Genomic DNA, 43802 nt, shown 5'->3' with positions numbered 1-43802 from the left:
GGCCAAACCAGGAGCAAGCACCCTTGGTTACTTGGGGTGCTTTTCCAAGTAACTCGCCGAAGGCGAAACAGTCTGCCCCCAGGCAGACGCTCTTGACCTTGACTTTGATCTTGAGCTTGATCTCGGAAAAGCCAAGCACGATCTGATTGAACTTATGCCCCCAGAACCTGCCGACTACACAGCTGCCGGACACACCGTCCGCTGAGAAATGGAGGCTTATACATGCCAGACGCAAACGGCAAAATCCGCTACGCAGTGGTCGCTGGAGGCTGGATCTCCCAAGGCGCTTTCATGCCCGGACTCGAACAGACCGACAACTCCGTCATGACCGCCCTGGTCACCGGCGACCCGGTCAAGGCCGACAAACTGGCGGAACTGTACGACCTCAAGAGCTACCACTACAACGAATTCGACACCCTGCTGAAATCCGGCGAAATCGACGCCATCTACCTGGCAACCCCCAACTTCCGCCACCGCGAATTCGCCGTCCCCGCGTTGGAAGCCGGCATCCACGTGCTGCTCGAAAAGCCCATGGCCGCCAACGAAGAAGACTGCCTGGCCATCGCCGAAGCCGCCAAACGCTCGGGCGCCAAACTGATGGTCGCCTACCGCCTGCACTTTGAGCCCGGCACCGTCGAAATGGTCCACCGCGTACGCGCCGGCGACCTCGGCGACCTGCGCCTGTTCACCGCGACCTTCGCCCAGACCACCGACCCGGCCAACCACCGCATGCAGAGTGGCTTCGACGCCGGTCCCGTGGCAGACATGGGGCCCTACCCGATCAATGCCGTGCGCAACCTGTTTGCCGCCGAGCCGATTGAAGTCCACGCCGTCGGCATCAAAACGCCGGGCCGTGAAATCAACACATTCGACACGGTCAACGTCACGCTGCGCTTTGCCGAAGAACGCCTGGCGACTTTCACCGTCAGCTACAGCCTGCCGTCCACCGAGCGCTTCCAGCTGATCGGCACCAAGGGCGAGTTCGAAGCGTCACCGTGCTTCGGTTTCGGCGAAGGCGTGGCGATTGGTTACCGGGCCATCATCGACGGCCAGACCACTGAGCACACCCACCCGGTGGTCGACCAGTTCGGCGGCGAAACCCAGTACTTCTCCGACTGCATCCTGCAAGACCGCGAGCCAGAGCCGGACGGCGACGAAGGCTGGCGCGATGTGCGCGTGGTCGAGGCCATTGAGCGCGCGCTGACCACTGGCCAGCCGCAGAAGCTCGAGCCCCTGCCGGAGCGCCCGGGCATCGGCATCGAGCAAGCTCGTCGCCTGCCACTGGCCAAGGTGCCGGAATACATCAATACCGACGAGCCGAATGCATGATCGTGCGGATTGATCACGCGTGGCCCCACGTCAATCAAGCATGGCTTCACGCCGCACGTTGATCACAACCCAAAGCCCGGCTATTTTGATGGCCGGGCTTGCTCGGCAGCTCATTGCCGCGCGCCTTGCGGCTGAAAAAATGCAGTTGTATGATGACTGTCGACTTTTGCGACGAGCCCTTCAGCTCGTTGCCGCTACGCTTCAAACGATCTCGAATTCCCCATCAGGCGCCACGCCTGATCGATTCGCCCCAAAAATAACAGGAGAAGCAGATGCCTACCGTTCTCGGTCAGAACTTCATCGGCGGCGCCCGCAGCGGCCTCGGCGAAGCACGCCATAAAAGCCTCGACGCCACCACTGGCGAAGCACTGCCTTACACCTTTCATCAGGCCACCGACGCGGAAATCGACGCCGCTGCCTCGGCCGCCAAAGACGCCTTCCTCGAATTTCGTCAACTGAGCCCGGCCCGCCGCGCTGAGTTCCTCGATGCCATCGCTGAGGAACTCGACGCCCTGGGCGATGACTTCGTTGCCCTCGTTTGCCAGGAGACCGCGCTGCCAGCCGGTCGTATCCAGGGCGAGCGTGGCCGTACGTCCGGCCAGATGCGCCTGTTCGCCAAAGTCCTGCGCCGCGGTGACTTCCTGGGCGCGCGTATCGATCAAGCGCTCCCGGATCGCAAACCCCTGCCACGTGTCGACCTGCGTCAGCAGCGCATCGGCGTTGGCCCGGTGGCCGTGTTCGGCGCCAGCAACTTCCCGCTGGCCTTCTCAACCGCCGGCGGCGATACCGCGTCGGCGTTGGCCGCCGGTTGCCCGGTGGTGGTGAAAGCCCACAGCGGCCACATGGCGACCGCCGACCTGGTGGGTAACGCCATCGTTCGCGCCGCCGAGAAGACCGGCATGCCAAAAGGCGTGTTCAACATGATCTTCGGCAGCGGCGTCGGCGAAGGCCTGGTCAAGCACCCGGCCATTCAGGCCGTCGGTTTCACCGGCTCTCTGCACGGCGGCAACGCCCTGTGCAAACTGGCGTCCGAGCGTCCACAGCCGATCCCGGTGTTCGCCGAGATGTCGAGCATCAACCCGGTGGTCCTGCTGCCCGGCGCCCTGACGGCACGTGGCACCGCCATCGCCGGCGAACTCGCGGCTTCCGTGGTCATGGGTGCAGGCCAGTTCTGCACCAATCCGGGCGTGGTGATCGGCATTCGCTCCCCTGCCTTGACCGCCTTCACCGAGCAACTGATCGAGCACATGGGCGGTCAGGCCCCGCAGACGATGCTCAACGAAGGCGGCCTGCGCAGCTACAGCAGAGGCGTGGAAAAACTGCTGGCGCATAAAAGCGTCACGCACCTGGCCGGCAAGCCGCAGGAAGGCAAGCAGGCCCAAGCTCAACTGTTCAAGGCCGACGTCAGCATGTTGCTCAACGGCGACGAGTTGCTGCAGGAAGAAGTGTTCGGCCCGACCACGCTGCTGATCGAAGTGGCGGACGACGCTGAACTGAAAGCCGCACTGCTCGCCCTTCGCGGCCAATTGACGGCCACGCTGATTGGCGAAACCGCTGACCTGCAGAAGTACCAGTGGCTGGTGCCGGTGCTGGAAGAGAAAGTCGGCCGCATCTTGGTCAACGGCTACCCGACCGGTGTTGAAGTGTCTGACGCCATGGTTCACGGCGGTCCTTACCCGGCGACCTCCGACGCGCGCGGTACCTCGGTGGGCACCCTGGCCATCGATCGTTTCCTGCGCCCGGTCTGCTACCAGAACTACCCGGACAGCCTGCTGCCGGCTGCTCTGCAAAACGCCAACCCGCTGGGCCTCAAGCGCCTGGTGAACGGCGAGTGGAGCACTGACGTCATCGCGTGATGATGGGGCCTGATTCGTCAGGTCCGACGCGTTGGGTCTGATGCCTTGGACCCACGAAAACGGCGCGGCCCTGTGAGGGCCGCGCCGTTTTTTTGCCCTGTGACACGCCTGGAGCGTTGGCACGGCTGGATTTAGCTATGAATGGAGGGGTTAGTCTGGTGGATAAAAAGCAGATTGAAATGGCCAGTCAGAGCGGTGAAGCGTCAATGTGGCAGGCTGCTAAATGGCTGAACCGGCCGAGCCGCTGCCAAATCTCTACTGACCACAGGTTAGAGGTTTTCACTGACCTCCAGACCGATTTCTGGCGTGAAACCCATTATGGGTTCATTCGAGACAGCGGACATTTCCTAGGGTTTGAGATCACTGGAGGTTTCACCGCTCAAGTCAGAGTGAATGCCGATTTTCGTGAGCTCTATGACCAGGCGGGAATCATGGTCAGGCTCGATGAGGAGACCTGGCTCAAGGCAGGAATCGAATATAACGATGGAATGCCCATGATCAGCAGCGTGTTGACACGAGGCACCTCGGACTGGGCGCCCAGCCGCTTTCCTGGCGACCCCACCGATTTCTGGCTTCGGGTGACCGTTTCCGGCGGAGTGCTGCGCTTGCAATACTCCACAGACGGACTGACTTGGCCGCTGCTCAGACTTGCTCCCTTTCCAGAGGGGGAACGCTATACGGTAGGCCCTATGTGCTGCACACCGGAGCGGCAAGGCTTGAGGGTACAGTTTTCCGAATGGTCGCTGAGCCCACCTCTCGGGCGAGACCTGCACGATTTGACCTAGCCAATCCGCCGGCCAGGCCAGTCAGGCGCCTGGCCGACCCGCATCCCGCCCCTCTCTCTCTGTGGACACCTGAACATGAATGAAGAACTGAGCATCCTCGATCTGCTGGAAGGCACCGGCAAGGCCGTCGTCAAAGGCGCGCTGATCACCACCCAATACACCGGCACCCTCGAAGACGGCACCGTGTTTGATTCCTCCTGGGCGCGCGGCAAGCCGTTTCAGTGCGTGATCGGCACCGGGCGGGTGATCAAGGGCTGGGACATCGGGCTGATGGGCATGAAGGTCGGTGGCAAACGCAAGCTGTCAGTGCCGGCAGCGCTGGCGTACGGCGAGCGCTCGATGGGGGCGCACATCAAACCCCATTCGAATCTGATCTTTGAGATTGAATTGCTGGAAGTGCTGACGCGGGATTATTGAGGTGGTTTGCGAGCGATATTCATCCGACGCTTTGCGGTATGGCAACCGACGCATTCCCGGCTAAAGCCGGTCCCACAAATTGGAGTCCACCCCAGCCCTGCGGGTGTGCACCACTTCCCGTAGGACCGGCTTCAGCCGGGAAGAGGCCAACGTGTACGCCATCAATCTCACGGTGTGGCAACCGACGCATTCCCGGCTAAAGCCGGTCCCACAAATCGGAGTCCACCCCAGCCCTGCGGGTGTGCACCACTTCCCGTAGGACCGGCTTCAGCCGGGAAAGCGTCAGGCGTCACACTGCAAAATGAGGGTGATCACACTGGCCTCTTCCCGGCTAAAGCCGGTCCCACCATTCGGGGTCGCCAACAGTTAGATTGGGTGCACGCAATGCTTTCAGTGGGGGCCTGCCTTCGGCCCCACCATTTCGGACCTACGCTTTCATCAAGACCCGGGCCAGTTTCTTGGCCAGCTCTTCTTCCTTGTAGGGCTTTTGCACGATCAGTTTCGGGTCAACGTCGAGGATGTCGATATCGGCGAAGCCGGTGATGAACATGATCGGCAGTGCCGGGTGGTCACGGCGGACAATTTCTGCCAGCTCGCCACCCGTCATGTTGGGCATGGCGAAGTCGGTCAGCAACAGTTCGATGCCGGGGTCGAGCTTCTTCAGCGCTTCGTCGCCGCTGTCGGCTTCGACCACCGAATACCCCAGCGACACCAGCATCATCGAGGTCACCGACCGTACGGCCGGGTCGTCGTCGACCAGGAGAATGGTGCGGTGCTTGTCATCGGCGTCGGCGCGGCCGGGCATGTCGGACGCGCTGACCACCGGGACCGCCATGCGGGCAACGCTCGGGAGATACACCCGCAGCGTGGTCCCGGCGTTTTCAGCGGTGTCGATGCTCACGCCGCCACCGGACTGCTTGGCAAAACCGAACACCTGCGCCAGGCCCAACCCCGACCCCTTGCCCACCGCCTTGGTGGTGAAGAAGGGTTCGAAGGCCTTGGCCAGGACCTCCGGGCTCATGCCGCAGCCGGAGTCGCTTACCGACAACACCACATACGCGCCGGGCTCCGGATCTTCGGGACGCTGCGGCAGGCGATAGACCATCTCGTTCCAGGTGCTCAGGCGCAATTGCCCGCCCTGGGGCATGGCGTCCCGGGCGTTGATCGCCAGGTTGAGGATGATCATCTCGGTCTGCGTCGGGTCTACCAACGCACTCCACAGGTCCTCGGCCAGTTCGGTTTCCACCCAGACGCTGCCGCCCAGGGCACGACCGAGCAGCTCGCGCATGCCATCGATGGTGTCGTTGAGGTTCAGAGCAACGGGCTCCAGACGCTGGCGACGGGAGAACGACAGCAGCTGACTGGTGAGCTTGGCGCCCCGCTCGCCCGCTTCGCGGATGTTCTGCAAGCGCTGCGGAGACTTGGTAAACACGCCTTTTTCCAGGTCCCGGCTGAGGAAATTCGCGCTGGTCAGGATCACCGTCAGCAGGTTGTTGAAGTCGTGGGCGACGCCGGCCGTCAACTGGCCGACCACCTCCAGCCGCTGCATCTGCTGCAACGCGGCCTCGACGCGTTCGCGCTCTTTGATCTGATCGCGCAGACGCTTGTTGGTCGCCGCCAGTTCGTCCACCACGGCGCGCTCGCCGGTGATGTCGCGGACCGCGGCGTACATCAGGCCGTCGTCCGGCACGATGGTCCACGACAACCAGCGGAATCCCCCGTCGGCGTGGCGCATGCGGTTGACGAAACGGGTCGAGACATGGCCTTCGGCAATGCTGGCGGTTTCGCGCAGCGTGGCTGCCAGATCATCCGGATGAATCAGCTCGCTCAACGGCTGGCGACCGACCTCGTCGCGGCTCCAGCCGAGGGTCGACTCCCAGGCCGGGTTGAGCGCGATCGGCGTCATGTCGAAATGCAGCACGCCGAGCAGCTCCCGGGACAGCTCCCAGGTGCGGTCACGCTCGCGGGTTCGCTGGACGACGCGTTCGCCGAGAATGTCGTTGAGTTGATGCAGCGCCTCGGTGGCGTGCTTGCGTTCGGTGATGTCCTGGATGACGCCGGTAAAGCGCACGCACTGGCCGTCTTCGAAGAGCGAGCGGCCGTTGGAGAACACCCAGCGCTCCTCGCCGTCGTCGGTGATCAGCCGGTGCTCGATCTGAAATGAGGTGTCCACCGTCAGCGCGGCCATGACCTTGCTGTGCAAGTGATCGCGGTCGTCCGGGTGACAGAGCAGAAACATGAGGGCCAGGCTGACGGTGGTGTCGGCGCCAACGCCATAAAGCGCTTTGCAGCGCTCGTCCCACAGCAGCGTGTCGGTGCGCGGATCGTAGGTCCAGACGCCCATGTCGGCCGCTTCGATCGCCAGGTGCGCGCGCACTTCCGCCACTTGCAGCGTCTTCTCCGCATACAGGCGCTTTTCCCGCTCCTGCACCTCGGACACCGCGCGCATGACCGCCTTGGGCAGCATTTTCATGTTCTGCTTGAGGACGTAATCGATGGCGCCCATGCGCATCATTTCGACCGCATGCTGCTCGCCGAAAATTCCGGAGAGAAAAATGAACGGGGTCTTCGGCGCCAGGCGCAGCGCGCTGTTGAGCACGTCGGCGCCGGACGAGCCGGGCAACAGGTAGTCGCTGAGAATGAGGTCAAAACGCGCGGCGGCCAGCTCGCGCTCAACGTCCTGATGGTTGTAGACCAACGTGGCGTCGATCTTCAACCCGCTGTTTTCGAGGGTGAGCAGAATCAGCTCGGCGTCGAGCGAACTGTCTTCGACCAAAAGCAATTTAAGCTGCGATAACGACATGGATAAAAGTCATTGTTCCAGTAAGGGCTTGCGCGAAGCGGGTTTACGCAGGCCAGCAGAAGCCGTATTCAGGAGCCCGGGCGGCGTGCGAGTCGCAGGGAACCCGGTGGTGGCTCGTTCAATACTGCCCAGAACACGCCAAGGTCCGAGATCGCCGAGACGAATTCCTTGAATTCGACCGGTTTGACCACGTAAGCGTTCACACCCAGCGAATAGGCGCGATCCAGGTCGGGTTCTTCGCGCGAAGACGTCAGCATCACCACGGGAATGCTGCGCAGTTCCTCGGTTTCGCGAATGAGCTTGAGCACTTCAAGGCCATCGACTTTCGGCAGTTTCAGGTCCAGCAGCATCACCGCCGGATTGCCGACCACACGATCATGATGGTGGTTGCGGCGCAGCAGGTAATCAAGGGCTTCGGCACCGTCGCGCAGCACGATCACTTCATTGGCCAACTGGCTGCGTTCAAGGGCGACGAGCGTGAGCTCGAGGTCGTTGGGATTGTCTTCCACCAGAAGAATGGGCTTTAGCACTGGGCGTCTCCTTCGACACTCAAAGAGTTACGGTCAACCGCGCTTGGGCAGCGCAAAGTAAAAAGTGGCGCCATGGCCCAGCTGGCTATGGGCCCACACGGTGCCGTCATGGCGTTCGATAATCCGGCGGACACTGGCCAGGCCAATGCCGGTGCCTTCGAATTCCTCCATGCGATGCAAGCGCTGGAACACGCCAAACAGCTTGCTGGCGTAGGCCATGTCGAAGCCCACGCCGTTGTCACGGATGTAGACCACGATCCTGTCGTCTTCCTCGTAACTGCCCACCTCGATCACGGCCGGGTCCTGTTTACGGGTGTACTTGATCGCGTTGGACAGCAGGTTGCGCATCGCCAGGTGGAGAAAGGCGGCGTCGGCGATCACCACGGGCAACGACTCTAGGACTTTCCACTCCAGCGCGCGGCCTTCGTAATCGGGCAGCATTTCCCGGCGAATTGACTCGACCATGGCATTGAGGTCGACGTCGGAAAAGCGCATCGCCGACCGGCCCATCTGCGAAAAGCTCAGCAGGTTGTCGACCAGCGTACCGGCGAACCGCGCCGAATCACTGATGTTTTCGAGGAAGCGGACGCCTCGGTCGGACAGCTTGCTGCCTTCAATGTCGCTCAACAACTCAGCGTAGCCGGCAATGTGGCGCAACGGCGCGCGCAAATCGTGGGACACGCTGTAGGAAAATGCTTCGAGCTCTTTATTGGATTTCTTCAACTCATCGGCCAGGGCAGCCATTTCTTCAGCCTTGCGCAGGACGATGCCCAGCACCGCCGCACGCAGCTCGACCACGGCCTCGCAATCCAAGTCGTCCCAGGGCCGGGAAAACCCACGCACCGTCTGCTGCCACATGGCGAAGCTGTGGCGGGGGCTCAGCGACCCGCTCGGGGTGACACTTTTTTCCAGTTTGCCGGCCCAGTTCACGACACGGGTCTGCTCGGGGCGGAACCAGATAATGAAGTTGGAATGCAGCTCGGAGATCGCCGTCGCCAGCACACCGCTGACCGATTTGGCCAGCACCGGCAGCTCGGGGATGTCGCGACTAACGTTGTCGGAGCGGAAGACCTCGTGGGGATCGCGACCGCTCAACCAGCCGGCGAGCTTGACGATCTGTTCGCGCTCGGGGGTTTCGCCGTAGACATCGACGCTGGCGCCGGAAATCACCGCCGCGCCGCTCGCACCGACAAAACCCAGCAACACGTCAGGCATGGCGCGCAGGCCGCCGGTCACGCTGTCGAGGTCGGCCATCGCCGCGAGCATCTGCACGATCTGCCGACGCAGGCTGAGCATGCGCTGGTTGTCGGCGTGGGCTTCCTTGCTCTCGAGCTGCAGGGACAAGACGCTGCCCAGCAACTCACACGCCGTGCGGGTCTGGAAGCTGACCCGTCGTGGCGTGGCGTGGTGGCAGGAAATCAAGCCCCATAACTGCCCGCGCACCACGATGGAGATCGACATCGAGGCCATCGTCTGCATGTTGCGCATGTACTGCAGATGCACGGGGGATACGCTGCGCAACGTGGCGAAGGTCATGTCCAGCGGCGCGCCCGTCAGCGGGTTGTAAGCGGGTATCAGCGGCGAGGCCTGGTAGTCGACGTCTTCGATCACACGGATCCGGTTGGCCAGGTACATCCTTCGAGCCTGGGCCGGTATGTCGGACGCCGGGAAGCTCAGGCCAAGCATGCTCTCATAGCCCTGATCAGCCACTTCGGCGTTGACCAGGCCGTTGCCGTCGGCGTCGAAGTGGTAGGCAAGAATCCGGCCGAAACCGGTGATGCGCTTGACCTCGGCCACCGAACGCTGGCACAGCGCTTCAATGCTTTCGTCAACGCTCATCTGGCTGATGAACCCGCGAATCAGCGGGTACACATTGCCATAGGCGGTGCTCATGTCGCCGGCCGGCTCGAACTCGGCCATCAGCACCTGATCATGACGATGCACCATTATGGTCATCGGCTGACCGGCTCTTGAGCCCTGCAGAAAGCGCACTTCACCCAGGTGAAAGGGGTTTTGCTCTTCATCCGGCAGCGCCCGCAAGCGCTCGAGCAGCAATTCGTGTTCGGCGAACACATTGGAAAGCGCCACGCCAATCAACGACTGTGGATCAAGGCCAAGCCAGTCAGTGACATTGGCGCTGACCTGAATGACCGTCGAGGCCGCTTCATTGATGACCAGCAAAAAACCCTGGGGCTGAATGCTTCCGGGGATCTGGATCGGTTCCTGGGCGCACTGCTCTATCGCGCTCTGGAGGAAATCGTCGGTGAGGGTCAAGGTTTGGCTCCTTCAACCTTCAGCGTTTGGGCAAACGGCGTCGGCAATATGTGCCCCGGGGGGTGGCACGGGTGGGAATGGCGCTCACGGTAACAAAAACCGGCCCGGTCAAATACTCCGAATTGGGTGTTTACGCCAAAAAAACCCACCCATTCCCGTCAGGAATCGAGCATCGCGCGCACTTTCGACAAAAAATCCGCCAAGTGGAAAGGTTTCAGGACCATATCCATCCGTTCGCCCAGGAAATCCTGCCGATTTAGAGCGTTCTCCGCATAGCCGGTCATGAACAGCACCGGCAGGTCCGGACGCCAGACACGCCCCCGCTGCGCGACCTCGCGACCGTTCATCTCAGGCATTCCGACATCGGTCAGCAGCAGGTCGATGGTGGCGTCGCTTTCCAGACACGACAGTGCCGTGGTGACATCCGCCACCGGGGTGCAGCGGTACCCGGCATCGGTGAGCACTTCATTGACGAACATGCGCACCGACGCCGTGTCTTCGACGATCAGCACATGCTCCCCTGCCCCCGGCGCCGCCACGGCAGCGGGCTGCTGAGGTTCGACGCTCTGTACGTCTGCCGCCGGCAGCATCAGGGTCACTTCGGTGCCGTGGCCGACGACGCTGCGAATCTGCACGTCGCCCCCCGACTGCCGGGCGAAACCGTAGATCGTCGACAGGCCCAGGCCGGTGCCCTGGCCGATGGGCTTGGTGGTGAAAAACGGGTCGAACACCTTGTCGATCAGGTGGTGCTCGATGCCGACGCCATCATCGCGCACGGTCAGGGCAATGTAGGCACCATCCGCCATGCGCGAATGGCCCTGGGAATAGGTTTCGAAGGTGCTGATCCAGATATTGCCGCCCGCCGGCATGGCGTCACGGGCATTGATCACCAGATTGAGCAAGGCGCTTTCCAGCTGGCCTGCGTCGACCATGGCCACAGCGCTGCGCGAGGTCAGCTCAAGGGTCAGGGAGATGCCCTTGCCGATGGTGCGGCCGAGCAAGTCCTCAAGGGAGCGCACGTACTGATTGACGTCTGACGCGCGGGTGTCGAGGGGCTGCTGGCGAGCGAAGGCCAGCAGACGGTGGGTCAGCGCCGAGGCGCTTTTTGCCGAGGCCAGTGCGGCATCGGCGTAGACCAGAACCTTTTCCGTGCGGCCGTCTTCGGTGCGCTTCTTGACCAGCTCAAGGCCGGTGACGATGCCGGTCAACAGGTTATTGAAGTCGTGGGCGATGCCGCCGGTGAGCTTGCCGATGGCGTCCATTTTCTGCGCCTGCAGCAATTGCTCTTCGGTCCGCGCACGCTCGGCCACTTCGTGGGCGAGCCGACTGTTGACCGAGTCCAGCTGCTGCAAATGCGACTGTTCGCGGCGGCGGTGCTCGGTCACGTCTTCGATGAACACCAGGCTCATGCCGGTGACCCGGTACGGCGAAACCTGCCACTCGGTCTCGCGCAGTTCGCCCTTGACCCGCATGCTCAGGGTGCCCATCCAACGCTCGCCCGTCGCCAGCGCCTCACGCAGCCCGTCCAGCGCAGAGCCCTGATCTTCACTGAAGCTGCGCAGCACCGAATGGTCCCCGGCGTCCTGCCCGAGCAACTGAGCAAAGGCGTGGTTGGCTTCGTGGACTTTCAGGTTGCCGTCCATGACCGCGATCGGCGCCGAGACGTTAGCGAAAATCTCGCGAAAGCGTTCTTCGCTGTCGCGCAGGGCGTGCTCGGTGTCACGCACCCGCAACAGCGTGCGCAGTGTCGCCAGCAGCACGTCGGGGTCCACCGGGTGCACCAGATAGGCGTCGGCGCCCGCTTCCAGTCCGGTGACGATGTCGCCGGTCTGGATCGATGCGGCCGACACATGCACCACCGGTAACAGCGCCGTCCGTGGTGCAGCGCGCAGCTGGCGGACAATGTCGAAGCCGCTCATGTCGGGCAGGTTGACGTCGAGAATCAACGCGTCCGGCAAGCGCTCTTCAAGCAGCGCGAGTCCTTCGGTGCCGGTGCCCGCCTCCGACACCACAAAACCCTGACGCTCCAGGCGGCGACGCAGGGCATAGCGGGTAGCGGTGTTGTCATCGACGATCAGCAGCCGGGTTTCAGGCTTCATCGGCAGGCTCCTGAGTCAGCGCCAGCGGAATCACCACATAGAATGTCGAGCCCACACCGGGCTCGCTGTCCACACCGACGCGGCCACCGAGCAATTCGGCGAAGCGTTTGCACAGGGACAGGCCCAACCCTGTCCCGCGCAGGCGTTTTTGCAGCGGCGAGTCGACCTGAATGAAGTCTTCGAACAGCGCGCCATGGAGTTCCTGGGGGATGCCGATGCCGGTGTCAGTCACGGCAAAGCGAATCGAGTCCTCGGACTCCAGCCGCGCCGACACGCGCACTTCACCGCGCTGGGTAAATTTCAGGGAATTTGAAATGAAGTTGCGCAGGATCTGCGCGAGCTTCTGGTCATCGGTATAGAGCCGTGGCAGGCCCACCGGCTCTTCGAAGATCAGGTCCACGGCGGAGGTGTCGACGATGGGCCGGAACATGCCGCGCAGTGCCGAAAACAGATCGAACATGTCGAACCACGCCGGCGAAATGCTGATCCGCCCCGCTTCGATCTTCGCCAGGTCCAGAAGGTCGTCAACCATGTCGCTCAATTCGCGGGCCGCTGTACTGATGAACGCGACCTGCTTGTGCTGTTCCGCACCCAGCGGACCGTCCAGCTCGTCGGACAGCAGGCTGGCGATGCTGAGGATCGAGCCCAGGGGCGTGCGGAACTCATGGCTCATGTACGACAGAAAACGGCTCTTCAGGTCCGACGCCTCGCGCAGCTGGTCGGCCTGATCTTCAAGCTCGGCGTACAGCGCAAGCACGCCCTGATTGGTCTCATCGAGTTCGGCACGCAGCGAGTCGGTTTCAGCGCGCAAGCGTTCCAGCTCGCGCCGGGTCTCGATTTCGACCCCGGCTGAGCCCTCAGGGGTCTCGCGGGCATTGTTGTCAGTCATCGAGCGTCTCCAGAGCCATTACCAAGACCGTTACATCGTCCCTGCCCCGGTTGTAATCGCGCTGCAATACCGCTGCAATCACCGCCGGGTGTCGGTACATCAGACCTGGATAGTCGCGAAGATTCCAACGCGATTGCAGGCCATCACTGAACATGATCAACAACTGCCCGGTGCACTCGGCGTAATCGATCGGCGCAGTCTTGCGGTACTGCAGGCCGACGATGCCGGGGTGCGAGGGGATGCCGCGGGTTTTGTCCTGGCCGATCAGCGACGCACCGATATTGCCGATACCGATGAAGCGCAGCTGGCCCGTCGCGCCATCGAACTGCGCCAGCGCAGCGGCACCGCCACGGCTGCCGCGCATGTCGAAGTGCAAGTCGTCCAGCAGCACCCCGGGGTCGGCAAAGGGGTTGCGAATGAACGCGCGGGCGCCCGCCATGCCGGCGTTTTCGGCTTCCGGGCCGTGTCCCAGGCCATCGATCATCATGATCGAGACCTGCTGGCCCTTGATCGCGACTTCCCAGACATCGCCGCAGGCCGGGTCATCGTGCAGCGAATGTTGCGCGATGCCCATGCGCAGGTCCTTCACCACGTTTTTGCGCGGGAAGAAGCGCGCCAGCAGCACGCTGCCTCGGGGGTCGCTGTGCACGTCGAAGACTTGCGCCTGACGCAGCACCGAACCCAGGCCAATGCCCTGGGTGCCACGGGTGGAGAAGCCATCGGCCATGCAGTTCTGCACGTCGAACCCCTTGCCCCGGTCGATTGCGATCACCTCAACGCCTGCCGCTGCACCCGAAACGTCGCCCGGCAGCGCGCGCACGTGCAGCTCACCGCTCTGCGCATGCTTGAGGATGTTGCTCGCCAGTTCAGTAACGACCAGCGCCACCCGGCCGCAATCGGCCTCGTCGAAGCCTGCCTGTTCGGCCAGCTTCTGGGTCGTGCGTCGGGCGTGACCGACCTGACTGACGTCCTCCACGGACAAGACCTGGGTCAGGTGGCTGTGCAGGTTCAGGTCCATTTACAGATCGTCACGCGGGTGCCGGCGCCGGGCGCGGTGTCCAGCTCGAAATCGTCCACCAGGCGCTTGGCACCGGTCAGGCCCAGGCCCAGGCCGCCGCCGGAGGTCCAGCCGTCGGTCATCGCCAGCTTGAGGTCAGGGATGCCGGGGCCTTCGTCACGAAAGGTAAGACGCAGGCCAACGCGCAGGCCGTCCTCGACAATCTCCCAGTCCATGTCACCGCCGCCGCCATAGACCATGGTGTTGCGCGCCAGCTCGCTGACCGCTGTGACCAGTTTGGTCAGGTCGATCAGGCGCATGCCGCATTCCTGGGCCAGCTTGCGCGCGGTCTGCCGGGCCAGCACGACATCCTGCTCGATGCGAATGGGTTGAGTGCCGCTGCTGCGCACGGTCATTGCGAATAGGCTCGCTCGCGCAGCAGTTTCATGCCGCGCTCGACGTTCAGCGCTGTGCTGACGCCGGGCAGGGTCATGCCCAGTTCGACCAGGGTGATCGCCACCGCAGGCTGCATGCCGACCAGCACGGTCTCGGCGTCCATGATCCGCGACAGGCCGGAGATCATGCCGATCATGCGGCCAATGAACGAATCCACCATGTCCAGCGCGGAGATGTCGATCAGCACGCCGCAGGCCGAGGTGCGGCTGATGCGTTCGGACAGGTCGTCCTGCAGTGTCAGGGCCAGTTGGTCATGCATGTCCACCTGGATGGTGACGAGCAGAAAGTCGCCCATCTGCAAAATCGGGATGCGCTCCATGGGCTCATACCGCCTTGGTGAGGGTGACGCCCAGACGGCGCAGGGCCAGTGCGAGGGCATCGGCCAGATTGGCTTTGGTCACGACGCCTTGCAGGTCCAGACCCAGGTGCACGATGGTCTGTGCAATCTGCGGACGCACGCCGCTGATGATGCAATCGGCGCCCATCAGGCGGATCGCGGTCACGGTTTTGAGCAAATGCTGGGCGACCAGGGTATCGACCGTCGGCACACCGGTGATGTCGATGATGGCGATTTCAGCGCCGGTGTCGACGATGCGCTGCAACAGCGATTCCATGACCACCTGGGTGCGTTGCGAATCCAGCGTGCCGATCATCGGCAGCGCCAGAACGCCGTCCCACAGTTTGACCACCGGCGTGGACAGCTCGAGCAGTTCTTCCTGCTGACGCTTGATCACCGCTTCACGGGACTTCTGATAGGTGCGGATGGTGTGCAGGCCCAGACCATCGAGCAGCTCCGACATCTGCAGCACTTGCTCGGCAATCAGCAACGGCTGATCAGCGAAGGCATTTTGCAGTTGGGTGAAGAGCGGGCCCTTGAGGGCGAAGATGAAACTGGCGGTCTGCTGGGAATCCTGACCGGCCAACGCGCGCTGACTGGACAGTTTTTCCAGGAAGTGGCGAACGTCATCCCATTCGGTGGTGGTGATGTTGGCGGAGCCACCCTTCTCCAGCGTCGACGTCAGCAGGCGCAGGAAGTCGGCAACTTGCTGGCGGATTTCCTCGGGCTTGAGATTGCGCGTCGCACCGCTGGCTTCCAGATCGGCGTGCCATTGAACGGCCAGCTGGGATTCGGAGCGCTTGAGCGCGTCTACGGTGATTTGTTGCAATGCTGCCATGAGGGTGGCTCCAGTGAGTGCAGGTCGAGAGTTAGAATTAGTCGACGTGAGCAGGCCTGTGAAATACGCGAAAGGGTCAAAAAAACGGCGCAGAACGTTGCGCGGCAGGTTGTTGCAAGGTGTGGACCAAGAAGCTGTCTGACCCTGGGATTGCAGCCGCCGCAGCGGGCGTGCACCGGGCAGACGAGATACGCCTGCCGCGACTAGGTGTCAAGGTAACATCACCCCGCTTTCTTTGTTTCTTTATCGGCGTGGTCCTTGCGGACTTAGAAAACGCTGTCGACGACCTGCACGTAGATCGAAAACGCCCCCAGCAAAAACCAGAACACGGTGAACAGCCACGGCGTGCGCATGGAAAACATCAGCGACTTGCGATAGCCCTTCTCGCTGGACTCGTGTTCGCTGAACAGCGGCGAGTCGTCGTACGCCAGGCCCATGGCCGGCTGGCTGCTAAGCAACTGGGCCTGCTTGAAATGCCAGTGATCGATGATTTCGTACGCCGCGCGAATGCCCGGCCAGGCGTGCATGGAGCTGATCAGCCCGAGCAGCGTCAGAAAAGGCGGCACCACCAGGGTGAACATCTTGCCCCACTCCGGATTGAGGTTGGCCATCGACGAGGCGAAGGCGATCACCAGAAACGATTGCGCGGACAGGTAGGCGTTGGTGCGGTTGGACAGAATGGCCGTCTCGTACTGGATTTCCTTGCGGTAAAAATTCAGCCGGTCTTTGGGTGATCCGAACAGCATGGCGTCGGCGACCTGATCACTCGCTGCCTGCTCCTCGGCAGCCGGGTTGCTGCTGGTAATGATGATCGGTGTTTCGATGTCACGGCTCACGAGGATGCCTCCTGCAAATTGAATATGGGACCGGCTTTAGCCGGGAAGCTTTCAGCAATCGTAGCCTCACTTCAAAGACCCGGACGCCCGCGCCATGCAGCGAACCCGCCGCTCTTCGACCCGCTGCGCAAACCAGGCCGTGGTCAACTTGCGGGTGATCTTGGGACTTTCCAGCACGATGCCCGGCAAAATAGCCCGTGGCAGCGGTTTGCCGGCGGCCTCGTCGGCCATGGCAAAAATTTTCGCGTACAGCTCGGTCTCTTCGAAGGCCAGTGTTTCGCCCTTCTCCAGTTGGCTGCGGATGGTCGTGTTGCGCATGTCCAGCCGCGGGTAAAGGCTGCGCACAGCCAGTTCGGTCTGCCCAAGCGCCGGGCCGAAACCGTAGCTGATCAGGTCGCCATCCAGGGCCAGACGCTTGCCGGACACACGCGCCACCGCACTCTGGAACGCGGCATTGCGGCTGGCGTACCAGCCGGCGTTAAAGTCGGCGAAGCGATACAGCGGTCTGTCGTAGCTGACCGGATAACCGAGCAGATGGGCGATGCCGAAGTACATGCCACCTCGACGGCTGAACACTTCATGGCGAATCGAGCCCTCGACCGGATACGGATAATCCCGGGCCTGCCGCTCGGCGAATTCGATGCTGAGCTGCATGGGCCCGGCGGTATGGACCGGGTTGAAGTTGCCGAACAATGTACGACCCAGCGGGACCATGCCGATGAAGTCATCGAAAATGGCGCTCAGGTCTTTTTCAGTGCGGGTGGCGCTGAGGCGTTCGTTAAAGGTTTTGCCGGTCGAGGAGCGGATGTCCAGGGCGCTGCGCACCAGCAGATTGGGGATGTGCGCCTTGCCGGCGCGACGGTCGATTTCGTCCTGGGCGATCTTGCCCATGCCGGGGACGGAAGGGTCGACCTGGAAGTTGGATTCCTGCTCGGTCACGGCCAGCACGGAACAGAGGTTCTCAACGCTGGGGTTGATCTTCTGCACGTCAAACGCCCGTTGAATGTCCTGGGCCCAGCCTTGGCGGTCGGCGACGCGCGCGGGCAATAACCGCACGATTTCACTGCGTACCACCGAGGGTTCTGGTGCGGGTTCCTGGCTGCGTTGCGAGCTGCAACCGACCAGCAGCGTCAGCAGGATCAGGCTGGCTAGGGCGTGGAGGTGGCGGCTGATTCCATTCACGGTCATGACTTCTCGGTGGTTACTCAAACGGGGTGGCGCGGTATGGACAGCGGGAAGCGCTGCTGATTCAAACAGGCCGTGTGCCAGCAGGACCGCACAACCGGTGGGACTGGCTTTAGCCGGGAAGGCGTCAATCGATACACTGCAAAACCGATGTCGTGCACACCGGCCTGTTCCCGGCTAAAGCCGGTCCTACTGTCACACCCCGTACCCAGTAGGACTGGCTTTAGCCGGGAAGGCGTCAGACATCACGCCGCAAAATCGATGTCGTACACACTGACCTCTTCCCGGCTAAAGCCGGTCCTACTTTCCCACCGCGTACCTGGTAGGACTGGCCTCAGCCGGGAAGGCGTCGGACGTCACGCCGCACAATTGATGTCGTACACACTGACCTCTTCCCGGCTAAAGCCGGTCCCACTGTCACACCGCGTACCTGTAGGACTGGCTTTAGCCGGGAAGGCGTCAGACATCACGCCGCACAATTGATGTCGTACACACTGACCTCTTCCCGGCTAAAGCCAGTCCCACTGTCACACCGCGTACCTGGTAGGACTGGCTTCAGCCGGGAAGGCGCCGATCATTACACTGCAAAATCGATGTCGTGCACACCGGCCTGTTCCCGGCTGAAGCCGGTCCTACTGCCAGTATCGGGTTCAGTCTGTGCAGCGGCAGTGGTTCAGTTCTCGGGTAGGTATTACTCTCAACCACCCACCCCTCCAAGAAGGAAGCCCGAATGTCCAGCACAGCGCTCATCGTAGTTGATATCCAGAACGACTACTTCCCTGGCGGTAAATGGCCGCTGGTTGGCGCCGACGCCGCCGCGGACAACGCCGTCAAGGTGGTTCAGGCGGCCCGCGACGCCGGGGATCTGATCGTCTTCATCCGCCATGAGTCCGGTGCCGACGCGCCCTTCTTCACGCCTGGTTCCGAGGGCGCCAGGCTGCACCCCAAAGTCCTGAACCTTGAGCACGAGCCGGTGGTGCTCAAGCACTTCCCCAATTCGTTCCGCGACACCGGGCTGCAGGCGCTGCTTGAAGAAAAAGGCATCGAGCACCTGGTGATCATCGGCTCCATGAGCCACATGTGCATCGACGCCACCACCCGAGCGGCGGCGGACCTCGGCTACACCGTCAAAGTGATTCATGACGCCTGCGCCAGTCGTGACCTGGAGTTCAATGGCGATGTAGTGCCGGCCGCCCAGGTCCACGCCGCGTTCATGTCCGCACTGGGCTTCGCCTATGCCGAGGTGCTGAATACCGAAGCTTATCTGGCCTGATGAAGGAGAAAACAATGAGCGACAAGAAAGCCGACATTCTGGTCTGGGGTCCGATGCATGCCTCGCTGATGCACCACCTTGAGCGCGATTACAGCGTGCACAAACTCGCCGACATCCACGACATCGACGCCTGGGCCAGCCAACACGGGGCCAAGGTGCGCGGCGTCGTCACCAGCGGTGTGTTCGGCACCGACAATGCCGTTCTCGATCGGCTGCCGAACCTGGAAGTGGTCAGCAGCTTTGGCGTCGGCTACGACGCGGTGGACACCGAGTATCTGGCGCGCCGTGGTATCAAGCTGAGCACCACGCCCGAGGTCCTCAATAACGCTGTCGCCGAAACCGCCATGGCGCTGATGCTCTGCGTGTCCCGCCGCATCAGCGAAGCCGAGCGCTTCGTGCGGGCCGGTCAGTGGCCCAACGGCAAGTTCCCCCTCGGCAATGACCTGTGCGGCAAGACCTGCGGCATCGTCGGCCTGGGCAAGATCGGCAAGACCATCGCCAAGCGCGCCGCCGCGTTCGAAATGAACATCGCCTACTTCCGCCGTGGCCGCGCCTACGACGATGTGCCCTACCGGCACTACGGTGACCTTCGGGACCTGGCCCAGGACTCGGACTACCTGATCGTCATCGTCCCCGGCGGCCCGGACACCCAACACCTGATCGACGCCGACGTGCTTCGAGCCCTCGGTCCCAAGTCATTCCTGATCAACGTCGCCCGCGGCAGCGTCGTCGACGAGAAGGCCCTGGTCGCCTCGCTGATCGCCTCGGAAATCGCCGGGGCCGGCCTCGATGTGTTCGAAGACGAGCCCAACGTGCCCGCCGAACTGTGGAAGCTGGACAATGTGGTGCTCACGCCGCACATCGGCTCGGGGACCTACGAAACCCGCCAGGCCATGGCCGACCTAGTGTTCGCCAACGTCAGTGGTCATTTCGACAAGGGCACGCTGGTCACCCCGGTCGAGCTGTAACCGATGCTTCACGCGCAGGCCCGACGATGGAACCGTCGGCCTGCTCCCATGGCGGTTAGCCCTCCTGCACACCTTCCCAGTGGACTGGGTGCGCCGTACCGTAAGTCAGTGACTGAACATCGACGCCAACTTTTCTGGATAATGCCGGTCGAACTGCCCCTACCCGCATTCCAGACACCTGAACACGCATTCCGGTCGAGAAAGCCCGATCGAGAGAGAAGGAGAGCCCTGTTTGAATATTGCCGGCGTCATTTTTGACTGCGACGGAACCCTGGTTGACAGCGAACGGCTGGCCGCCGGCCTGCTGCGCGACATCCTCAACAAGCATCAAGTGTTGCTGAGCGTCGACGAAGTGCTGCAACGCTTTCGTGGCGTGCAGTTTGCGCTGTGCCTGGAAGGCCTGTGCCGCGATTATCCATGGCTGCCAAGCGACGAAATCGAACCCGAATTCCGCGCGCGCACCCTGCCGCTGCTGCAGGAACGCCTCGAAGAAATGCCCGGCGCAGTCGAATTCGTGCGCAACCTCTCGCTGCCCAAATGCGTGGCGTCCAACGGCCCGCGCAGCAAGATCGAAACCTGCCTGAGCACGGTCGGCCTGCTGGACGTGTTCCACGGCCTGATCGTCAGCGCCTATGAAGTGCAATCGTGGAAACCCTCCCCGATCCTGATCGAACACGCCGCCGAACTGCTGGGCCTGCCGCCCAATCAGTGTCTGCTGGTGGAAGACAGCATTCCGGGCGTTGAAGCAGGACTCGGCGCCGGCGCCCAAGTGGCGGGTTATGGCGACACGGATTTCTCGGCGTTCATGGACAACGCCAACTTTCATCGCGTCAAAGATTTCGGCGAATTGAAGGAATTGGTACAGCGCATCAGTTGATCGACCGGCCATCCATCCGATCGGCCCTTGTTCATCCCCGGCTAACTCGATACTGTACATAAAAACAGTATCGAGAAAATCCATGCAGCTGATCGACAAGCTGAGCATCCTCGCCGACGCCGCCAAGTACGACGCCTCCTGCGCCAGCAGCGCCGCACCCAAGCGCAGTTCCGAAGGCAAATCCGGGCTCGGATCGAGCACCGGCATGGGCATCTGCCACAGCTACACCCCCGACGGGCGCTGTGTCTCGCTGCTGAAAATCCTCCTCACCAACTTCTGCCTGTACGACTGCCAGTACTGCGTGAATCGCCGGTCCAGCGACGTGCCGCGCGCACGTTTCAGCCCGGAAGAAGTGGTCACCCTGACCATGGACTTCTACCGCCGCAATTGCGTCAGCGGCCTGTTTCTCAGCTCCGGGATCATCCGCTCGGCCGACTACACCATGGAACAGCTGATCCGCGTCGCCAAGCTGCTGCGTGAAGAGCATGAATTCCGTGGCTATATCCACCTCAAAACCATCCCTGAAGCCGACCCTGCGCTGATCGAAGAAGCCGGTCGCTATGCCGATCGCCTCAGCGTCAATATCGAGCTGCCCACCCAGCTGGGCCTGCAAACCCTGGCACCGGAAAAGGAAATGGGCTCGATCAAGCAGGCCATGCAGACCATTTACACCGGTCAGCAAACCGTGCTCAACGAGCCGCATGCGCCGAAATTCACGCCCGCCGGGCAAAGCACGCAGATGATTGTGGGCGCTGACGAAACCGATGACAGCACCATCCTGCACACCGCCGAATCCCTGTACGGCGATTTCCGCCTCAAGCGCGTCTACTACTCGGCGTTCAGCCCGATTCCGAACAGCCCGAAGAGCGTGCCCCACGCTGCGCCGCCACTGATGCGCGAGCACCGCTTGTATCAGGCTGATTTCCTGCTGCGCAGCTATGGCTACAGCGCGAACGAACTGCTGCAAGGCCCCGGTCATCTGGCCCTGGACATCGATCCGAAACTCGCCTGGGCGCTGGAGCATCGCGACATCTTCCCGCTGGACCTCAACCGCGCGGAGCCAGCGATGATCGCGCGAATCCCCGGCATCGGCATTCGCACCACCAAACGTCTGGTCGAACTGCGCCGCCAACGTCGCATTCGTTACGAAGACCTGACCCGGCTGCGCTGTGTGCTGGCCAAGGCCAAGCCGTTCATCATTACCAGCGACTACCATCCGCGTCAGGCCGAGAGCTCGAGCATCGATTTACGCGAGCAACTGCGCGACAAACCGCAGCCGCAACAGATGGCGCTGTGGGGATGATCATTCTTGATTGCGCCGACTCATTCGACACCTGGCGGCAGCAGGCGCGCTGGCTGCTGAGCCACCAGATCAACCCGGACCAGGTGAGCTGGAGCGTGCAGCAGGACGCCGACCTCTTCGCCAGCGACGCCGATTACCCGGACGAGCCCGGCCCGTTTCGCGCGCGCATTCCCCTCGAATTGCTGGAACTGCTACAGAACGCCGCGCAGTTCTGCGGCGACCAGCGCTGGACGCTGCTCTACGAAGTGCTCTGGCGGGTCAGTCACGGTGATCGCACGGCCATGCTGGCCGGCGACAAACTGGGCAGCGAACTGCACCGGCGCTTGAAACAGGTCAGCCGCGAAGCCCATCACCTGCACGCGTTTCTGCGCTTCGTGGCGCTGCCGGTGATCGACAATGCCGAAGACGTTGCGGCCAAGGCGGCGTTGCTGGAGATGTCCTGCCTGCCGGAATACGTCGCGTGGCACGAGCCCGCCCATGACATTCTGCGCACCGCCAGCGAGCACTTCATCGGGCGCATGGGCCGTCATCGCTGGATGATCGCAACGCCCAAAGACGGCGTGTTCTATGACGGCAAGCAGCTGATTCATCAGCCTGAATGCCCGGAAGCGTGGCAATCCCTGGCACGCAATGCCGATGATCCCCACGGCAATCTGTGGCTGACCTACTACAGCCACATCTTCAATCCGGCGCGGCTCAATCCGAAAGTCATGCAGGGCCACCTGCCGGCGCGGTTCTGGAAGAATCTGCCGGAAGGACCGCTGATTCCAGCGTTGATCAGTGAGGCGCGTACCGGTGGGCAGCGTGATGGTCAGGCGCGGGAGATTGCCGAGCGGCGCGGCAAAGTGATTCGGGGCAAACCGGCGGGGGCCTCACCCGCTTCAGAAGCCCCTTAAGCTGCGCGAGTCGGTCTGAGGTTTCCGCGCAGCGTTATTGACCGAGGCTGCTGACGGGATCAAATTCACGATGGGCGGCGGTCTGCATCCCGGCGGTGCCGAGGGGCGTACCCAACGCAGTGCCGAAAAAGCGCACGGCTTCGGTGCTCAGGTCGCGGTGAATGCTTTCTCGGTTGACGCCGATGGCATCGGTACACAGGCCCGGTTGGGTGGCCCGTTGCTCGTCATCACAGGGCGCCATGAACACAAAGTGCCCTGCGCCGGCAAACAACTTGAAATCCGAGACATCGGGGAGCTTGCGGGCCAATGCTTCAGCGTTCTTGTCGATGGCGAGCAATTCGTCGCCGTCGCCGCTGTACAGCAACACCGGCACGTGCACCTCAGCCAAGGTCTGCCGACCGAACATCAACCCCAGCGGCGCCATGAGCATCAAGGCCCCCACGCGGGGATCGGCTTGGGCGTGCAGGTCGTCACGGTCTGCCACCAGTTCGCCTTGGGTTTTGCAGGCGTCACGGTCCTGGGGGCGCTCGGTGCAGTAATGGCGCAGACGCTGCAGATCAGGCTGGGCGCCGGCGAGGATTAACGCCGTTTCGCCGCCCGCCGAATAACCGATCACCCCCACCCGACGCGCGCTGATGTACGGCGACAGCATCGGGTCGATCAGCGCGGCACTGATGGCTTCGGAGATTTGCAGCGGGCGACCGTAGAGATTGCTCAGGCTGCCCAGACGGCTGTGGTCCATGTAGTTGTCGCCCGGATGAAACACCGCCACGACGACAAAGCCCTTGCGCGCCAATGATGTCGCGAGGTCGTGCTGCGCCAGCGGCGTGCCGGTGTTGCCGTGGGACAGCATCAGCAGCGGGAAACGACCCATGGCAATGGTGGCGTCTTCCGATGCTTCAATCGGATACCCCTGAACGCGGGTGACGTGCTCATCGTCGGTGGACGGGTAAAAGGCATAGGCGTGCATGGGCCGGGAATCCAGCGGATCGAGAAACGTCAGCTCGTGAAAGCCCACGCTCCAGCTCTGCAGCTCGCTGGCCTGCACCGAAATCAGGCTGCCCAGCAGGCTGATCATCATCACTGCACAAAGACGCATCATTGCAATGCCCCTCACCTTATCAATCCATCCCTGCCGATTCAGACGCTCAAGGCCTGAGGGCCCGTAAAAACGGCGTCTGTCGCTATCTGACCCGCGGGGTTCGATAACATTCCGAAACGTTTGAGGATCAAGGGTGCACAAGGCGGGCCAAGCTCGATGAATGAAAGACAGCGGCCGCCGTTTGACGCAGAACAGACCGATTGGGCCGGCATTCTACGGTGCTGCAACGAGATTACGCGCAAAGATCTCATAAAGCCTGTCGCGGGGCTGAATGACAGGACGCAAAAGCCGAGGGGGACAAAGCCGAGGGTTTACCTGACCGGGAAGGTCGCGTGTATCCCTGCGAGTTCAAAAGCCGAGGGGACTCAAAAGCCGAGGGGACGGCCGAGGGGACTGATTTATTTACAGCGCTTCACCGTAAATCAATCTGTCCCCTCGGCTGCTGAGGGTTTACCGACCGGGAAGGTCGCGTGTATCCCTGCGGGTTGGTCGGATCAGGCGAACAGCGTTTCGCTGATGTTCTTTTGCGCGGCGGCCATGGCAGCGGCACGCGGCTCCTCACCATAAGCCAGGCCTTCGGCCACAACGAATTGCAGGTCGGTGACGCCGATGAAACCGAACACCACCTTGAGCAAGTCATTATGGCCTACGCCGCTCGGCAGGCCCTGATGCAGACCGCCAGTGGTCGAAACGACGATCACTTTCTTGCCCTTGCACAGACCTTCCGGGCCCGCCTCGGTGTAACGGAACGTGCGGCCTGCCACACAGATCCGGTCGATCCACGCCTTCAACTGGCTCGGGATGCTGAAGTTGTACATCGGCGCACCGATGATCACCACGTCCGCCGACAGAAACTCCGCCAGCGTCGCTTCGTTGGTCTCCACGTCCAGCGTCTGCGCCGTATCGCGGCCCTCCACCGGCGTCCCCGCAGCAGCCAGCGTCGCGCCGGAGAAATGACTGAGTGGCTCATTCGCCAGATCGCGGTACACCACCTGAGTGTCCGGGGCAGAAGCGGTGAAAGCCTCCACGACACTGCGGCTCAACTGACGCGAAGCGGAGTGATCGCCGAGGATGCTGGAATCGATGTGCAAGAGTTTCATAAAGTGCTCCCAAGGTGAGAATCGCCGCCGGGCGATCAAGTGGCGTCATCCTACCTTGAGAGGTAATAAGTGATTAGAGGGTGCAAATGCATTTGATCGTCTCACATACAGGACAATCAAAAGATGGAGCATCGATGCTGGTTTAAAGAATGCTAAAAAACCTGACATTCATAGTGTTCACACCGGCCCCTTCCCGGCTAAAGCCGGTCCCACAAACACCGCGCGCATTCAGCAGGACCGCCGCCGACGGTAGGACCGGCTTCAGCCGGGAAGCTCTTGATCTGCTTTTGATGTTCATACACAAATAGCCCAGACACTGCCAATCGCGACTTGGGTGCAGGCTGAACGCAGGTCTCGCGGAGTGGGCCGAGCCGCATGGATGCGGCGAGAGCCGCCCCCCGCCATGGATGGCGGATGGCGGCGGGCCCACGGAGCGAGACCGGAGTGAAGGAACCCTGAGGAACGAAGGGCCAAACCAGGAGCAAGCACCCTTGGTTACTTGGGGTGCTTTTCCAAGTAACTCGCCGAAGGCGAAACAGTCTGCCCCCAGGCAGACGCCCTTGATTTTAAAGAACCTTGATCTTGATCTTGATCTTGATCTTGATCTTGATCTTGATCTTGATCTTGAAAAACCCGGGGACAGATTAATTTACGGTGAAGCGCTGTAAATAAATCAGTCCCCTACAGCTTGCCGGCCAGCTCACACGCCTCCCGATCCGCCTTCGCATTCAACCCAAAATCCTCCGCCAGCAAATCCACCAACCCCCGCACCGACGGCAATAACCCCCGGCGAGACGGAAACACCGCATGAATCAGCCCGCTTGGCGGCCGAAACCCCGGCAACAACTCAACCAGCCGCCCCTCATGCAACGAATGCCGAACCATAATCTCCGGCATCTGCACCACCCCCACCCCCTCCACCGCCGCCCGGTGCAACGCATCCAGATCCGACGACACAAAGCGTGGCTGATGGGCAACCTCGATCCGCTCACCACCCGGCCCGATCAACGCCCAACGGTGCTCACGGTTTGCCGGCGCCAGATCCATACTCGGCAGCCCCACCAACTCCTGCGGCGTTCGAACCACCTTACCCTCCAGCAGCGACGGACGAACCACCAACCGCTGATGGCTCTCGCCCAACACCTTCATCACCAGATTCTCGTCCTCCAGAGGCGGAAAACGCACCCTCAGCGCGATGTCATAGCCCTCCCCCAACACATCCACCCGTCGGTTCGTGCTCTCCACCTGAACCTGCACTTTCGGGTGCAGCACCATAAACTTGACGATCGTGTCGCTCACCCCCATCGCACCCAGCGCCGGTGGGCAACTGATGCGCACGATGCCCTGGGGTTCGGACCTCGACTGCTCAACCACCTTCTCCGCCGCATCGGCCTCCACCAGCATCGCCACGCAATGACGGTAGTAATCCAGCCCCACCTCGGTCACCGTGAACTTGCGCGTGGTGCGCTGGATCAGACGTACCCCGAGCCGATCTTCCAGTTGAGCAATGCGGCGGCTGAGCTTGGTCTTCGGTACGTCGATCTTGCGCGCGGCGGCGGCGAACCCCTTGTTCTCGACCACCTGCACGAAGTAGTACAAATCGTTGAAGTCGTACACGGTATGCCGCTCGCCTGGCCGAAAGGGTCCGCGATTGTCGCAGGTTGCAAATGGGCTGTCCTGCGCCGCGGCGGACAAACGATCCGGCCAGAAAAACATCCGTTACGCACCTTGACCTTGCCAGAAGGGCAAGGTTGATCCTTACTGGCAATCGACTTACCGGAGTGTCCACGATGCCCAGTCCCGCAACATTCGATCTGCCTATCGCCGGCATGACCTGCGCCAGTTGCGCAGGCCGGGTCGAGCGCGCGTTGCGCAAAGTGCCCGGCGTCCAGGTCGCCACGGTCAACCTCGCCAACGAACGCGCCCACGTCGAAGTCAGCGGGCAGATCGACCCCGCCGTGCTGGTGGCGGCCGTCGACAAGGCTGGCTACAGCGCCAGCCTCGAACAGGATTCAGCCGTCCAGCAGGCCGACCAGCGCCAACGCCACAACACCGAGCGCTGGCAACTGATACTTGCCATTGTCCTGGCGCTGCCGCTGGTGGTGCCAATGCTGCTGCAGCCGTTCGGCGTCCACGGGATGCTGCCGGCGTGGTTGCAGTTTGCCCTGGCCACCCCCGTACAATTCCTCCTCGGCGCGCGCTTTTACGTCGCCGCCTGGAAAGCCGTGCGCGCCGGTTCCGGCAACATGGACTTGCTGGTCGCGCTGGGCACCAGTGCCGGATATGGGCTGAGCATCTACCAATGGTTGAGCGCTGCGCCCGGGACGATGCCGCACCTGTATTTCGAGGCGTCGGCGGTGGTGATCGCACTGGTCCTCCTCGGCAAATACCTCGAAAGCAGCGCCAAGCGCCAGACCGCCAGCGCCATTCGGGCGCTGGAGGGATTACGCCCTGAACGCGCGATCAAGCGGGTGGACGGCCAGGACATGGAGGTCGCCATCAGCACACTGAGCATTGGCGATCAGGTGTTAGTAAAACCCGGCGAGCGCTTCCCGGTGGATGGCGAGGTGATCGAAGGCCAGAGCCACGCCGACGAAGCCCTGATCAGCGGCGAGAGCCTGCCGGTCCCCAAGCAACCCGGCGACAGGGTCACCGGTGGCGCGATCAATGGCGAGGGCCGCCTGCTGATCAGCACTCAGGCACTGGGCGCAGAAACCGTGCTGGCGCGCATCATCCGTCTGGTGGAAGACGCGCAGTCAGCCAAGGCGCCGATCCAGAAACTGGTCGACAAGGTCAGCCAGGTGTTCGTGCCGGTGGTCCTGCTGATTGCCCTGGCGACGCTGGTCGGCTGGCTGATGGCCAGCGCGTCGCTGGAGGCCGCGGTGATCAACGCCGCCACCGTGCTGGTCATCGCCTGCCCCTGTGCCCTCGGGCTGGCCACGCCGACTGCGATCATGGCCGGCACCGGCGTGGCCGCCCGCCACGGCATTTTGATCAAGGACGCCGAAGCCCTTGAACGCGCCCATGAAGTCACCACGGTGGTCTTCGACAAGACCGGCACGCTGACCTCCGGCGCGCCGCGCATTGCCCACATGGCCGCCCTCGACGGTGATGAAAACGGCCTGCTGCAACTGGCCGGTGCGCTGCAGCGTGGCAGCGAACACCCGTTGGCCAAAGCGGTGCTGGACGTGACCACAGAACGCGGCCTGAACCTGGGGGACGTCAGCAACAGCCGCGCGCTGGCCGGACGCGGTATCGCCGGCACCCTGGACAGCCGCGAACTGGCGCTGGGCAATCAGCGCCTGCTGCAAGAAAGCGGCTTGCTGCAAGAAAGCAACTTGACCGGGGTCGACCTGTACGGGCGGGCTCAGGCCTGGGAAGCCGAAGGCCGCACGCTGTCCTGGCTGATCGAACTGAGCCCGCAGCGTCAGGTGCTCGGCTTGTTTGCCTTCGGCGACACGCTCAAGACCGGCGCCGTTGAGGCCATCGCGCAACTGACCGCCCGGCACATCAGCAGTCACCTGCTGACGGGAGACAATCTTGGCAGCGCCAGGGTCGTCGCGCAGGCGCTGGGCATCAACGACGTGCACGCCGAAATACTGCCCGCCGACAAAGCCGCCACCGTCGTGGCCCTGAAAAAAACCGGCGTGGTGGCGATGGTCGGTGACGGCATCAACGACGCCCCTGCCCTGGCCGCTGCCGACATCGGCATCGCCATGGGCGGCGGCACGGACGTGGCCATGCACGCCGCCGGCATCACCCTGATGCGCGGCGACCCGCGGTTGATCCCGGCCGCGCTGGACATCAGCCGCAAGACCTACGCAAAGATCCGGCAAAACCTCTTCTGGGCCTTCGTCTATAACCTGATCGGCATTCCGCTGGCCGCGTTCGGTCTACTCAATCCGGTCCTGGCAGGTGCAGCCATGGCCTTGTCCAGCGTCAGCGTGGTGAGCAACGCCCTGCTGTTGAAAACCTGGACACCCAAAGACCAAGCCAACGACGAACCTATAGACGCCCCCAACTACAAGCCCAACGACACGGGAGACGCTTCATGAACATCGGACAAGCCGCCAAACGCAGCGGCCTCAGCGCCAAGATGATTCGCTACTACGAATCCATCGGCCTGCTCCCTGCCGCTGCCCGCACCGACAGCGGCTATCGCTTGTACGGCCCGGACGAGCTGCACACCCTGGCGTTCATCAAACGCTCGCGGGATCTGGGGTTTTCCCTGGAAGCGGTCGGCAAACTGCTGACCCTGTGGCAAGACCGCGGCCGTGCCAGTGCCGACGTCAAGGCGCTGGCCCACCAGCACATCGCCGAACTCAATCAGAAAATCGAGGAATTGGCCGGGCTGCGTGACACCCTGCAGAACCTGGTCAGCCACTGCCAGGGCGATCGCCGCCCGGACTGTCCGATTCTGGCGGACCTGGCGTCGAATGGAGGTCGCGCCCATGGGTAACCCACGCACTCGTATACCCCTAACCGCCCTTCAGGAACATGCCGATGCAGATTGAAGACGTCGCCGCGTTCTGCCTGAATCTTCCCGGCGCGCGGGAGGATTACAAATGGGGCGGCGTCAGGGTGTTCTCCATCGCCGACACCAAGATGTTCGCGGTGATGGGCCTGGCCGGGAACGACCTGTCGTTCAAGGTCGGCGCCGAGCTGTTCCTCGGCTACGTCGACCGTCCGGGCGTGCGCCCTGCGCCTTACCTGGCCCGCGCCCACTGGATCACCCTGACCTACCCGTTCGCCATGGGCGAAGACGAGCTAAAGGAAGCGCTGATCCGCTCCCACCAGTTAGTAGTCGGCAAGCTGTCGAAGCGCCGCCAGGTGGCGTTGAAACTGTAAACGGGTCCATCCAGCGTTTCTGCAAGCCATTCAATACAAGTGGCGCGAAATCAGGCGACCGCCGAACAGCAGCCGGTCGATCCAGAACAATTCGTGCAGCAGCACAATCAACCAGAACACCAGCTGGTACGAAAACTTGCGGGTCTTGTGGCGGAACACTTGCTGGGCCAGCAGCGCACCCGGCCACCCGCCCAGCAGTTCGCTCACGTGCAGCAGCTTTTCCGGCGTCCGCTGGCCGCCGCGCTGGGCCTGCTTCTTGTCCCAGCCGTAAAACCCAAAGGCGACAACGCTCATCAGCCCGTAGATCGCCGCCGGCAGCCAGCTGCCACCGCGGGTCCAGTAGGTGACGACGCCGTAGACCGGCAAGCCGCACAGCAACAGCATCGCCACCAGCTTGAGTTTCAGAAAGCGCACGGCGACAGGCTTCGCTGCGGCCGAGCGCCCCGGGTGTTGCGATTCGGAACGTTGAGTCATCGGAAGATCAGCCCTGCACACTGGACCAGTCGACCCAGCCGAATTGCCAGGTCGCGAGAATCAGCAGACCGAAGGCGATGCGGTACCAGGCGAACACGTCGTAGCTGTGGGTGGCAATGAACTTGAGCAGGCCGCGAACGGCGATCATGGCGAAGATGAACGCGGCGATGAAGCCGATGGCGAACACCGGCAGATCATCGGGCTGGAACAGGTGGCGGTATTTGTACCCCGAGTACACCGAAGCCGCGATCATGGTCGGCATCGCCAGAAAGAACGAAAACTCGGTGGCGGTCTTGCGTGACAGGCCGAACAGCAGCCCGCCGATGATGGTCGAGCCCGATCGCGAAGTACCCGGAATCATCGCCAGGCATTGCGCGAAGCCGACCTTCAACGCATCCACCCAAGTCATCTCATCCACGGTTTCGGCGTGAATCACATGCTCGCGGCGCTCGGCCCAGAGCATGATGAAGCCGCCGACCACCAGTGCAACGGCCACTGTGATCGGGTTGAACAGGTATTCGTGGATCAGATCGGAAAACAGCACCCCGAGCACCATGGCCGGCAACACGCCGACGATGAGGTTGGCGGTGAAACGCCGGGCTTCGGGCCGGGTCGGCAGCCCGGTGACCACGTCGAGGATCTTGCGACGAAACTCCCACATCACCGCCAGGATTGCCCCCAACTGAATAATGATATTGAACGCCATCGCGCGCTCGCCGCCAAAACCGATCAGGTCCGCAACGATGATCTGATGGCCCGTGCTGGAAATCGGCAAAAACTCCGTCAGCCCTTCTACAACCCCAAGTATCAGCGCCTGTGCAGCGGTCCAAAGATCCATCATTCCCCCGGCTGGAACCTGCTCATGGCACGGCTCTCTTGATATGTATTACAAACTGTTGCGCGAACGATAAACGGTCAAACGTAAAAAAAGCATGAACGTTACCGCGCTCTGCCTCGGGCATGAGCGCGGCGATGCTAGCAGACCTTTCTGACGAACGCGCTAGCATGAATACTGGCGCGAAGGCTTTGACGTTTACCCCATCGTCGTTACATTGCCTCTATGAACCCGACGTGCTGCCCAAGCTGTTTTTCTACTGCCTTTTCAGACGCTTCCGACGCATCATCGCGTCCCACCTCGGGCCATAAAGCGCCTACAATCGCCGACCCGTTTTTCCACCGTCTCTTCAGGAGTTGCCATGTCAGGGCTTGAGCTGTTTGCCGCTGCACTCGGTGTCATTGCCGTCTGGCTGACAGTCAAACAGAACCCATGGTGCTGGCCGATCGGTCTGGTCATGGTGTTGCTCTACACCTGGATCTTCTTCGACGTGAAGCTCTACTCCGACATGCTGTTGCAGGTGGTGTACGCCGTGCTGCAGCTGTATGGCTGGTGGCAGTGGACCCGCCGTGGCGCGGCGGACAACGGCCGCATCGTCACCTCGCTGGGCAGCGGCAGCCTGTTGCTCAGCCTGGTCGCCGGCGCCGTGGTCAGCGTTGTCCTTGGCGCGGCCATGGCCCATTTCACCGACGCCGCGCAACCCTGGCTCGACGCCACACTGACCGGTTACAGCCTGGTCGCGCAGGTCTGGATGGCGCAAAAGCGGGTGCAGTGCTGGCCGCTGTGGATCCTGCTCGACGTGATCTTCGTGGGCCTGTTTCTCTATAAAGCGCTGTACCTCACCGCGGGTCTGTACGCGCTGTTCACCCTGCTCGCCGTGCAGGGCTGGCGCGACTGGCGCGCCGACCCCGCGCTGGCGCGTTGACCGGGATGAAAGTGCTGGTACTCACAGGGCCCGAATCCAGCGGCAAGAGCTGGCTGGCGGAAGAGATTCAGCGGCAGTTCGGCGGCGTGCGGGTGGGCGAGTACGTGCGCCAGTTCATCGATGAGGTACAGCGGGACACCTGCTACGCCGACATCGACGTCATTGCCCGGGAACAACTGGCCCGTGAGGACGCCGCGCGGTCGCTCAAACCGTCACTGCTGATCCTCGACACCCATTTGCTCAGCAACGTCCTCTGGAGCCGTGCGCTGTTCAACGACTGCCCGGCGTGGATCGAAACCGCCCTCGCCGAGCGCCACTACGATCTGCACCTGCTGCTGTCCCCGGAGGGGGTCGAATGGGTCGGCGACGGTCAGCGTTGCCAGCCAGACCTGGCCGAGCGCCAGGCATTCTTCGAGGCCAGCCGGCAATGGCTGGTGGCCCACGGGCAGCCTTTCGAGGTGATTGGCGGGAGCTGGAGCCACCGCAGTGAGCAAGCACTGCAGCGGGTCAGCCAACTGATCAATGACTGAGAGCCTGCACGCCGGAGGTGAACGCCGGCGGCTGCATCGCTCAAGGCCTGATCAACGAATCTGATGCTTGTGCAGCAGGCGATAGAACGTTGGCCGAGAAATACCGAGCACTTTGGCGGCCACGCTGAGGTTGTCGCTGTGACGGGTCAACACATCACACAGCGCTTGCCGTTCCGCCCGGGACTTGTACTCATCCAGAGTGGCCATGCTGGTGCTGATCTCTTCTTCGCCCAGCAGCCCCAGGTCGAACGCTTCGATCTGCCGCCCTTCCGCCAGCACCAGCCCGCGACGCACCCGGTTCTCCAACTCCCGCACGTTGCCGGGCCAGTCGTGCTTGCCCATGGCAACCAGCGCGTCCTGACTGAAATTGCGTGCCCGCCGGCCGGTTTCCCGGCTGTAGAACTGGGCGAAGTGATTGGCCAGCAACGCCAGATCACCGTGCCGCTCGCGCAACGGCGCAGTGCCGACCTGCAACACGTTGAGCCGGTAATACAGGTCTTCGCGAAACCGCTTCATGCGAATCGCCGCTTCCAGATCGACGTGGGTCGCCGCCAGCACGCGCACATCCACCGGGACACGCTCCCCCGCCACTTCAATGTGCCGATCCTGCAGGAACCGCAGCACATTCGCCTGGACCTCCAGGGGCAAATCGCCGATCTCGTCGAGAAACAGGGTGCCGCCATTGGCCTCTTCAATGCGCCCCGTCCTGCGCTGGCGTGTTGCGTCTCCCGCGTCGGCGGTGCCGAACAACTCTTCCTGCAGCCATTGCTCCGACATCGCCCCGCAGTTGACCGAAATGAAGGGTTGCTCGCGGCGCTGGGACTGAGCATGCAGCGTGCGTGCGATCAACTCCTTGCCCGTCCCGCCTTCGCCACGGATCAGCACCGGTGATTCGGTGGGCGCCAGCTTGCTCAGCAATCGGCGCAACTCGCGCATCGGCCGGCTTTCCCCCAGCAATTGCTGGCCAGGATTCTCTCCAAAGGGGGCGCCTTTGCCATAACCGCCACCGCCGGCAACGCTGGCGCCTTTGGCACGCAGCCGCGCCATGCCGTAGGCGCGCCCCAGCGTGATCTGCACGCGGGCGACGTCGAAGGGCAAGGTATGGAAATCGAAGAACCACTCACAGACAAAATCACCGATGTGCTCGCGGCGCAGGTCCTCGCTGGTCAGCACGGCGATCCATTCGGTGTTGCTTCGAGAGATAAGGGACTTGACCACTTCAGGGTGTTCGAAATGCTCGGGCAGCAGGCGGATGAGGCCAACGTCACAGGGACGCAACGCGGCCTCTTCAAGGGTGCAGCTGTCGACATCCCACCCGGCAATGCGCAGGCCGGGGACCAGTTGCAGACATTCCTCGCACGGTTCGACGATCAGCAGGCGGCGTATGGAGGCCAGATCATGCATGTGAGTTTCCTTGGCGCCGGGGTCGCGTAGTGATCCATGGAGAAAACATTCTTATAAACAGTGCCTTGTGAAGGCCGATTGACACCATAGCAAGGTTTCTGACGCCCCCTTGGATCGATTCTGTATAAGCCTAAGATCGAAACGTGCTTAGCGTTTACGTACACCATCAAGCGCGCTTGGCAGTGAAGAACCTGGCCTCGCAGGAGTTTGGCTCAGGCGCGGCAAGGAAGCGCGGCAAAAGCGCCGCTTAAAATAAATCAAGAAATTTCAAAATGGGTGTGACTCAGCCCTGGGGGACGGTCATCAGTACAAGTAGCAACACCAGACGCCACCGAGCGAAACGCCCGCCGCCGGTGCTCAACGTACACGGGCACTTTGAGGACAGTCCATGAACGCCCCCTTGCGCTTCAACGATGCTTTGCTGATTGCCGGTCACGCCTTTGAACCCTTCCAGTGCGTGGCCTGGGCCCCACAGGATGGCAACGGCGAACTGAGCCTCACCGTCATCGATCGCACCAGCACCCGCATTGGCCGCAAGCAGATCCCCAGCAGCGCCTATTCCGATCCGAAGCAACTGGCGCAGTTTCTCGAACAGGCCCGGGCTGAAATCAGCGGCGAAGGCTACAGCCTCGAGCCGTGGACCATGCCCGCCTGAGACCCGAACGACGACGTGCGCTCAGCACTCGTCGATGTGGCGGTAGTCAGCGTTGAGTTGCACGGCGATGTCCCGGGCGCGGCCCAGCCGTATGGGCCCACGCTCGATGTCGATCAGCAGCACGGGGCCGCTGAACACGGGAAGCGGCTGCGCCGGTCGTGCTGATAGCTCCGGTATGTCCTTGACCCGCCCGTCCGTGAGAATCAGCACCCGTTGCTGTTCCGCCGGGCAGCGCTTGTGCCGATTTGCGGACCAGTCAGCCGCCTGATTGATCGCATCCCACAGCGGCGTGCCGCCCCCCGCACCCAATGCATCCAGCCACGGCTGCAACCCGGCGCTGGCTTTCAGGCCCTGATGCTGCCAGCGCGCGCCGGTGCCGCTGGCGGTGAGCAAGGCCAGTCTGGCGCGCTGCCGATACGCATCATCGAACAACCCCGCCAACAAACCCTTTGCCTGACTCAACGCGTGATTGCGCCGGGTCGACGCCGACGCGTCGACGATCACCAGCCAGAGCTGCTCCGGCCGGCGACTGCGGGGCTGATGCACCAGATCGCTGCGAACCCGGGGGCGGCCACGGAGCAAGGTGGGCAGCCACGCAATCGCGCCCTCTGCACCCGCGCGGGTCGCGCCGTTTCGGCCGCCGCCCAGTGCACCAGGTCGAGGGCTGGCATTCGCCCCCTTCGACAGACGGGGGCGAATGCCTAGGGCTTTTTTGGCCAGTGGGGCACTTCTTTGCGGTGACCCGTCTGCACGGTGCGGGCAGGCAACTCACCCCAACTGCCCTCGCCTGTTTCCGGCGATTCAGGTTGCCGCGGAGCACCGTCATCGGGTTTCGGCGGGGTTTGTTGTGATGGCGCAGGCGGCTGGGATTGCGGTTGTTGGGGCGGTTGCGGTTCGCGACGACGGTGACGCAGTGCAAAGTCGGCCACGGCGTCGATGTCCGCCTCGGCGATATGCGCAGCGCCGCGCCAGGCAGCATGGGCACGGGCCGCGCGCAACCAGACCAGGTCCGCTCGCATACCGTCGACCCCGGCGGCAAAACAGCGCTCGGTGATCAGGCCCAGACTGGCATCATCCAGTTCAATGCTCGGCAACAGCCCCCGGGCGCTTTCACAACGGGTCTGCAACGCCAGCTGTTGCGGGGCCCATTGCTGACAGAAGGCTTCGGGCGCGGCGTCGAAATCCAGCCGACGGCGAATGATCTGCCCGCGCTGTTGCGGCATTGTCTGCCCGCTCAACGCCACGTTCAGGCCGAAACGGTCAAGTAGCTGCGGGCGCAGTTCGCCTTCTTCCGGGTTCATGGTGCCGATCAGCACAAAGCGCGCCGCGTGGCGATGGGAAATGCCGTCGCGCTCCACCAGATTGACTCCGCTGGCGGCGACGTCCAGCAGCAAGTCGACCAAGTGGTCCGGCAGCAGGTTGACTTCATCGACGTACAGCACGCCGCCGTCCGCCTTGGCCAGGACCCCCGGCGAGAACGCCGCGCGGCCCTCGCCCAACGCGGCGTCAAGGTCCAGCGTGCCGACCAGGCGTTCTTCCGTAGCGCCCAGGGGCAGCGTGACGAACTGACCGCTGGCCAGTAAATCCGCGAGCCCTCGGGCCAGGGTCGATTTGGCCATGCCCCGCGGGCCCTCGATCAGCACGCCACCGATTTTCGGGTCGATGGCGGTCAGGCACAGGGCGAGCTTCAGGTCATCGGCACCGACGACGGCGGCCAGGGGGAAATGAGGGGTGTCGGTCATGTTCGATTCTCGTCAAGCCGCGGGGCAGTCATGTGGTTCAAGCCGGTCACGCGCCTTCGCAGGCTGCCCGGCAGGCGCTCTTCCAAGGTCATGACTCTTCGATGTCCAGCAACAGGTTCTCCAGCGCTTCGCGGTACTCGCCCGGTTCCTGCCACAAGCCGCGCTGCTGCGCTTCGAGCATGCGCTCGGTCATGTCCCGCAACGCGTCAGGATTGTGCTGCTGGATGAAATCGCGGGTCGAGGCGTCCAGCAGATAGGCATCGGCCAGCAGCGCGTATTGGTGATCGTCGATCAACTCGGTGGTGGCGTCGAAGGCGAACAGGAAATCCACCGTTGCCGCCATCTCGAATGCGCCCTTGTAGCCGTGGCGTTTGACCCCTTCGATCCACTTCGGATTGGCCGCCCGCGAGCGCACCACCCGGTTGAGTTCTTCCTTGAGCGTGCGGATCTTCGGAAGATCGGGCTGGCTGTGGTCGCCGTGGTAACTGGCGACTTTTGCGCCGGACAGGCTTTCCACCGCCGCCAGCATGCCACCCTGGAACTGGTAGTAATCGTTGGAATCGAGCAGGTCGTGTTCGCGGTTGTCCTGATTCTGCAGCACCGCCTGGACCTGGCTAAGCCGCTTGGCAAAACCTTCACGGGCGGGCGTGCCTTCGTCGCTGCCGCCGTAGGCGTAGCCGCCCCAGTTCAGGTAAACCTCGGCAAGGTCTTCGCGGCTCTGCCACAAGCGTCCGTCGATAGCGTTCTGCACGCCCGCGCCATACGCTCCCGGCTTGGCGCCGAAGACACGCCAGCCGGCCTGCTTCGCCGCTTGCTCGGCATCCAGGCCGTCGCGCAGCAATTGCTCGCGCTCCTGGCGCACGCGGGCGGCCAGCGGGTTCATGTCATCGGGCTCGTCCAGTGCTGCAACGGCCTGCACCGCCGCATCGAACAAGCGGATGAGGTTGGCGAACGCATCACGAAAGAACCCGGAAACCCGCAGGGTCACGTCAACCCGAGGCCGATCAAGCAGGCTCAGGGGCAGGATTTCGAAATCATCGACGCGCTGACTGCCCGTCGCCCACACCGGCCGCACGCCCATCAGGGCCATGGCCTGGGCGATGTCGTCACCGCCAGTGCGCATGGTTGCCGTGCCCCAGACCGACAGCCCGAGTTGACGTAAATAATCACCATGATCCTGTAAGTGCCTCTCCAGCAAAAGGTTTGCCGACTGGAAGCCAATGCGCCAGGCGGTCATGGTCGGCAGGTTACGGACGTCGACAGAGAAGAAATTGCGCCCGGTGGGCAGCACGTCCAGCCGTCCGCGACTGGGGGCGCCGCTCGGGCCGGCGGGGACAAAGCGGCCGCTCAGCGCGCCAAGGAGGTTGGCCATCTCGGCCGGACCGCACGCGTCAAGGCGCGGAATCACCACCTCATACAAAGACTCAACAACCTCCGACAACCCTTTGTTTTCAAAGCGATTAATCACCTCGACTCCAGCGGCAATCTGCTGAATCATCTGCGCAGCCAGCAGTTCCAGTCGCTCGCGGGTGTCACCCGTGGTACGCCAGGGTTCAGCGCTGACCTCATGTAATACCTGAGGTTTATCGCCGGTCCACGGCGCGCCGAGGTCACGGTCCAGCGGGTCGAAATCCAGCGCCAGCGCCTGACTCAAGGCGCGCAACAGGCTCGCCTGACCGCCGCGACCATCACCACGAGGCACGCGCACCATCGCCAGCAGCGTGTCGATGCGCAGCCGGCCCGTGGGCGACTCGCCAAACACGTGCAGCCCATCGCGGATCTGCGATTCCTTCAGGTCACACAGATAGGTGTCCAGACGCGGCAGCCACACGGCGGCGTCTTCGTCGCTATTGGCATCCCCGTCCATCGACAGTTCGCGGTCGATATGGGTCTCGCGCACCAGCCTGAGAATATCTTTCTGCAGCTCACGGGCACGGCGCGGATCGAGCAGTTGCGCTTCGTAATATTCGTCTGCCAGAAGTTCAAGGTCGCGCAACGGACCGTAGGTTTCGGCGCGGGTCAGGGGCGGCATCAAGTGATCGATGATCACCGCCTGGGTGCGGCGCTTGGCCTGGGCGCCCTCGCCCGGATCGTTGACGATGAACGGGTAGATATTCGGCATCGGGCCGAGGATCGCATCCGGCCAGCAGTGCTCGGACAGACCGACGCCTTTGCCCGGCAGCCACTCCAGATTGCCGTGCTTGCCGACATGGATGACGGCGTGGGCGCCATAGCGTTTGCGCAGCCAGAAGTAGAACGCCAGGTAACCGTGGGGCGGCACCAGGTCGGGGTCGTGATACACCGCGCTGTGGTCCACGTTGTAGCCCCGCGCCGGTTGAATCCCGACGAAGGTCATGCCGAAACGCAAGCCGGCAATCATCATCCGCCCGTCGCGGCACATGGGATCGGTGTCAGGGGCACCCCATCGCGCCATGACCGCATCGCGATTGGCCTCGGGCAACGCCTGAAACGCGGCCAGGTACTCGTCCATGGCCATGCTCTGGTGGCAAGGCCGCTGATCGAGGCTGTCCGGGTCATTGGTGACGCCGCCGAGCAGCGCATGAATCAGCGCTGTGCCCGATTCAGGCAGACCCTCGACCGGGTAACCCTCGGCCTGCATGGCGTTGAGGATGTTCAGCGCGGCGGCTGGCGTGTCGAGGCCGACGCCATTGCCAATGCGCCCGTCGCGTGTCGGGTAGTTGGCGAGAATCAGCGCCACACGCTTGTCAGTGTTGGCCGTACGGGCCAGCAGCACCCAGCGCCGGGCCAGTTCGGCGACGAAATCCATGCGTCCCGGCTGGGCGCGGTAGCAGACCACGTCGGACTGGCTGCGCTCGCTGTGCCAGGCCAGGTCCTTGAAGCTGATCGGCCGGCTGATGATGCGCCCGTCCAGTTCCGGCAACGCGATGTGCATGGCCAGATCGCGGGAGCCCAAGCCCTGGGCGCTGGCCTGCCAGGCCGGTTCGTTGTCCTGGGCGCAAATGGCCTGAATGACCGGGATATCCCGGCGAAACGGCCGCACGTCCGGCGCTTCCGGACTGGATTGAGCAAAGCCGGTGGTGTTGAGAATGACCTCGCAATCCACCTCATCGAGCCAGTCCTGCAGCGCGGTCATGCAACCGGCTTCCTTGAGGCTGGCGACCGCAATCGGCAACGGGTTCAAGCCCTGGGCCGACAAGCGCTCGCAGAACACATCAATGAAACCGGTGTTCGCCGCTTGCAGGTGGGAGCGATAGAACAGCACGGCAGCCACCGGCTGACCCGCGCGCCAGTCGGCCTGCCAGCGGGCCAGGTCGGCGTTGGGATTCTGCGGGTGATAAATCACGGTGCGCGGCAGGGTTTGCGGCTCGGCCCAGGGATAGTCACCGCCCAGCCAGCGCGTGGCGATGAAGCTGAACAGCGATAGAGCGTTGTGCTTGCCGCCCTGGCGCAGGTAGTGCCAGAGCCGCTCGCGGTCTTCGGCGGACTCGGTGCTCAGGCCGCTTAGCTCGGGGTCCGGCCGATCACAGCCGGGCACCAGAATCAGCTTGACGCCTTTGGCCGCCAGCTCCACCAGCCGTTCGACGCCGTAACGCCAGTAGCCGATGCCGCCGTGCAGGGAAATCAGGATGACCTTGGCGTGGCGAAGCACTTCGTCAACGTACAAATCCACCGAGGCGTGGTTCTGCACCTGCATGGGATTGGCCAGGCGCAGGCTCGGGTAATCGTCCGGCAGTTGCTGCGCGACTTCAGCCAGCAACGCCAGGTTTGAGTCGGCGCTGCACAGGATCACCAGCTCGGCGGGCGTCTGGCCCAGGTCAGCGATGCTGTCGTCGGGAACGAAGCCGCCGGGCTGTGTACGCAGCAGGTGCATGGTTAGCCTTTGATCGCGGAAACGGCAGCGCGCAATTGCGCTTCAAGAACGCCCGCGTCCAGTTCCTGGCCGATCAGCACCAGGTGGGTTTCGCGGGTTTCGTCTGACTTCCAGGCGCGGTCGAAATGCTTGTCGAACCGGGTGCCGACGCCTTGCACCAGCAGGCGCATGGGTTTGCCGGGAATGGCAGCGAAGCCTTTGACCCGCAGGATGCCGTGCTGGACGACGGCCTGGGTCAGCGCGTCGAGCAACAGCGATTCATCGGCCTGGGGCAGCGTGATGGAGATCGAGTCGAAGGCGTCGTGGTCGTGATCATCCGGATCGTCGCCTTCGTGGTGATCGTGGTGGGTCTTGCGGCCATCGATGTGCAGCTCTGACTCAGCGCCCAGGCCCAGCAACACACTGATCGGCAGCTGGCCCCGGTTCGCTTCGACGATCTTCACCGCTGGCGGCAGTTCTTCGGCGACTTCCGCGCGCACGGCGGCCAGTGCGTCCGCGTCGAGCATGTCGGCCTTGTTCAGCACGACGAGGTCGGCGCTCGCCAGTTGGTCGGCGAACAGCTCATGCAACGGCGATTCGTGGTCCAGGTTCGGGTCGAGTTTGCGCTGGGCGTCGACCTGATCCGGGAACGCAGCAAAGGTGCCGGCGACCACGGCCGGGCTGTCGACCACGGTGATCACGGCGTCGACGGTGCAGGCGTTGCGGATTTCCGGCCACTGGAAGGCTTGCACCAGCGGCTTCGGCAGGGCCAGGCCCGAGGTTTCGATGAGGATGTGATCGAGGTCGCCGCGACGGGCGACCAGTTCCTGCATCACCGGGAAGAACTCTTCTTGAACGGTGCAGCACAGGCAGCCGTTGGCCAGTTCGTACACGCGACCGACGGCTTCTTCTTCGATGCAGCCGATGGTGCATTGCTTGAGGATGTCGCCATCAATGCCCAGCTCGCCGAACTCATTGACGATGACGGCGATGCGACGGCCTTCGGCGTTGTCGAGCATGTGCCGCAGCAAGGTGGTTTTGCCCGAGCCGAGAAAGCCGGTGACGATGGTGACGGGGAGTTTGGCCAGTGTTTTCATCGGTTGCCCTCAGGCATGCGGCGGGGCAACGAGGACGAAAACAGCGCAGGCCGGCAGAAACAGAAACAGGCGCGCGGTTCGATTCGCCACCGGATCACCCCGCCCGGTTGTAGTGGAATTCCTCGGCCGCTCGCAGGCGGTCCGATTCGAGGCAGGTCTCCTGGCTCACGGCGGCCGGTCGCTGACAGGCATCGTCAGGCGACTGGCATTCATTGCGCCTTCCCGCTCGCGCAGTGGCTGTGCAATGAAGCGGTCCGTTTACAGTTGCGGGGGCAGCTGCGGCGTGAAACCGCATTCCCTTCTTAGCGCCGGTGGCTTTCATAAAAGCGGCCGACGAACCTCGAGTGCGCAAGGCTACGCAGTGACCGCAGGCCGGTCAATCGCGCCGTTGCAATGATTGCCGCGCCAATTGACGCACCGATCGCTGCATCGATTGACATGCCGACTGACGGGTCGATTGACGCGCCAAACAGCCCGTGGTCTCCTACACACCTTGTTACGGGTGCCCTTCACAGGGTGAAACGGGAAACCGGTGCGTGCAGACCTTTGGGTGTGCATCAGTCCGGTGCTGCCCCCGCAACGGTAAGCGAGTGAAGAGTCAGATCCACTGTATCCACAGCGATATGGGAAGGCGATTCTTGAAGGCGCGACGGCTGTGAAGGCTGTTGCATGTGCCCCTCGCGAGCCCGGAGACCGGCCCGACAACGTTATATAACAACCCGCGGTGGGCGGGCGCTGTTGAGCACTGCCGGCATTGGCCTGCGGTGTCTTCGCGCCTTTCCGTCCGCTGAATCCACATCAGAGGGAAGCGCCATGTCCGCCAGCACACCCCGCCAGACGTCCGGCACCACCACACACACCACGACGGCCGTTGCGAGCACGCAAAGCCAGCGCCTTGTCGCCGCCGTCAGCGCGATGTTTCTCGGTGCGTTTCTGGTGTACTTCGCCGGCTTCTCCCACATCGATGCGGTGCATAACGCGGCGCACGACACCCGTCACAGCTCCGCCTTCCCGTGCCACTGAGACCTGCCGCCATGTTCAAGCGAATCGCGCAAACGGCCGGGTTCACCGGACTGCTGGCCGCCCTGTTGTTGACGTTGCTGCAGAGCTTCTCGGTGGCGCCGCTTATTCTGCAGGCGGAGACCTACGAGAAGGCGCCCGCCGTCGAGATGCATGAGCACGCCGACGACGCCATGGCGGCTCATGTCCATAACGAAGAAGCCTGGGAGCCGGAAGATGGCTGGCAGCGCGTGCTGTCCACCACCGGCGGCAATCTGATGGTCGCGGTCGGTTTCGCCTTGATGCTGGCGGCGCTGTACACCCTGCGCACGCCGGCAAGTACGCGCGAAGGGGTGCTGTGGGGATTGGCCGGTTATGCGGTGTTTGTGCTGGCGCCGACCCTCGGTCTGCCGCCCGAGCTGCCCGGCACCGTCGCGGCGGACCTGACCCAACGACAGATCTGGTGGGTCGGCACCGCTGCGTCCACGGCTGCGGGCCTGGCGCTGATGGTATTTGCCAGACACTGGCTGCTGAAGGTCATGGGCGCGGTGATTCTGGTGGTGCCGCACATGGTCGGCGCGCCGCAACCGGCGGTCCATTCGGCACTGGCGCCGGAAGCCCTTGAAGCGCAGTTCAAGATTGCGTCGCTGCTGACCAATGCCGCGTTCTGGATCGCCCTGGGCTGGATCAGCGCCTGGCTGTTTCGTCGCAGTGAAACGCCTGCGGCGCACACGGGTTTGAACCCCGCGCTTTGACCGTGAATGACTCGTGCGACCGACCGCTGTGGGTGGTCGGCCTGGGCTGCCAGCGCGGATGCTCGGCGCTGGAGCTTCGGCAACTGATAGAGGATGGTTTGCGGGAGTGTCAGCTGGCCCCGGCAGACATTGCTGCCCTGGCGTCGATTGATGGCAAAGCCGATGAAGCGGGGTTGCTGGAACTGGGTCATGGGCTGGGCCTGACGGTCGGGTTCTTCAGCGCAGGTGACCTGGCGGCTTACGAGGATCAGCTCAGCCATCGATCCGAGATCGCTTTTGAACGCACGGGCTGCTACGGCGTGGCGGAAAGCGCCGCGTTGGCCATGGTGACGCGGTTGACCGGCTCGCCAGCGACATTGGTCATCCCCCGCCGAAAAAGCCCCCACGCGACATTTGCATTGGCAACCGCAACCGGCAGGGCGAGCGCAACCTCTTAGGACCGGCTCAAATTGTAGGACCGGCTTTAGCCGGGAAAGCGTCAAGCGTCACACTGCAAATATGAGGGTGTACATGCAGGCCCCTTCCCGGCTAAAGCCGGTCCCACGGACACACCGCG

At 62.9% G+C, this 43802-nt stretch carries 40 protein-coding genes and 2 riboswitches; of the genes, 18 read left to right on the top strand and 22 right to left on the bottom strand.

Annotated features, from left to right (window positions below; all coding sequences use genetic code 11):
* Positions 1–193: hypothetical protein (locus QWI18_RS24535; protein ID WP_369320078.1), on the bottom strand; the 193-nt coding region annotated here is incomplete at its 3' end.
* A 29-nt stretch (positions 194–222) separates the two neighbouring features.
* Between QWI18_RS24535 and QWI18_RS24530 the strand changes: the two genes are divergently transcribed.
* The 4 genes from QWI18_RS24530 to QWI18_RS24515 all read left to right on the top strand — a co-directional run bounded on the left by QWI18_RS24530 (position 223) and on the right by QWI18_RS24515 (position 4387).
* On the top strand, positions 223–1329 hold the full coding sequence (locus QWI18_RS24530; protein WP_192131071.1) for a Gfo/Idh/MocA family protein: 1107 nt from the start codon (positions 223–225) through the stop codon (positions 1327–1329).
* Positions 1330–1601: 272 nt separating this feature from the next.
* A complete protein-coding gene (locus tag QWI18_RS24525; protein ID WP_369320077.1) occupies positions 1602–3185 on the top strand; it encodes an aldehyde dehydrogenase (NADP(+)) in 1584 nt (527 codons plus the stop codon).
* Between the two features lie 206 nt (positions 3186–3391).
* Positions 3392–3970, top strand: coding sequence for a DUF1349 domain-containing protein (locus QWI18_RS24520; RefSeq protein WP_197985909.1), 579 nt, complete (start codon positions 3392–3394; stop codon positions 3968–3970).
* A gap of 75 nt (positions 3971–4045) precedes the next feature.
* Positions 4046–4387, top strand: coding sequence for an FKBP-type peptidyl-prolyl cis-trans isomerase (locus QWI18_RS24515; protein WP_369320076.1), 342 nt, complete (start codon positions 4046–4048; stop codon positions 4385–4387).
* 427 nt (positions 4388–4814) lie between these two features.
* On the opposite strand, the gene QWI18_RS24510 is transcribed toward QWI18_RS24515, so the two are convergent.
* From QWI18_RS24510 to QWI18_RS24460, 11 genes are all read right to left on the bottom strand, one after another.
* On the bottom strand, positions 4815–7190 hold the full coding sequence (locus QWI18_RS24510) for a hybrid sensor histidine kinase/response regulator (protein WP_065991455.1): 2376 nt from the start codon (positions 7188–7190) through the stop codon (positions 4815–4817).
* A gap of 68 nt (positions 7191–7258) precedes the next feature.
* The gene (locus tag QWI18_RS24505; protein WP_065991454.1) at positions 7259–7720 is read right to left on the bottom strand and encodes a response regulator; all 462 of its coding nucleotides are present in this window, start codon (positions 7718–7720) and stop codon (positions 7259–7261) included.
* 33 nt (positions 7721–7753) lie between these two features.
* Positions 7754–9994 (bottom strand): ATP-binding protein, encoded by a 2241-nt coding sequence (locus QWI18_RS24500; protein WP_369320075.1) that lies wholly within the window; start codon positions 9992–9994, stop codon positions 7754–7756.
* Between the two features lie 158 nt (positions 9995–10152).
* Entirely contained in the window at positions 10153–12093 is a 1941-nt protein-coding gene (locus tag QWI18_RS24495; RefSeq protein ID WP_369320074.1) for a response regulator, read from the bottom strand.
* Entirely contained in the window at positions 12083–12982 is a 900-nt protein-coding gene (locus tag QWI18_RS24490; protein WP_083233199.1) for a sensor histidine kinase KdpD, read from the bottom strand. The genes QWI18_RS24495 and QWI18_RS24490 overlap by 11 nt, the downstream gene beginning before the upstream one ends.
* Positions 12975–14000, bottom strand: coding sequence for an ATP-binding protein (locus QWI18_RS24485; RefSeq protein WP_369320073.1), 1026 nt, complete (start codon positions 13998–14000; stop codon positions 12975–12977). The genes QWI18_RS24490 and QWI18_RS24485 overlap by 8 nt, the downstream gene beginning before the upstream one ends.
* On the bottom strand, positions 13991–14395 hold the full coding sequence (locus tag QWI18_RS24480) for an anti-sigma regulatory factor (protein ID WP_065991451.1): 405 nt from the start codon (positions 14393–14395) through the stop codon (positions 13991–13993). Before QWI18_RS24480 ends, QWI18_RS24485 begins: the two co-directional genes overlap by 10 nt.
* Positions 14392–14754: an STAS domain-containing protein gene (locus tag QWI18_RS24475; protein ID WP_369320072.1), complete on the bottom strand. Its 363-nt coding sequence runs from the start codon at positions 14752–14754 to the stop codon at positions 14392–14394. Before QWI18_RS24475 ends, QWI18_RS24480 begins: the two co-directional genes overlap by 4 nt.
* Before the next feature lie 4 nt (positions 14755–14758).
* Positions 14759–15610 (bottom strand): STAS domain-containing protein, encoded by an 852-nt coding sequence (locus tag QWI18_RS24470; RefSeq protein WP_065991450.1) that lies wholly within the window; start codon positions 15608–15610, stop codon positions 14759–14761.
* Between the two features lie 266 nt (positions 15611–15876).
* Positions 15877–16356, bottom strand: a complete 480-nt coding sequence (locus QWI18_RS24465; RefSeq protein ID WP_065991732.1) for a hypothetical protein — start codon at positions 16354–16356, stop codon at positions 15877–15879.
* A gap of 156 nt (positions 16357–16512) precedes the next feature.
* On the bottom strand, positions 16513–17634 hold the full coding sequence (locus tag QWI18_RS24460; protein WP_369320071.1) for a DUF1615 domain-containing protein: 1122 nt from the start codon (positions 17632–17634) through the stop codon (positions 16513–16515).
* 727 nt (positions 17635–18361) lie between these two features.
* On the opposite strand from QWI18_RS24460, the gene QWI18_RS24455 reads away from it, so the two are divergent.
* From QWI18_RS24455 to QWI18_RS24435, 5 genes are all read left to right on the top strand, one after another.
* Positions 18362–18904, top strand: coding sequence for a cysteine hydrolase family protein (locus tag QWI18_RS24455; protein WP_065991448.1), 543 nt, complete (start codon positions 18362–18364; stop codon positions 18902–18904).
* A gap of 14 nt (positions 18905–18918) precedes the next feature.
* Positions 18919–19872: a 2-hydroxyacid dehydrogenase gene (locus tag QWI18_RS24450; RefSeq protein WP_369320070.1), complete on the top strand. Its 954-nt coding sequence runs from the start codon at positions 18919–18921 to the stop codon at positions 19870–19872.
* Between the two features lie 232 nt (positions 19873–20104).
* Positions 20105–20749 (top strand): HAD family phosphatase, encoded by a 645-nt coding sequence (locus tag QWI18_RS24445; protein ID WP_065991446.1) that lies wholly within the window; start codon positions 20105–20107, stop codon positions 20747–20749.
* An 82-nt stretch (positions 20750–20831) separates the two neighbouring features.
* Positions 20832–22052 (top strand): putative DNA modification/repair radical SAM protein, encoded by a 1221-nt coding sequence (locus QWI18_RS24440; RefSeq protein ID WP_369320069.1) that lies wholly within the window; start codon positions 20832–20834, stop codon positions 22050–22052.
* On the top strand, positions 22049–22948 hold the full coding sequence (locus tag QWI18_RS24435) for a TIGR03915 family putative DNA repair protein (RefSeq protein WP_065991444.1): 900 nt from the start codon (positions 22049–22051) through the stop codon (positions 22946–22948). Before QWI18_RS24440 ends, QWI18_RS24435 begins: the two co-directional genes overlap by 4 nt.
* A gap of 34 nt (positions 22949–22982) precedes the next feature.
* On the opposite strand, the gene QWI18_RS24430 is transcribed toward QWI18_RS24435, so the two are convergent.
* The 3 genes from QWI18_RS24430 to QWI18_RS24420 form a co-directional block, all read right to left on the bottom strand.
* Positions 22983–24050 carry an alpha/beta hydrolase family protein gene (locus QWI18_RS24430; RefSeq protein ID WP_369320068.1) on the bottom strand — a complete coding sequence of 356 codons (1068 nt, stop codon included), beginning with the start codon at positions 24048–24050 and terminating at the stop codon, positions 22983–22985.
* A 494-nt stretch (positions 24051–24544) separates the two neighbouring features.
* Positions 24545–25150, bottom strand: a complete 606-nt coding sequence (locus QWI18_RS24425; protein ID WP_369320067.1) for an FMN-dependent NADH-azoreductase — start codon at positions 25148–25150, stop codon at positions 24545–24547.
* A 681-nt stretch (positions 25151–25831) separates the two neighbouring features.
* Positions 25832–26767: a LysR substrate-binding domain-containing protein gene (locus QWI18_RS24420; RefSeq protein WP_369320080.1), complete on the bottom strand. Its 936-nt coding sequence runs from the start codon at positions 26765–26767 to the stop codon at positions 25832–25834.
* Between the two features lie 173 nt (positions 26768–26940).
* On the opposite strand from QWI18_RS24420, the gene QWI18_RS24415 reads away from it, so the two are divergent.
* From QWI18_RS24415 to QWI18_RS24405, 3 genes are read left to right on the top strand one after another with little or no spacing between them, the layout of a single operon-like run.
* Positions 26941–29205, top strand: coding sequence for a heavy metal translocating P-type ATPase (locus QWI18_RS24415; protein ID WP_369320066.1), 2265 nt, complete (start codon positions 26941–26943; stop codon positions 29203–29205).
* A complete protein-coding gene (gene cueR / locus QWI18_RS24410; protein ID WP_065991439.1) occupies positions 29202–29609 on the top strand; it encodes a Cu(I)-responsive transcriptional regulator in 408 nt (135 codons plus the stop codon). Before QWI18_RS24415 ends, cueR begins: the two co-directional genes overlap by 4 nt.
* 44 nt (positions 29610–29653) lie before the next feature.
* Positions 29654–29998, top strand: a complete 345-nt coding sequence (locus QWI18_RS24405) for an MmcQ/YjbR family DNA-binding protein (RefSeq protein WP_192135650.1) — start codon at positions 29654–29656, stop codon at positions 29996–29998.
* 30 nt (positions 29999–30028) lie between these two features.
* Here QWI18_RS24405 and QWI18_RS24400 read toward each other — a convergent pair whose 3' ends face one another.
* Positions 30029–30472 carry a DUF1294 domain-containing protein gene (locus QWI18_RS24400; RefSeq protein WP_296309588.1) on the bottom strand — a complete coding sequence of 148 codons (444 nt, stop codon included), beginning with the start codon at positions 30470–30472 and terminating at the stop codon, positions 30029–30031.
* A gap of 7 nt (positions 30473–30479) precedes the next feature.
* A complete protein-coding gene (locus QWI18_RS24395) occupies positions 30480–31310 on the bottom strand; it encodes an undecaprenyl-diphosphate phosphatase (protein ID WP_369305862.1) in 831 nt (276 codons plus the stop codon).
* Between the two features lie 358 nt (positions 31311–31668).
* Here QWI18_RS24395 and pnuC point away from each other — a divergent pair, with 358 nt between their 5' ends.
* Positions 31669–32232 carry a nicotinamide riboside transporter PnuC gene (pnuC, locus tag QWI18_RS24390; protein WP_296309595.1) on the top strand — a complete coding sequence of 188 codons (564 nt, stop codon included), beginning with the start codon at positions 31669–31671 and terminating at the stop codon, positions 32230–32232.
* Positions 32233–32237: 5 nt separating this feature from the next.
* Positions 32238–32762, top strand: a complete 525-nt coding sequence (locus QWI18_RS24385; protein ID WP_369320065.1) for an AAA family ATPase — start codon at positions 32238–32240, stop codon at positions 32760–32762.
* 51 nt (positions 32763–32813) lie between these two features.
* Here the strand turns inward: QWI18_RS24385 and QWI18_RS24380 are convergent, their stop codons facing one another.
* A complete protein-coding gene (locus QWI18_RS24380; protein WP_065991434.1) occupies positions 32814–34166 on the bottom strand; it encodes a sigma-54 dependent transcriptional regulator in 1353 nt (450 codons plus the stop codon).
* Positions 34167–34554: 388 nt separating this feature from the next.
* Here QWI18_RS24380 and QWI18_RS24375 point away from each other — a divergent pair, with 388 nt between their 5' ends.
* Complete coding sequence (locus QWI18_RS24375; RefSeq protein WP_065991433.1) at positions 34555–34821, top strand: hypothetical protein; 267 nt, start codon at positions 34555–34557, stop codon at positions 34819–34821.
* A 21-nt stretch (positions 34822–34842) separates the two neighbouring features.
* Here the strand turns inward: QWI18_RS24375 and QWI18_RS24370 are convergent, their stop codons facing one another.
* The 4 genes from QWI18_RS24370 to cobW all read right to left on the bottom strand — a co-directional run bounded on the left by QWI18_RS24370 (position 34843) and on the right by cobW (position 41492).
* Positions 34843–35469: a VWA domain-containing protein gene (locus tag QWI18_RS24370; RefSeq protein WP_369320079.1), complete on the bottom strand. Its 627-nt coding sequence runs from the start codon at positions 35467–35469 to the stop codon at positions 34843–34845.
* A 53-nt stretch (positions 35470–35522) separates the two neighbouring features.
* Positions 35523–36563, bottom strand: a complete 1041-nt coding sequence (locus QWI18_RS24365) for an ATP-binding protein (RefSeq protein ID WP_192135661.1) — start codon at positions 36561–36563, stop codon at positions 35523–35525.
* Positions 36564–36651: 88 nt separating this feature from the next.
* Positions 36652–40416 (bottom strand): cobaltochelatase subunit CobN, encoded by a 3765-nt coding sequence (gene cobN / locus QWI18_RS24360; RefSeq protein ID WP_369320064.1) that lies wholly within the window; start codon positions 40414–40416, stop codon positions 36652–36654.
* A 2-nt stretch (positions 40417–40418) separates the two neighbouring features.
* The gene (cobW, locus tag QWI18_RS24355; protein ID WP_369320063.1) at positions 40419–41492 is read right to left on the bottom strand and encodes a cobalamin biosynthesis protein CobW; all 1074 of its coding nucleotides are present in this window, start codon (positions 41490–41492) and stop codon (positions 40419–40421) included.
* 132 nt (positions 41493–41624) lie between these two features.
* A riboswitch (cobalamin riboswitch) is annotated at positions 41625–41850 on the bottom strand.
* Between the two features lie 125 nt (positions 41851–41975).
* Positions 41976–42209, top strand: a riboswitch (cobalamin riboswitch).
* Positions 42210–42305: 96 nt separating this feature from the next.
* Here cobW and QWI18_RS24350 point away from each other — a divergent pair.
* The 3 genes from QWI18_RS24350 to QWI18_RS24340 are packed head-to-tail and all read left to right on the top strand — an operon-like array spanning position 42306 to position 43683.
* A complete protein-coding gene (locus QWI18_RS24350; RefSeq protein ID WP_065991428.1) occupies positions 42306–42515 on the top strand; it encodes a CbtB-domain containing protein in 210 nt (69 codons plus the stop codon).
* Between the two features lie 11 nt (positions 42516–42526).
* The gene (locus QWI18_RS24345; protein ID WP_369320062.1) at positions 42527–43246 is read left to right on the top strand and encodes a CbtA family protein; all 720 of its coding nucleotides are present in this window, start codon (positions 42527–42529) and stop codon (positions 43244–43246) included.
* A gap of 2 nt (positions 43247–43248) precedes the next feature.
* Positions 43249–43683 (top strand): cobalamin biosynthesis protein, encoded by a 435-nt coding sequence (locus QWI18_RS24340; RefSeq protein WP_065991729.1) that lies wholly within the window; start codon positions 43249–43251, stop codon positions 43681–43683.
* Positions 43684–43802 lie beyond the last annotated feature (119 nt).

This window comes from Pseudomonas sp. W2Oct36 (assembly GCF_041060465.1).
Taxonomy (GTDB): domain Bacteria; phylum Pseudomonadota; class Gammaproteobacteria; order Pseudomonadales; family Pseudomonadaceae; genus Aquipseudomonas; species Aquipseudomonas graminis_B.
This window is presented reverse-complemented; position numbering and strand designations above follow the sequence as displayed.

What these genes read in the sequence shown, in the direction of transcription:
- QWI18_RS24510 (WP_065991455.1), bottom strand. Translation starts at nt 7,190, where the DNA reads ATGTCGTTATCGCAGCTTAAATTGCTTTTGGTCGAAGACAGTTCGCTC.
- cueR (WP_065991439.1), top strand. Translation starts at nt 29,202, where the DNA reads ATGAACATCGGACAAGCCGCCAAACGCAGCGGCCTCAGCGCCAAGATG.
- QWI18_RS24490 (WP_083233199.1), bottom strand. Translation starts at nt 12,982, where the DNA reads ATGACTGACAACAATGCCCGCGAGACCCCTGAGGGCTCAGCCGGGGTC.
- QWI18_RS24375 (WP_065991433.1), top strand. Translation starts at nt 34,555, where the DNA reads ATGAACGCCCCCTTGCGCTTCAACGATGCTTTGCTGATTGCCGGTCAC.
- QWI18_RS24480 (WP_065991451.1), bottom strand. Translation starts at nt 14,395, where the DNA reads ATGACCGTGCGCAGCAGCGGCACTCAACCCATTCGCATCGAGCAGGAT.
- QWI18_RS24530 (WP_192131071.1), top strand. Translation starts at nt 223, where the DNA reads ATGCCAGACGCAAACGGCAAAATCCGCTACGCAGTGGTCGCTGGAGGC.
- QWI18_RS24460 (WP_369320071.1), bottom strand. Translation starts at nt 17,634, where the DNA reads ATGACCGTGAATGGAATCAGCCGCCACCTCCACGCCCTAGCCAGCCTG.
- QWI18_RS24525 (WP_369320077.1), top strand. Translation starts at nt 1,602, where the DNA reads ATGCCTACCGTTCTCGGTCAGAACTTCATCGGCGGCGCCCGCAGCGGC.
- QWI18_RS24365 (WP_192135661.1), bottom strand. Translation starts at nt 36,563, where the DNA reads ATGACCGACACCCCTCATTTCCCCCTGGCCGCCGTCGTCGGTGCCGAT.
- QWI18_RS24440 (WP_369320069.1), top strand. Translation starts at nt 20,832, where the DNA reads ATGCAGCTGATCGACAAGCTGAGCATCCTCGCCGACGCCGCCAAGTAC.
- QWI18_RS24380 (WP_065991434.1), bottom strand. Translation starts at nt 34,166, where the DNA reads ATGCATGATCTGGCCTCCATACGCCGCCTGCTGATCGTCGAACCGTGC.
- QWI18_RS24465 (WP_065991732.1), bottom strand. Translation starts at nt 16,356, where the DNA reads ATGCTGTTCGGATCACCCAAAGACCGGCTGAATTTTTACCGCAAGGAA.
- QWI18_RS24350 (WP_065991428.1), top strand. Translation starts at nt 42,306, where the DNA reads ATGTCCGCCAGCACACCCCGCCAGACGTCCGGCACCACCACACACACC.
- QWI18_RS24345 (WP_369320062.1), top strand. Translation starts at nt 42,527, where the DNA reads ATGTTCAAGCGAATCGCGCAAACGGCCGGGTTCACCGGACTGCTGGCC.
- QWI18_RS24435 (WP_065991444.1), top strand. Translation starts at nt 22,049, where the DNA reads ATGATCATTCTTGATTGCGCCGACTCATTCGACACCTGGCGGCAGCAG.
- QWI18_RS24485 (WP_369320073.1), bottom strand. Translation starts at nt 14,000, where the DNA reads ATGGACCTGAACCTGCACAGCCACCTGACCCAGGTCTTGTCCGTGGAG.
- QWI18_RS24385 (WP_369320065.1), top strand. Translation starts at nt 32,238, where the DNA reads ATGAAAGTGCTGGTACTCACAGGGCCCGAATCCAGCGGCAAGAGCTGG.
- cobW (WP_369320063.1), bottom strand. Translation starts at nt 41,492, where the DNA reads ATGAAAACACTGGCCAAACTCCCCGTCACCATCGTCACCGGCTTTCTC.
- pnuC (WP_296309595.1), top strand. Translation starts at nt 31,669, where the DNA reads ATGTCAGGGCTTGAGCTGTTTGCCGCTGCACTCGGTGTCATTGCCGTC.
- QWI18_RS24405 (WP_192135650.1), top strand. Translation starts at nt 29,654, where the DNA reads ATGCAGATTGAAGACGTCGCCGCGTTCTGCCTGAATCTTCCCGGCGCG.
- QWI18_RS24400 (WP_296309588.1), bottom strand. Translation starts at nt 30,472, where the DNA reads ATGACTCAACGTTCCGAATCGCAACACCCGGGGCGCTCGGCCGCAGCG.
- QWI18_RS24515 (WP_369320076.1), top strand. Translation starts at nt 4,046, where the DNA reads ATGAATGAAGAACTGAGCATCCTCGATCTGCTGGAAGGCACCGGCAAG.
- QWI18_RS24425 (WP_369320067.1), bottom strand. Translation starts at nt 25,150, where the DNA reads ATGAAACTCTTGCACATCGATTCCAGCATCCTCGGCGATCACTCCGCT.
- QWI18_RS24395 (WP_369305862.1), bottom strand. Translation starts at nt 31,310, where the DNA reads ATGGATCTTTGGACCGCTGCACAGGCGCTGATACTTGGGGTTGTAGAA.
- QWI18_RS24495 (WP_369320074.1), bottom strand. Translation starts at nt 12,093, where the DNA reads ATGAAGCCTGAAACCCGGCTGCTGATCGTCGATGACAACACCGCTACC.
- cobN (WP_369320064.1), bottom strand. Translation starts at nt 40,416, where the DNA reads ATGCACCTGCTGCGTACACAGCCCGGCGGCTTCGTTCCCGACGACAGC.
- QWI18_RS24470 (WP_065991450.1), bottom strand. Translation starts at nt 15,610, where the DNA reads ATGGCAGCATTGCAACAAATCACCGTAGACGCGCTCAAGCGCTCCGAA.
- QWI18_RS24520 (WP_197985909.1), top strand. Translation starts at nt 3,392, where the DNA reads ATGTGGCAGGCTGCTAAATGGCTGAACCGGCCGAGCCGCTGCCAAATC.
- QWI18_RS24455 (WP_065991448.1), top strand. Translation starts at nt 18,362, where the DNA reads ATGTCCAGCACAGCGCTCATCGTAGTTGATATCCAGAACGACTACTTC.
- QWI18_RS24430 (WP_369320068.1), bottom strand. Translation starts at nt 24,050, where the DNA reads ATGATGCGTCTTTGTGCAGTGATGATGATCAGCCTGCTGGGCAGCCTG.
- QWI18_RS24415 (WP_369320066.1), top strand. Translation starts at nt 26,941, where the DNA reads ATGCCCAGTCCCGCAACATTCGATCTGCCTATCGCCGGCATGACCTGC.
- QWI18_RS24450 (WP_369320070.1), top strand. Translation starts at nt 18,919, where the DNA reads ATGAGCGACAAGAAAGCCGACATTCTGGTCTGGGGTCCGATGCATGCC.
- QWI18_RS24475 (WP_369320072.1), bottom strand. Translation starts at nt 14,754, where the DNA reads ATGGAGCGCATCCCGATTTTGCAGATGGGCGACTTTCTGCTCGTCACC.